This window comes from Streptomyces sp. L-9-10, from assembly GCF_004151105.1.
Classification (GTDB): domain Bacteria; phylum Actinomycetota; class Actinomycetes; order Streptomycetales; family Streptomycetaceae; genus Streptomyces.
In genome coordinates, this window is the sequence record NZ_PHRF01000075.1 from 1 (window position 1) to 45,818 (window position 45,818).

The 45,818-nt window shown below is 71.3% G+C and carries 41 protein-coding genes and 1 tRNA gene; 23 read left to right on the forward strand and 19 right to left on the reverse strand.

Going from position 1 to position 45,818, the window contains the following annotated elements; all coding sequences use genetic code 11:
- Positions 1 to 355: 355 nt before the first annotated feature.
- Together CU044_RS19295 and CU044_RS19300 are read right to left on the reverse strand one after the other, a co-directional pair.
- Positions 356 to 844 (reverse strand): ATP-binding protein, encoded by a 489-nt coding sequence (locus CU044_RS19295; protein WP_129769971.1) that lies wholly within the window; start codon positions 842 to 844, stop codon positions 356 to 358.
- A gap of 203 nt (positions 845 to 1,047) precedes the next feature.
- A complete protein-coding gene (locus CU044_RS19300; RefSeq protein WP_129769972.1) occupies positions 1,048 to 1,416 on the reverse strand; it encodes an STAS domain-containing protein in 369 nt (122 codons plus the stop codon).
- 286 nt (positions 1,417 to 1,702) lie between these two features.
- Between CU044_RS19300 and CU044_RS19305 the strand changes: the two genes are divergently transcribed.
- Positions 1,703 to 2,620: an RNA polymerase sigma factor SigF gene (locus tag CU044_RS19305; RefSeq protein ID WP_129769973.1), complete on the forward strand. Its 918-nt coding sequence runs from the start codon at positions 1,703 to 1,705 to the stop codon at positions 2,618 to 2,620.
- Positions 2,621 to 2,750: 130 nt separating this feature from the next.
- Entirely contained in the window at positions 2,751 to 4,010 is a 1,260-nt protein-coding gene (locus tag CU044_RS19310; RefSeq protein WP_129770003.1) for a cytochrome P450, read from the forward strand.
- A gap of 126 nt (positions 4,011 to 4,136) precedes the next feature.
- On the opposite strand, the gene CU044_RS19315 is transcribed toward CU044_RS19310, so the two are convergent.
- Positions 4,137 to 4,469 carry a DUF6415 family natural product biosynthesis protein gene (locus CU044_RS19315; RefSeq protein WP_129769974.1) on the reverse strand — a complete coding sequence of 111 codons (333 nt, stop codon included), beginning with the start codon at positions 4,467 to 4,469 and terminating at the stop codon, positions 4,137 to 4,139.
- A gap of 188 nt (positions 4,470 to 4,657) precedes the next feature.
- On the opposite strand from CU044_RS19315, the gene CU044_RS19320 reads away from it, so the two are divergent.
- Positions 4,658 to 6,052: a hypothetical protein gene (locus tag CU044_RS19320; RefSeq protein ID WP_129769975.1), complete on the forward strand. Its 1,395-nt coding sequence runs from the start codon at positions 4,658 to 4,660 to the stop codon at positions 6,050 to 6,052.
- Positions 6,053 to 6,175: 123 nt separating this feature from the next.
- On the opposite strand, the gene hutI is transcribed toward CU044_RS19320, so the two are convergent.
- The 4 genes from hutI to hutU all read right to left on the reverse strand — a co-directional run bounded on the left by hutI (position 6,176) and on the right by hutU (position 11,866).
- Positions 6,176 to 7,366 (reverse strand): imidazolonepropionase, encoded by a 1,191-nt coding sequence (gene hutI / locus CU044_RS19325; RefSeq protein ID WP_129769976.1) that lies wholly within the window; start codon positions 7,364 to 7,366, stop codon positions 6,176 to 6,178.
- Positions 7,367 to 7,401: 35 nt separating this feature from the next.
- A complete protein-coding gene (locus tag CU044_RS19330; RefSeq protein ID WP_129769977.1) occupies positions 7,402 to 8,925 on the reverse strand; it encodes a formimidoylglutamate deiminase in 1,524 nt (507 codons plus the stop codon).
- Positions 8,922 to 10,130: an allantoate amidohydrolase gene (locus CU044_RS19335; protein WP_129770004.1), complete on the reverse strand. Its 1,209-nt coding sequence runs from the start codon at positions 10,128 to 10,130 to the stop codon at positions 8,922 to 8,924. The genes CU044_RS19330 and CU044_RS19335 overlap by 4 nt, the downstream gene beginning before the upstream one ends.
- 77 nt (positions 10,131 to 10,207) lie before the next feature.
- Positions 10,208 to 11,866, reverse strand: a complete 1,659-nt coding sequence (gene hutU, locus CU044_RS19340; protein ID WP_129769978.1) for a urocanate hydratase — start codon at positions 11,864 to 11,866, stop codon at positions 10,208 to 10,210.
- Between the two features lie 136 nt (positions 11,867 to 12,002).
- Between hutU and CU044_RS19345 the strand changes: the two genes are divergently transcribed.
- The 5 genes from CU044_RS19345 to CU044_RS19360 all read left to right on the forward strand — a co-directional run bounded on the left by CU044_RS19345 (position 12,003) and on the right by CU044_RS19360 (position 16,110).
- The gene (locus CU044_RS19345) at positions 12,003 to 13,490 is read left to right on the forward strand and encodes a diaminopimelate decarboxylase (RefSeq protein ID WP_129769979.1); all 1,488 of its coding nucleotides are present in this window, start codon (positions 12,003 to 12,005) and stop codon (positions 13,488 to 13,490) included.
- Between the two features lie 232 nt (positions 13,491 to 13,722).
- Positions 13,723 to 14,115 carry a hypothetical protein gene (locus tag CU044_RS38665; RefSeq protein ID WP_165371940.1) on the forward strand — a complete coding sequence of 131 codons (393 nt, stop codon included), beginning with the start codon at positions 13,723 to 13,725 and terminating at the stop codon, positions 14,113 to 14,115.
- A gap of 239 nt (positions 14,116 to 14,354) precedes the next feature.
- Positions 14,355 to 15,098, forward strand: a complete 744-nt coding sequence (locus CU044_RS38670) for a transcriptional regulator (protein ID WP_193564004.1) — start codon at positions 14,355 to 14,357, stop codon at positions 15,096 to 15,098.
- 73 nt (positions 15,099 to 15,171) lie between these two features.
- Positions 15,172 to 15,606 carry a roadblock/LC7 domain-containing protein gene (locus CU044_RS19355; RefSeq protein ID WP_129769980.1) on the forward strand — a complete coding sequence of 145 codons (435 nt, stop codon included), beginning with the start codon at positions 15,172 to 15,174 and terminating at the stop codon, positions 15,604 to 15,606.
- A gap of 129 nt (positions 15,607 to 15,735) precedes the next feature.
- Positions 15,736 to 16,110: a hypothetical protein gene (locus tag CU044_RS19360; protein WP_129769981.1), complete on the forward strand. Its 375-nt coding sequence runs from the start codon at positions 15,736 to 15,738 to the stop codon at positions 16,108 to 16,110.
- Between the two features lie 15 nt (positions 16,111 to 16,125).
- On the opposite strand, the gene CU044_RS19365 is transcribed toward CU044_RS19360, so the two are convergent.
- From CU044_RS19365 to CU044_RS19375, 3 genes are all read right to left on the reverse strand, one after another.
- The gene (locus CU044_RS19365) at positions 16,126 to 16,692 is read right to left on the reverse strand and encodes a hypothetical protein (protein ID WP_129769982.1); all 567 of its coding nucleotides are present in this window, start codon (positions 16,690 to 16,692) and stop codon (positions 16,126 to 16,128) included.
- A gap of 96 nt (positions 16,693 to 16,788) precedes the next feature.
- On the reverse strand, positions 16,789 to 17,475 hold the full coding sequence (locus tag CU044_RS19370) for a response regulator transcription factor (RefSeq protein WP_240045699.1): 687 nt from the start codon (positions 17,473 to 17,475) through the stop codon (positions 16,789 to 16,791).
- The gene (locus tag CU044_RS19375) at positions 17,472 to 18,689 is read right to left on the reverse strand and encodes a sensor histidine kinase (RefSeq protein WP_240045703.1); all 1,218 of its coding nucleotides are present in this window, start codon (positions 18,687 to 18,689) and stop codon (positions 17,472 to 17,474) included. Before CU044_RS19375 ends, CU044_RS19370 begins: the two co-directional genes overlap by 4 nt.
- A 407-nt stretch (positions 18,690 to 19,096) precedes the next feature.
- Here CU044_RS19375 and CU044_RS19380 point away from each other — a divergent pair, with 407 nt between their 5' ends.
- Positions 19,097 to 19,876: a class I SAM-dependent methyltransferase gene (locus CU044_RS19380; protein WP_129769984.1), complete on the forward strand. Its 780-nt coding sequence runs from the start codon at positions 19,097 to 19,099 to the stop codon at positions 19,874 to 19,876.
- Positions 19,877 to 19,927: 51 nt separating this feature from the next.
- Here CU044_RS19380 and CU044_RS19385 read toward each other — a convergent pair whose 3' ends face one another.
- Both CU044_RS19385 and CU044_RS19390 read right to left on the reverse strand, forming a co-directional pair.
- The gene (locus tag CU044_RS19385; protein ID WP_129769985.1) at positions 19,928 to 20,764 is read right to left on the reverse strand and encodes a MurR/RpiR family transcriptional regulator; all 837 of its coding nucleotides are present in this window, start codon (positions 20,762 to 20,764) and stop codon (positions 19,928 to 19,930) included.
- Positions 20,761 to 22,365, reverse strand: a complete 1,605-nt coding sequence (locus CU044_RS19390; protein ID WP_129770007.1) for an aromatic amino acid ammonia-lyase — start codon at positions 22,363 to 22,365, stop codon at positions 20,761 to 20,763. Before CU044_RS19390 ends, CU044_RS19385 begins: the two co-directional genes overlap by 4 nt.
- Before the next feature lie 154 nt (positions 22,366 to 22,519).
- Between CU044_RS19390 and CU044_RS19395 the strand changes: the two genes are divergently transcribed.
- The 5 genes from CU044_RS19395 (at position 22,520) to CU044_RS19415 (ending at position 26,529) form a co-directional block, all read left to right on the forward strand.
- A complete protein-coding gene (locus tag CU044_RS19395; RefSeq protein WP_129769986.1) occupies positions 22,520 to 23,686 on the forward strand; it encodes an ATP-binding cassette domain-containing protein in 1,167 nt (388 codons plus the stop codon).
- Positions 23,683 to 24,366, forward strand: coding sequence for an ABC transporter permease (locus tag CU044_RS19400; RefSeq protein ID WP_129769987.1), 684 nt, complete (start codon positions 23,683 to 23,685; stop codon positions 24,364 to 24,366). The genes CU044_RS19395 and CU044_RS19400 overlap by 4 nt, the downstream gene beginning before the upstream one ends.
- A gap of 6 nt (positions 24,367 to 24,372) precedes the next feature.
- Positions 24,373 to 25,038: an ABC transporter permease gene (locus CU044_RS19405; RefSeq protein WP_129769988.1), complete on the forward strand. Its 666-nt coding sequence runs from the start codon at positions 24,373 to 24,375 to the stop codon at positions 25,036 to 25,038.
- A 72-nt stretch (positions 25,039 to 25,110) separates the two neighbouring features.
- Positions 25,111 to 26,064 carry an ABC transporter substrate-binding protein gene (locus CU044_RS19410; protein ID WP_129770008.1) on the forward strand — a complete coding sequence of 318 codons (954 nt, stop codon included), beginning with the start codon at positions 25,111 to 25,113 and terminating at the stop codon, positions 26,062 to 26,064.
- Between the two features lie 42 nt (positions 26,065 to 26,106).
- On the forward strand, positions 26,107 to 26,529 hold the full coding sequence (locus CU044_RS19415; protein WP_129769989.1) for a hypothetical protein: 423 nt from the start codon (positions 26,107 to 26,109) through the stop codon (positions 26,527 to 26,529).
- A 351-nt stretch (positions 26,530 to 26,880) separates the two neighbouring features.
- Here CU044_RS19415 and CU044_RS19420 read toward each other — a convergent pair whose 3' ends face one another.
- The gene (locus CU044_RS19420) at positions 26,881 to 28,275 is read right to left on the reverse strand and encodes a cystathionine beta-synthase (RefSeq protein ID WP_129769990.1); all 1,395 of its coding nucleotides are present in this window, start codon (positions 28,273 to 28,275) and stop codon (positions 26,881 to 26,883) included.
- Between the two features lie 156 nt (positions 28,276 to 28,431).
- On the opposite strand from CU044_RS19420, the gene CU044_RS19425 reads away from it, so the two are divergent.
- The 3 genes from CU044_RS19425 (at position 28,432) to CU044_RS19435 (ending at position 32,100) form a co-directional block, all read left to right on the forward strand.
- A complete protein-coding gene (locus CU044_RS19425) occupies positions 28,432 to 29,523 on the forward strand; it encodes an SGNH/GDSL hydrolase family protein (protein ID WP_129770009.1) in 1,092 nt (363 codons plus the stop codon).
- A 227-nt stretch (positions 29,524 to 29,750) separates the two neighbouring features.
- On the forward strand, positions 29,751 to 30,971 hold the full coding sequence (locus CU044_RS19430; protein ID WP_129769991.1) for an acetyl-CoA C-acetyltransferase: 1,221 nt from the start codon (positions 29,751 to 29,753) through the stop codon (positions 30,969 to 30,971).
- Positions 30,972 to 31,251: 280 nt separating this feature from the next.
- On the forward strand, positions 31,252 to 32,100 hold the full coding sequence (locus CU044_RS19435; RefSeq protein WP_193564005.1) for a hypothetical protein: 849 nt from the start codon (positions 31,252 to 31,254) through the stop codon (positions 32,098 to 32,100).
- Positions 32,101 to 32,133: 33 nt separating this feature from the next.
- Here the strand turns inward: CU044_RS19435 and CU044_RS19440 are convergent, their stop codons facing one another.
- Positions 32,134 to 32,454 (reverse strand): hypothetical protein, encoded by a 321-nt coding sequence (locus CU044_RS19440; RefSeq protein ID WP_129769993.1) that lies wholly within the window; start codon positions 32,452 to 32,454, stop codon positions 32,134 to 32,136.
- Positions 32,455 to 32,566: 112 nt separating this feature from the next.
- Here CU044_RS19440 and CU044_RS19445 point away from each other — a divergent pair, with 112 nt between their 5' ends.
- Positions 32,567 to 32,797: a DUF4287 domain-containing protein gene (locus CU044_RS19445; RefSeq protein ID WP_129769994.1), complete on the forward strand. Its 231-nt coding sequence runs from the start codon at positions 32,567 to 32,569 to the stop codon at positions 32,795 to 32,797.
- A 129-nt stretch (positions 32,798 to 32,926) separates the two neighbouring features.
- Here CU044_RS19445 and CU044_RS19450 read toward each other — a convergent pair whose 3' ends face one another.
- On the reverse strand, positions 32,927 to 33,805 hold the full coding sequence (locus CU044_RS19450) for a Bax inhibitor-1/YccA family protein (RefSeq protein ID WP_129769995.1): 879 nt from the start codon (positions 33,803 to 33,805) through the stop codon (positions 32,927 to 32,929).
- A gap of 257 nt (positions 33,806 to 34,062) precedes the next feature.
- Positions 34,063 to 34,145: transfer RNA gene (locus tag CU044_RS19455), tRNA-Leu, on the reverse strand.
- Positions 34,146 to 34,557: 412 nt separating this feature from the next.
- On the opposite strand from CU044_RS19455, the gene CU044_RS19460 reads away from it, so the two are divergent.
- A complete protein-coding gene (locus CU044_RS19460; RefSeq protein ID WP_129769996.1) occupies positions 34,558 to 35,328 on the forward strand; it encodes an ABC transporter ATP-binding protein in 771 nt (256 codons plus the stop codon).
- Positions 35,329 to 35,579: 251 nt separating this feature from the next.
- Positions 35,580 to 38,123: an ABC transporter permease gene (locus CU044_RS19465; protein ID WP_129769997.1), complete on the forward strand. Its 2,544-nt coding sequence runs from the start codon at positions 35,580 to 35,582 to the stop codon at positions 38,121 to 38,123.
- Positions 38,124 to 38,239: 116 nt separating this feature from the next.
- Here CU044_RS19465 and CU044_RS19470 read toward each other — a convergent pair whose 3' ends face one another.
- From CU044_RS19470 to CU044_RS19480, 3 genes are all read right to left on the reverse strand, one after another.
- On the reverse strand, positions 38,240 to 39,550 hold the full coding sequence (locus tag CU044_RS19470) for a phospholipase D-like domain-containing protein (protein WP_240045700.1): 1,311 nt from the start codon (positions 39,548 to 39,550) through the stop codon (positions 38,240 to 38,242).
- A 264-nt stretch (positions 39,551 to 39,814) separates the two neighbouring features.
- Positions 39,815 to 41,128: a cyclopropane-fatty-acyl-phospholipid synthase family protein gene (locus CU044_RS19475; protein WP_129769998.1), complete on the reverse strand. Its 1,314-nt coding sequence runs from the start codon at positions 41,126 to 41,128 to the stop codon at positions 39,815 to 39,817.
- Positions 41,129 to 41,579: 451 nt separating this feature from the next.
- On the reverse strand, positions 41,580 to 42,965 hold the full coding sequence (locus CU044_RS19480) for an NAD(P)/FAD-dependent oxidoreductase (RefSeq protein ID WP_129769999.1): 1,386 nt from the start codon (positions 42,963 to 42,965) through the stop codon (positions 41,580 to 41,582).
- Positions 42,966 to 43,482: 517 nt separating this feature from the next.
- Between CU044_RS19480 and CU044_RS19485 the strand changes: the two genes are divergently transcribed.
- The 3 genes from CU044_RS19485 to CU044_RS19495 all read left to right on the forward strand — a co-directional run.
- Positions 43,483 to 43,893 carry an SRPBCC family protein gene (locus tag CU044_RS19485; protein ID WP_129770000.1) on the forward strand — a complete coding sequence of 137 codons (411 nt, stop codon included), beginning with the start codon at positions 43,483 to 43,485 and terminating at the stop codon, positions 43,891 to 43,893.
- 80 nt (positions 43,894 to 43,973) lie between these two features.
- Positions 43,974 to 44,486, forward strand: a complete 513-nt coding sequence (locus CU044_RS19490; RefSeq protein ID WP_129770001.1) for an N-acetyltransferase — start codon at positions 43,974 to 43,976, stop codon at positions 44,484 to 44,486.
- A gap of 146 nt (positions 44,487 to 44,632) precedes the next feature.
- A partial coding sequence (locus CU044_RS19495; RefSeq protein ID WP_129770002.1) for an NAD(P)/FAD-dependent oxidoreductase occupies positions 44,633 to 45,818 on the forward strand: 1,186 nt, incomplete at its 3' end.

The window sequence follows — 45,818 nt, forward strand, 5'->3', positions numbered from 1 at the left end:
TAGGGTCTTTCGTTTGGATCAGGCCGGATCAGGGAGCGGGGTCTGGTGGAGGGGGTCCCTCCCGTGCCGTTCAGGCTACGGGGGAGGATCGCAAGGCGAAGGAGGGAGCCATGGCGGAGCCATGGTGACCGACGGCAACGCGGCGAGGCGCGGCCCGCCGCGGCAGCGGCTGATGTCACCGCGGGCACGCGAGCCCGGCATGATCCAAACGAGAGGCCCTGGGTCCCGTCCGGACAGGACCCGGCACAGGGCCTGGGCAACAGGACAGGGCGTACGCGACGAAGAGGGCCGCCGCACCGGGTAAGGGTGCGGCGGCCCTCTTCGTACGGGCTACGCGTCGTACGGGCTACGCGCGTCACGACGGAGCGGCCAGCTCCGCCCAGACCGTCTTGCCGGCCGCGCCGGGCGTCCGTACGACTCCCCAGTCCAGGCAGAGCCGCTGGACGATGAACATGCCGTGACCGCCGGGGCGTCCCGCGCGGTGCGGCGTACGGGGGGCCGGCTGGCCCGTACCGCGGTCCGTGACCTCGAGACGCAGCGCTTTGTCGGTCTGCGCGACCCGCAGGCCCTCGGGGCCCTCGGCATGCAGACACGCGTTGGTGACCAGTTCGGAGACGACCAGCAGGACGTCCTCCGCCGCCGCGCGCCGGTCGGCGGTCGCGGCGGGGAGCCAGCCCCAGTCGTAGAGCGCCTGGCGGGTGAAGTCCCGCGCGAGCGGTACGACACCGCTGGCGCCGGCCAGGACGAGCGACCGCACCCGGGCGTCGGACGTCGTGGCAGCGGTGCCCGCGCCGTCCGGCTCGGGGCCGAGTTCGCCCGGCGGAGGCTGCCGGGTGGTGCTCATCAGCGCTTCACCTCACCGATTCACCAATTAGCCAGTGCTTGCGTACAGAGAATGCGGGGTCCTGCTCGGTCCGCCGGGGATCTTCTGCCCGCCCGAATCGTGACAACACCCACTCATCGATCCGGAAATCGTGACGGGGGCAACAAGACGGGACAGGGGTACGCATCCGGGGGCGGAAACCCGGGTGCAGAGTAGCGGCCGGCTCAGTCGGCCAGGGCTTCTTCGAGGGAGTCGTGGACGGTGAAGACCGCGTCCGCGCCGGTGATCTCGAAGACCCGCGCCACGACGGGCAGCATCGCCGCGAGATGGACCCCGCCGCCGGCGGCATCCGCCTTCAGACGGGCGCCCAGCAGGACATTGAGTCCGGTGGAATCGCAGAATTCCAGTTGCGAACAGTCGATCACCAGGCGTGACCGACCCTGTTCGAGTGCTTCGTCCAGAGGCGTCCGCAACAGGTCGGCGGTGTGGTGATCCAACTCACCCGCCGCTGTCACTACCTCGCTCCGGCCCTCGGTCCGAACTTCGACCCGAAGCCGGCCCCGATTCGTGCTGCCGACCGTCTGGCGGTCCATGGCCGTCCCTCTTCGCCGTGTCGTGCGCCGTCGTCAGATGGTGTCGTCTCGTCGTCATCACATCCTGATGACGCCCATCGAACATTACGCCTTTCGTACGCCGACCGGTACCCAAACTCCCCCGCAATAAGGACATATGAAACAATTAACACTTGCAACTGTCCGTGCCTAGCGGGTAGGGCTTGTAGGGACACATCCGACCACGGCCGGCTTTGGAGGCGCCGCACACCGCAGCAGCGCGTATTGGCATCGGCAGCCATATGCCGAGAACGTATGGAGGAGACCCATGTCACCCCGGCTCGACGACTCGCGTACCCAGCACGCGCCGTCGGCAACTCCGCCCGCACCTTCCGAGACCGACATCACACTGCCGGCCGGCTTCGAGGGCCCGACCGAGGGCCTTGAGGACCTGCCCGAGATCCCGCCCTTCGACGAGGTGGGCGCGGTGGATGCCCGAGCCCTGTCGAAGACGCTCTTCGCCCGGCTGGAAGCCCTTGAAGAGGGCACGCACGAGCACGCGTACGTCCGCAACACCCTGGTCGAGCTCAATCTCGCCCTGGTGAAGTTCGCGGCCGCCCGGTTCCGCTCCCGCAGCGAGCCGATGGAGGACATCGTGCAGGTCGGCACGATCGGCCTGATCAAGGCGATCGACCGCTTCGAGCTGAGCCGCGGCGTCGAGTTCCCCACCTTCGCGATGCCGACCATCGTCGGTGAGATCAAGCGTTTCTTCCGTGACACGTCATGGTCGGTACGGGTACCGCGCCGGCTCCAGGAACTCCGCCTCGACCTCGCCAAGGCGGGCGACGAACTGGCCCAGCAGCTCGACCGCGCGCCCACCGTCGGTGAACTCGCCCACCGCCTCGGCATCACCAACGACGAGGTCGTCGAGGGCATGGCGGCGAGCAACGCGTACACCGCCAGCTCGCTGGACGCCCAGCCCGAGGACGACGACACCGAGGGCGCGCTCGCGGACCGGATCGGTTACGAGGACCACGGGCTCGAGGGCATCGAGTACGTGGAGTCCCTGAAGCCGCTGATCGCGAGCCTGCCCACACGGGACCGGAAGATCCTCTCCCTGCGCTTCGTCGCCAATATGACGCAGTCGGAGATCGGCGAGGAGCTCAACATCTCGCAGATGCATGTGTCCCGGCTGCTCTCCCGCACCCTGAGGAAGCTCAGAAAGGGACTGACGCTGGAGGAGTGACAGGCCCCTTCCGGCGTCGGCGCTCCCCGGAAGTCACCGGAACAGGCCGGAAGAAGCCGGAAGAGGCCGGAACCGCTCCTGTGCCGCACCGCCCTGTCCCTCATAGGATCGGGAGCGACCTGTGTCAGGCATGCCGGGAGGGAGAGTTCCAGTGACGGCGTCATATGTGCCCCACCGGATGGACTCCTCCGGCGGCTGCCCGCACGCCTCCAACGCCGCGCTGCTGGCGAAGGGTGCCGCCGCCGAGGTCCTGCTCCCCGGGGACGTGCCGGCCGCGGCGGTGCTCGGGCACGAGGCGCTCAAGGAATTCATCGGCCATCCGGATGTCGCCAAGAACGCACGGCACTTCACCGCGCTGCGCGAGGGGCGAATTCCGGACGGCTGGCCGCTGCGGACCTTCGCGACCGTACAGGGCATGGTCACCTCGGACGGAGACGATCACCGGCGGCTGCGGTCGCTGGTGAGCAAGGCGTTCACGGCCCGGCGCGTGGAGGCGCTGCGGCCCGGCATCGAGCGGCTGACCGACGAGCTGCTGGACGGTACGGAGACCGCGGCGGCCCGAGCGGATGACGGCGTGGTGGATCTGCGGGCGCGCTTCGCGCTGCCGCTGCCCATGAACGTCATCAGTGAACTGCTCGGCGTGGATGAGGAGTTCCGGGACCGGCTGCACATACTGTCGAACCAGGTGGTGGCGACCGACATCGCGCCCGAGGAGGCCGTGGCCGCGAACCGGGAGATGGTGGCGGTGCTCGCGGCGGTGGCGGCTTCCCGTAAGGGCCGTCCCGGCGAGGACCTCACCAGTGCCCTGATCGCCGCGCGCGAGGAGGGCGGCGACCGGCTCGGCGAGGCCGAACTCATCGGCACGATGATCGTGATGATCATCGCCGGTCATGAGACCACGCTCAATCTGATCACCAACGCGGTGCGTGCGCTCTGCGCCCACCGGGACCAGCTGGAGCTGATCAGGGCCGGTGGCGCCGACTGGGCGGACGCGGTCGAGGAGACGCTGCGCTGGGACAGCCCGGTCAGTTTCTTCCCGTTCCGTTATCCGACCCGGGACCTGACGGTGGACGGCACGCTGATCCCCGCGGGCACCCCGGTACTGGCGGGCTTCTCGGCCGCCGGCCGTGATCCCGCCGCCCACGGCCCGGACGCGGACCGCTTCGACATCACGCGACGTACGCGCTCCACCACCCGGCATCTCTCCCTGGGCCACGGCGCGCACTTCTGCCTGGGCGCACCTCTGGCGAGGATGGAGACGACGATCGCGCTGCGGCGGTTGTTCACACGCTTCCCGGACCTGAGGGTCACGGTCCCGGACGAGGAGCTTCCGCGTCATCGGAGCTTTGTGGGCAACAGCGTGCGGGAACTGCCGGTGGTACTTCGTTAGTTGAGGCCCGCCGCAGCAGTGATCGGCACCGGATGGCCTACAGGCGCAGCCCGACTGCCAGGGCGATGGTGAGCCCCAGCGTGCAGACCGCGACCACGAACCACGCCTGATGCTTCGCTTCAGGAGTCACGTCCGGTGCCGCCCTTCACGTTCGTGCAGGTAGTCCATGAACGTGCGGCACATGCGGGCCAGGGCACGCATGTGCACCCAGTTCGCCATGGCGCCGCCGCCGGGCCCGCTGCCGGTCAGGTCGTACCAGTCCTTCAGCGCGCCCTTCGCCCGGACCGTGTGCTCGGTCTCGGGGATCCGTTCGACGCATCCGACGAGCAACGCCCCATGGTCGATCAGCCGGTTGGTGAGATCGGCGATCTCCACCGGTGGCGGCATCATGCGATGCGGGGCGAGCGCGCGGTCGATGTTCAGGGCTATGACATCGAAGGCGATATCGTCATATGCCAATGCCTTCCCGTGTGCGTTTTCCTCTGTGCCTCCGGCTCTGCGGTCTGTCACTGTGGTCACCTTGGCCCCCCGCTCTCTTCGTGTGTTCGGCGTCTACTTGAAGAGAAAACCGCGTTATTACCCTCCCCGGGTACCGTGGAGGGCAGGTCCGAGAATGAAAGCCATGAACGCTTGGGGGAGTTAAAGGCATGGCGAGTAACTCACGTCACTCACGCACACCCAATGCCGGGCTGGCCTCTCTGCTGGAGCAGGCGAAGTGGTCCCGTGCGCAGTTCGCACAGATCATCAATCGCATCGGCGCGGAAGCCGGGCTCCAGCTGCGCTACGACCAGTCCGCAGTCTCCCACTGGGTCGCGGGCACCACCCCGAAGGAGCAGGTCAGACCACTGATCGTGGAGGCGTTCGCGCGCAAGCTCAGGCGCCCGGTCACCCATGCCGAGGCCGGTCTGCCGGTCGCGGCCTCCGCGCACGTCCCGGCGGGCTCCGGCGTGCCCGGCTCCTCCGTCGCTTCCGGCGTCAACACGTTCGAAGAACTGGTCGACATGGGAAGGGCCGATATGGACCCGTCGCGTCGCAGTTTGATAGCCGCAGGACTGTTCTCCGCCGCGATCGTGGTACCGCTGTTCCCGGATCTGGCACATGCCGCCACCTCGGCGACCGCGCCCCCCGGCAAACGGACGGCCCGGATCGGCGCGCCGCAAGTACAGGCCGTACGTACGATGACCGATCGAATAGCGGACATTCTCGATGAACTCGGCGGAGGGCACGCCCGCCCGATGGCCGCCGCGTTTCTCGTCAACACGGTCATGCCCTGGCTCAAGGCCGAGGCCCCGGAAGGCGTACGGAGCGACATGCTGTCCGCGGCGTCCGACCTGGTCTATCTGACCGGGTGGATGGCGATGTACGAGCGGGCGCACGGGCTCGGCCAGCGGTACTACCTCAGGGCCCTGGAACTGGCCGGCGCCGCCGAGGACCACACGACGTACTGCCGGACGCTGCGCGGCATGTCCCTCCAGGCGTCCAATCTCGGCTACGGCAAGCGCGCGCTGGAGCTCGCCGACTCGGCCGCCGAGGCGTCCCCGAAGGCCGGACCACGGCTGCGGGCCTTCCTCTCCGGGCAGCAGGCCCACTCCGCGGCGATGGTCGGCGACAAACGGCAGGCGTTCGCCCGGCTCCGGGAGACCGAGACGGCGCTGACGAAGGCCGACAACCGGCGTGAGTCCGTGGGGGGTTACGACGCGACCGCGTATCTGTTCCACACGTCCCATGTGCTGTACGAGTTCAAGGATCTGCCGGGCTCGATATCCGCGCTCCAGCAGTCCCTGAAGGCGCAGCAGAAGAACGAACGGCAGGGCAGGGTCCACTTCCTCGCGGTGCTGGCGCAGCGTCAGCTGGAGCTGGGGCATCTGGAGGCCGCGTGCGCGAGCTGGTGGCAGTTCCTGGAGGACTACGAGCATGTCTCGTCGGCGCGGGGTGACGAGCACTTCGAGACGATGCAGCGCAGGCTGAAGCCGTACGCGAAGACGCAGGCGGTGCGGAGGCTGCGGGCGAAGATCGATGAGGTGGCGGTACTGAAGGGGTGAGGGCGCGCCGGGCGGCGGGGGGTCCATGGACCGGGGGGTCAGCGGACCCGTTCGCCGCCGTCGGCGTCGGCCCCGGCGGGCCGGCCTTGGCCGGCCGGCCCGCACCGGCCGGCCGGCCCGGCCTCAGCGGACCCGTTCGCCGGCCCGCCAGACCGCCGTGACCAGGGGGACCCCCGGGCGGTACGCCAGATGCACATGGCTCGGGGCGTCGAGGAGGGCGAGGTCGGCGCGGGCGCCCGGGGTGAGGCGGCCGACGTCCTGGCGGCGCAGGGCGGCCGCGCCGCCCGCCGTGGCCGACCAGACCGCCTCGTCCGGCGTCATGCCCATGTCGCGTACGGCGAGCGCGATGCAGAACGGCATGGACGAGGTGAAGGACGAGCCGGGGTTGCAGTCCGTGGAGAGCGCGACGGTCGCGCCCGCGTCGAGGAGGCGGCGGGCGTCCGGCCAGGCGGCGCGGGTGGAGAACTCCGCTCCGGGGAGCAGCGTGGCCACGGTCGCGCTGTGGGCGAGGGCGTCCACGTCCGCGTCGGTCAGATGCGTGCAGTGGTCGGCGGACGCGGCGTCGAGCTCGACGGCGAGCTGGACGCCGGGGCCGTACGAGAGCTGGTTGGCGTGGACGCGGGGGTGCAGGCCCTTCGCGGCTCCCGCGGTGAGGATCGCGCGGGCCTGGTCCCCGTCGAAGGCGCCCTTCTCGCAGAAGACATCGATCCAACGGGCGTACGGGGCACAGGCGTCGAGCATCTCGCCGGTGACGAGGGCGACGTACGCGGCCGGGTCACCGGCGTGGTCGGGCGGGACGATGTGCGCGCCGAGGTAGGTGACCTCGTCGGTGTGCGCGCCGGCGATACGGAGGGCGCGGGCCTCGTCCTCGACGGTCAGGCCGTAACCGGACTTGGTCTCCTGGGTGGTGGTGCCCTGGCGGAGCGCCTCGGCCAGATAGCGGGCGACGTTGGCGCCGAGCTCGGTGTCAGTGGCGGCGCGGGTCGCGGCGACGGTGGTGCGGATGCCGCCGGCGGAGTAGGCGCGGCCGGACATCCGGGCGTTGAACTCCTGGGTGCGGTCGCCCGCGAAGACGAGATGGGAGTGGGAGTCCACGAAGCCCGGGATCACGGCCCGGCCACCGGCGTCGACGGCGTTGTCAGTGGCGGGTGCTTTGCTTGACTCACCGACCCAGACCACGCGGTCGCCGTCGATGACGACGGCCGCGTCCTGGATCAGACCGATGGGGGTTCCGTCACCGAGGGAGGGGTCGTTGGTGACCAGACTGGCGATGTTGGTGAGGGCGGTGGTTCCCGCCGTGGTGGTGGTCGTCATCGTGACGGTCTTCTCCTTCGGCGGCGTCCGCGGCGTCAGCCGCGCAGGGCTGCGATCGACTCGGCGAGGGCCTTGGGCACGTCGTGGACGAGGGCGTGGACACCGTCCCGGACGATCTGGCGGCCCGCGACGACGGTGTGGCGCACATCCGCCGCGGAGGCGGCGAATACGGCTGTCTCCGCTCCGAGCCGGGTGAGCGTGCCCGCTGTTCTGACCGATTCCAGGGCGATGGTGGCGAGATCGGCGAGCGCGCCGCGCTCGATCCTGCCCGCCTCGTGCCAGCCGAGGGCAGCGTGGCCGGTCGAGGTCGCCGCGTGCAGGAGGGCGGCGGCCGTCCAGTGACCGCGGCTGCGGGTGCGCAGCCGTTCGTCGAGTTCCATCGCGCGGGCCTCTTCGAGGATGTCGATGACGGCGTGGCTGTCGCTGCCGAGCGAGAGCGGCGAGCCCGCTCGCTGGAGCCGGGCGGCGGGGCCGATGCCGTCGGCCAGGTCGCGTTCCGTCGTGGGGCACATACAGGTGCCGGTCCTGGCGGCGCCCAGCAGGGCGATGTCCTCGTCGGTGAGATGGGTGTTGTGCACGCCGGTGGTACGGGCGCCGAGTACGCCGTGATCGGCGAGCAGACGCGTGGGGGTGCGGCCGTGCACGTCGAGGCAGGCGTCGTTCTCCGCGGTCTGCTCGGAGAGATGCACATGCAGCGGTGCCCGGTGGGCCTCGGCCCATTCGGCGACGGTGGAGAGCTGCTCGGCGGGCACGGCGCGTACGGAGTGGATGGCCGCGCCGATCCGGGCGTGGGCGCTGTCCTTGTGGGCCGAGGCGAGGTCGGCGGCGCGCTCGGCCCAGGCGGTGGCCGTTCCGTCGGAGAAGCGGAGCTGGTGGCGGTCGGGGGGCGCGCCGCCGCGCCGCTTCGTGATGCCGGAGGAGAGATAAGCGGTGTCCAGGAGCGTGATCCGGATCCCGGCCTCGGCCGCCGCCGCGATCAGCGCCTCCCCCATCGCGTTCGGCCGGTCGTACGGGGCGCCGTCCGGGGTGTGGTGGAGGTAGTGGAACTCCCCGACGGCGGTGATACCGGCGAGCGCCATCTCCGCGTAGACGGCGCGGGCGAGGGCGTAGTACGAGTCGGGGGTGAGCTTGGCGGCGATTCCGTACATGATCTCGCGCCAGGTCCAGAAGGTGCCGGAGCCGACCTGGACGGTGCCGCGCAGGGCGCGGTGGAAGGCGTGGGAGTGGGCGTTGGCCAGCCCGGGGAGGGTCAGTCCGCGCAGGACGGCCGCTCCGGGCGGCGGGGTCTTGACGCCGGTGCGGACGTCGGTGATCCGGCCGTCCGTGACGGCGACGGCGACACCTGGCTCGACGTGGGTGCCGAGCCAGGCGTGTTCCAGCCAGTAGACGGGACCGGCGGGCCCGGCCGGGACGGCGCGGCCGGGCGCGGTGGCGGGCCCCGGCGCGGCGGCGGCCTCGGTCCCGGTGGCGGCCCCGGGCGCGGTGGTCTGCCCGCTTCTGGTGGCCGTCCCGTCGTCCGTGACCCGCGTCCTGCCCGGTGCCGCTGTGGGGTGCGTCATGCGCACGCGAGTCCTTCCAGTACGTCGGCCAGTGCCAGGACCCCGGCCACGCAGTCGTCCTCGGCCGCGGATTCGGCCGGGGAGTGCGAGACCCCGGTGGGGTTGCGTACGAACAGCATGGCGGTAGGGATGGAGCCGGACAGAATACCCGCGTCGTGCCCGGCGCCGGTGCCGAGGACGGGTACGGGAGCGCCGCCGCCGGGGCGCTGCCCGAGGATCTTGCCCAGTTCGTCCCGCAGGGCGTGCTCGAACTCGACCACGGGGGTGAAGGACTCCCGTACGACGGACAGCTCGATCCCGGCCCGGTCCGCGTACGCGCGGGCGGCGGCCTCGATACCGGCGACCACGGTGTCCAGGGCGGACTGGTCGGCGGCGCGGGAATCCAGCCAGCCACGGACGAGGGAGGGGATGGCGTTGACACCGTTGGGCTCGACGGAGATCTTGCCGAAGGTGGCGAGGGCCCCGGCGAGTTCGGCCTCGCGGCGGGCGGCGAGCACGGTCTCCGCGTACGGCAGCATCGGGTCGCGGCGGTCGGCGAGGCGGGTGGTGCCCGCGTGGTTGGCCTCTCCCCGGAAGTCGAAACGCCAGCGGCCGTGCGGCCAGATCGCCGACGCGATACCGACGGGGTCACCGGACAGGTCGAGGGCGCGGCCCTGCTCGACATGCAGCTCGATGAACGCGCCGATCCGCGCGAGGCGTTCGGGGTCGGGGCCCAGGGTGGACGGGTCGTGGCCGGCCGCCTCCATCGCCCCGGGCAGCGTGATGCCGTTCCCGTCGCGCAGTTCACGGGCCTGCTCTGCGGTGAGCCGGCCCGCGGTGAGCCGGGAGCCGACACAGGCGAGACCGAAGCGGGCGCCTTCCTCGTCACCGAAGTTGGTGATGGCCAGGGGGCGGCTGAACCGCGCGCCCCTGCCCCGGAGTTCGTCGAGTGCGGCGAAGGAGGAGACGACACCGAGCGGCCCGTCGAAGGCGCCGCCGTCCGGTACGGAGTCCAGATGCGACCCCGTCACGACGGCGTCCCCGGCGAGCGGATCGCCGAGCCAGGCCCACTGGTTGCCGTTGCGGTCGAGTTCGTAGGCCAGCCCGCGGGCCTCGGCCTGCGCGCGGAACCAGGCCCGGCAATCGGCGTCGGCGGCGGTCCAGGCGTACCGCCGGTAGCCGCCGCTGCCGGAGTCGCGGCCGAGCGGGGCGAGTTCGCGCCACATCTCCTGGAAGGAGGGGGTTCGGCGGGCGTCGCCCGGGGCGCCCTCGGCGTGCCCCGGCCCGGGAGGCGGTGACGCGGTCACTCGCCCTCCCGCATCGGGACACGGACGTCGCGCTCGTCGGCGACCGCTTCCGCGAGGTCGTAGCCCGCGTCGACATGGCGGATGACGCCCATGCCCGGGTCGTTGGTCAGGACGCGGCGGATCTTCTCGCCCGCGAGCTTCGTGCCGTCGGCCACCGAGACCTGCCCGGCGTGGATGGAGCGGCCCATGCCGACGCCGCCGCCGTGGTGGAGGGAGACCCAGGAGGCGCCGGAGGCGACATTGACCATGGCGTTGAGGAGCGGCCAGTCGGCGATGGCGTCGGAACCGTCGAGCATGGCCTCGGTCTCGCGGTACGGGGAGGCGACCGAGCCGCAGTCCAGGTGGTCGCGCCCGATGACCAGCGGCGCGGCCAGCTCACCGGAGGCGACCATGTCGTTGAAGCGCTCGCCCGCCTTGTCGCGCTCGCCGTAGCCGAGCCAGCAGATCCGGGCCGGGAGGCCCTGGAAGTGGACGCGCTCGCCCGCCATCTTGATCCAGCGGTGCAGTGATTCGTTCTCCGGGAACAGGTCGAGGATCGCCTTGTCCGTCTTGTGGATGTCGGACGCCTCCCCGGAGAGCGCGGCCCAGCGGAACGGGCCCTTGCCCTCGCAGAACAGTGGCCGGATATAGGCGGGCACGAAGCCGGGGAAGGCGAAGGCCCTGTCGTATCCGGCCAGTTGGGCTTCGCCGCGGATGGAGTTGCCGTAGTCGAACACCTCGGCGCCCGCGTCCATGAAGCCGACCATCGCCTCGACGTGCCGGGCCATGGACTCCCGGGCGCGCTGGGTGAAGTCGGCGGGCTTCTCGGCGGCGTACGAGGCCATCTCGTCGAAGTCGACGCCGAGCGGCAGATAGGCCAGCGGGTCGTGGGCGGAGGTCTGGTCCGTGACGATGTCGATGGGGGCGCCCTCGGCGAGCATCCGGGGGAGCAGTTCCGCCGCGTTGCCGAGCAGGCCGATGGAGAGCGGCCGGCGCGCGTCGCGCGCCTCGGTCGCCAGCTGGAGCGCGTGCTCCAGGCTGTCGGCCCGTACGTCGAGATAGCGGTGCTCGATCCGGCGCTCGATGGCGCGCGGGTCGCAGTCGATACAGATCGCGACGCCGTCGTTCATGGTGACGGCCAGCGGCTGGGCGCCGCCCATGCCGCCCAGACCGGCGGTGAGGGTGATCGTCCCGGCGAGGGTGCCGTCGAACTTCTTGGCGGCGACGGCGGCGAACGTCTCGTACGTGCCCTGGAGGATGCCCTGTGTGCCGATGTAGATCCAGGATCCGGCGGTCATCTGCCCGTACATGGTGAGGCCGAGGGCCTCCAGGCGCCGGAACTCCTCCCAGTTCGCCCAGTCGCCGACCAGGTTGGAGTTGGCGAGCAGCACGCGCGGCGCCCACTCGTGGGTCTGCATCACCCCGACCGGACGGCCGGACTGGACGAGCATCGTCTCGTCCTGCTTGAGGGTGCGGAGCGTACGCACCATCGCGTCGAAGGAGCGCCAGTCGCGGGCGGCCTTGCCGGTGCCGCCGTAGACGACCAGCTTGTCCGGGTGCTCGGCGACCTCGGGGTCGAGGTTGTTCTGGAGCATGCGGAGGGCGGCTTCCTGCTGCCATCCCAGGGCGCTCAGTTCCGTACCGCGCGGCGCCCGTACGGGTCGCGGTCCTGACATGGCGATGCCTCCTTCGTGGTGGATCTGCCGACTGGCCTGCCGACCGGCCTGTTGGCCAATCTATTCACATCCTCGCCGGATGAATACTTGTAGTCAACAGCTGCGTGGCCGGTCGGCGGGTGATTGGCTGGCACGCATGGCTTCGGTTCAGCACGACGGTGACGGCGACAACGGCGACGGCGGCGGCACTCCCCCGCACGGCTCGAACATCTCGAACGGCTCGAACGGCTCCAACGGCTCCGCGGACGGAGGTACGGGCGCGGCCCCCGGTGCGGCGGCCCGCCGGGACCTCGCCGTACGGGCCGCCGTGGCGCAGGGGCTGATCAGCGAGACCGAGCCCGTCGTCGCCCTGCTCGACGTGGCCGGGATCCGCGCCTCCGCCGCCGCGCTCCGTACCGCCTTCGACGAGGTCACCGCCCCAGGCACCGCCGTTCTGCACGCCTTCGCGGTGAAGGCGGCGCCCCTGGTGGCCGTGGTGCGCCTGCTCGGCGAGGAGGGCATCGGCGCCGAGGTCGCCAGCCCGGGTGAGCTGGCCCTCGCCCGCGCGGCGGGCGTACGGCCCGAGCACACCGTCCTCGACTCCCCCGCCAAGACCACCGCCGAGCTGCGCGAGGCCCTCGCGCTCGGCATCGCGGTCAACGCGGACAACCCCCAGGAACTGGACCGGCTCGACGCCCTCATCGGCTCCGGACCGGTTTCCGGCCCAGGACCGGTCGCCTCCCCGCTGGGGCTGCGGATCAACGCGCAGGTCGGCGGCGGTTCCATCGGCGCACTCTCCACCGCGACCGCCACCTCCAAGTTCGGGATCGCGCTGCGCGACGAGGGCGCCCGCGCCTGGGTCGTCCGGGCGTTCCTCGACCGCCCCTGGCTCACCCGGCTGCACACCCACTCCGGCTCGCAGGGTGTGCCGCTGGAGCGCATGACCGAGGGCGTACGGACGGTGTACGAACTGGCGGAGGAGATCAACGCGGCGGCCGGCCGCCGGCAGATCGACACCCTCGACATCGGCGGCGGTCTCCCGGTCAATTTCGGCTCGGACGAGGAGACACCGACGTACGCGGCCTACGCCCGGCTGCTGAGGGAGACCGTCCCCGGACTGCTGGACGGCCGCTACGGACTGGTCACCGAATTCGGCCGTTCTCTGCTCGCCAAGCACGGCACGGTCCTCGCGCGCGTCGAATACGCCAAGTCCGCCGGTGGCCGCCCGATCGCGGTGACCCACGCGGGCGCGCAGGTCGCCACCCGTACCGTCTACGACCCCGCCTCCTGGCCGCTGCGCATCGCCGCGTACGACGCCGGGGGACGGCCCAGGACGGGCCCCGCCGTGGCCCAGGACATCGCGGGCCCGGCCTGTTTCGCGGGCGATCTGCTCGCCGAGAACCGGCCCGTGCCGCTGCTGGAGCAGGGCGATCTGGTGGCCGCCCTCGACACCGGCGCGTACTACTTCTCCAACCACTACGCGTACAACAGCCTGGCCAGGCCGGGTGTCCACGGCTTCGTGACGGTGCCGGGCACGGCCGGCGGCGGGGTGCGCTTCGCGACCGTACGGGCCGCGCAGACGGTCGCGGAGATCGTCACCGAGTCGGGCGGCGGCTACGCCGACGCGCTCCTGCCGGCCGGCTAGGACGACTGCCGGACAGCCGGGACGGCCGGCGGACCGCCCCGGGCGAGCCCGGCGGAGCGCTACGGGCGGCCGGCGGCCCCGGACGGCCGGAAGTGGCCGGTCCCCGGCGGCCCGGCACGCATGTTCCGATGGAAAATGCCAGAACCTCCTCCCCCCGCACGAACGTTGCGTAATCTCGCGGTCACTGCCGCACAACAGTGCGCCCGCACGCCCGGCTGGGAGGGGAGTCCGCGTGCCCGGAATCGACGCGTGCCTACAGGAGGCCATGAAGCTGCCGGGAGCGCGCGGAGCGGCGATCGTGGACTGGACGAGCGGTCTCGCGCTCGGCACGGCGGGCGAATCGCCCAACGGCGACCATGAGGCGACCGCCGCCGAGACGGCCGAACTGGCCAGAGCCGCCGCGGAGTACACGGCGTTCGCGCCCGCCGTCGCGGCCGGCCACAAGGGCCCGCCCGTCGAGGACCTCATCGTCACCACCCATACCGGCTACCACCTCCTGAGCTTCGTCGAGACGACGTTCGACAGCAGCGTCTTCCTCCATCTCTGGCTCGACCGCGACACCGGAAACCTCGCCCTGGCCCGATTACGGCTGGGACAGCTCGCCGAACGGCTGGTGCTGGGATGACGGCGGCGTCCGCGCACACCCCTGACTCCTCGCACACACCGGACTCCGCCCACACCGCGGCCTCTCCGGCTGCCCCGGTCTCCCCGGTCTCCCCGGTCTCCCCGGTCTCCACGGTCTCCCCGGTCTCCCCGGTCTCCCCGGTCTCCACGGTCTCCCCGGTCTCCCCGGTCTCCCCGGTCTCCACGGTCTCCCCGGCCTCCCCGGCCTCCCCGGTCTCCCCGGTCTCCCCGGTCTCCCCGATGCTCGTCCGACTGGCCGGCGAGCGCGCCACCGGAGCGCTCCTGCGCGACCACGGCACGCTCTATCTCGCCGACGGCCGCGTCGTGCACGCGGAGAGCCCCGCCGCCCCCGGGATCGACGTCCTGCTCACCGCCGGCGGCCGGCTGCCGCGCGCGGGCTGGGAGGAGGCGGTCGACCGGGCGGGCGCCCGCCGCGAGGTCGGCCGGTTCCTGGTCGACAGCGGCAGGATCGGCGGCGGCGAGCTGGAGATCTGCCATCTGGGCGCGCTGTTCGACGCCGCCTACTTCGCCCTCGCGCCCGGCAGCGGCCCCACTCGCTTCCGCTACGGCGTCGCGCACTGGATCGGTCCCGTACGGCCCGTCTCCGCGTCCGCCGTCGAGCGCGAGACCCGGCGCAGACGCGAACTCCTCGACCAGGTCTGGCCGTACGCGGCCGTGGACACCGCGCCCGTGCGGGCGCGCGAACCGGTGCCGGGCCAGGCGGTCACCCGCCGCCAACGCGTGCTGCTGGAACTGGCGGACGGGGTACGGACACCACTGGCCATCGCCTGGGCGCTGGGCAGGCCCGCGTTCCACACCCTGCTGGACATCCGCCGGCTGGCCGCGGCCGGGCTGGTCGAGACGCCTGCCGAACCGGCGGCGGCCACGCCCGCGGCGGTCCCGTCCTGGGTCGCGACGGTCTCGGCCGATCCTGACATCGCCCTGTTACGCCGGCTCCGCGACGCCCTGGAGGCAAGCCTGTGACTCCCCGTTCCATCCACCGGGCCCGGACAGGACCCGCCGTGTCCGACGTCGTGCCGGACCGCGCCACGCCGTCATGAGGCGCGCGCTGCGGGCACGTGCCGAGAGGAGACAGCTGATGACGGCGGAAGCCGAGGTACTGGGCGAGCTGAGGCGCCTGCGGGCCCGCCTCCCCCAGCTCACCGGCGCGCTCGCGGCCAGTACCGACGGTCTGGTGCTGGCCCAGGACACGGCCGACGTGGAGGCGGAGGGGGTGGCCGCGCTCACCGCCGCCGCGCTGGGCGTCGCCCTGCGCCTCACGGACACCACGGGACAGGGCGGGTTCCGGGAGCTGCTGATCCGGGGCGAGCTGGGGTACGTCGCGACATACGCGGCGGGCGCCTCCGCGGTGCTGACGGTCCTGGCGGAACCCCGGATCAATGTGGGCCGGCTCCATCTGGAGGCCCGGCGGTCCAGCACCCGGATCGGCGAACTGGTCGACGGGGCCCTGGAACGGCTGGAGAACGCCTGACCGATGACCGCCCACACCCCCACCGCCGACCCCACCCCCAATCCACGTGGAACACGCGGAACACGCGCCACCCGGGCCCCGGGGACCTCCCGGACCGCCCGCACCGGACGGAAAGGAAGTGCGACATCCATGGCCAACACCGAAGCCGCCCTCAAGCAGGCGACCACCGTCATCGACGGCGCCCTGGGAGCCGCCCTCGTCGACTACTCCAGCGGCATGGCCCTCGGCACGGTCGGCGGCGGCAAGGACCTCGATCTGACGGTGGCCGCGGCGGGCAACACCGATGTGGTCCGGGCCAAGGTCCGCACCATGGAACTGCTCGGGCTACAGGACGAGATCGAGGACATCCTGATCACCCTCGGCAGCCAGTACCACCTGATACGGCTGCTCAAGGGACGCGGCAACAACGGACTGTTCCTCTATCTGGCACTGGACAAGTCACGGGCGAATCTGGCGATGGCCCGCCACCAGCTGATGAGAATCGAGGCCGACCTGGAGGTCTGACGGCCGTACAGCCGCTCAGTGACGGCGCCGTGCCCCGCCCGGCACGGCGTCACCGGCCGCGGTTCCCGTGATCCGGTAGCCCTTGACCTTCTTGCCCACGGGGTGCCCGGTGCCGGCCCAGTCGGTACGTACCCACAGCAGTGCGTCGTCCCGGCGCTCCCGGCGCCCCAGCCAGGCCGCCTTGAGCCACAGCCCGACGCCCACGCCCGCCAGGGCCGGGCCCCCGGCGCCGGGCAGCGCGAAGGAACTCCCCACCGCGACGAGGAAGGCGCCCAGCAGCCACCAGCGGTTCGCCCGGCGCCAGTTCCGCAGCGTCACGGCGCGGTCCTGGAGGAAGTCGGACTTCCCCGCCCGCCCGGCCCGGTCCGCCCACTCCGTGTACCGGCGCCGCCGCACGAGCGCGACCACCCCGGCGCACACCACGAACAGCGCCGCGCCGGTGTAGCCGCCGACCCCGCGCCCGGTCAGTCCGGGGAGCAGGACACCGATCCCGGTGGCGAGGACCCCCAGCCACCACAGCGGGACGGCACCGGCCCGTACGATCACGGCCACCCGTGCCAGAGACTGCCCTCCACGCCCCACGACCCGCCTCCTCATGCCTGTGTTGTGGCGCGCAGACTAATGAGGTTCTCTGAACGTTTCCTGAGAAGCGGCGCCCTCACGGCGCGGCAGTCCACGTCAGGGCAGCAGCCGCCGCTCGCCCGCGACCGCCACCGCTGCCGCCCGGGTGTCCACGCCCAGCTTTCCGTAGATCCGTCCCAGATGGGTCTTGACCGTGGCCTCGCTGATGAACAGGGCCCGTGCGATCTCCCGGTTGCCCAGGCCCAGCGCCAGTTGCCGGAGGATGTCGCGCTCGCGCTCGGACAGCACGGGGCGCGGGCTGCGCATCTGGGCCAGCACCCGGTCCGCGACCGGGGCCGACAGCGCGGTACGGCCCGCCGCCGCGTCGCGGATCGCCGCGAACAGCTCCTCCGGTCGCTCGGCCTTGAGCAGATAGCCGGTGGCGCCCGCCTCGATGGCACGGGTGATGTCGGCGTCGGTGTCGAACATGGTGAGCACCAGCACGCGCGGGCCCGGTGTGCCGGAGCCCTCCGCACCACCCGGCGTCGGAGCCGATGCCGGGGCCGACGTCAGACGCCGGGTGGCCGTCACGCCGTCCATGCCGCCGCCGAGCTGAAGGTCCATCAGTACGACGTCGGGGCGTACGCGGGCGGCCAGGGCGAGAGCCTCCTCGCCGCTGCCCGCCTCGCCGACCACCTCGATGCCGTCGGTACTGGCCAGCAGCGCGCGCAGCCCGGCACGCACCACGGCGTGGTCGTCGCAGAGCAGCAGCCGGATCGGCGGGGAGGACTCCAGCGGGCTCACGATGCGGTCTCCCTCAGCGGGGCGGGCGGGTCGGGCGGGGCGGGGGCTACGGGGACGAGGGGCACGGCGACCGACACCACCGTGCCCTCGCCCGGCGTGGATTCCACGGTGAGCGTGCCGCCCGCCTGCCGCGCCCTGATACGCATCGCGGGCAGCCCGTGCCCGCGCCCCTCACCGGGCAGGGGCGCGGGTGCGGGCGCGGGCGCGGGTGCGCCGTCCGGGTCGAAGCCCCGTCCGTCGTCGGCGACGTCCAGCGAGATCTGGTCGTCCACCCAGGTCAGGGTCAGCACGGCGCGCGTCGCGGCGGCGTGCTCGCGCACGTTGGCCAGCGCGCCCTGGGCGATACGCAGCAGCGCCGCCTCGGCCCGCTCCGGCAGCGGGCCCGGGGTGCCGTCGAGCCGGAAGGCCACCGTCGGACCCGGGCCGCTCTCGCGCCCCGCGAGCGCGTTCAACGCCTCGGGCAGGGTGAACCCGTCGAGGTCGGCCGGGGCCAGGTCATGGACGAACCGGCGGGCCTCGGCGAGGCCGCGCGAGGTGATCTCGGCCGCGTCCCGGATGTGCGCGCGGGCCACGTCCGGCTCCGTCCGCCAGACGCGCTCGGCGGCCTGCAACAGCATCCGCTGGCTGGACAGGCTCTGTGCGAGGGTGTCGTGGATCTCCGAGGACAGCCGCTGCCGCTCCGCCAGGACGCCCGCCCGCCGCTCGGTGGCGGCGAGGTCGCGGCGGGTGCGGACCAGGTCGTCGATCAGGGTTCGCTGCCGGGCCGCCTGGCGTTGCAGATGGACCAGGACGGCGGTGGCGACCGCCGCGACGGCCGGCGGGGCGATGACCATGTTGGGGTTGACCGCGCCCTCCGACACCCGCATCTGGGAGGCGACGACCAGCGCGGTGAGAACGGCCACCACCGGCACCGCGATCCGCGCGGGCAGCGTGTGCAGTCCGGCGAAGAGCAGCGGCATGGCGCACCACGTGGCGCTCGGCGCGAGGACGAGCAGCACGATCCAGACGGCCGACACCGCGCCCAGCCAGGCCAGATGCCGTGCGGTGGGCCGGGCGCCGGGGCGCGGCGCCGGGGCCAGCAGCTGCCCGAGGACGTAGAGCAGCCAGAAGACGGCGAACAGCGCGACGATCCACGACGTACACCCGTCGCCCTGGTCCCGCGTCAGGAAGCGGACGAGCGAGGAGCCGAGCAGCAGGAAGAACGCGGCGTGCATGACCGCTGTCAGCCACCGCCCGTCCGGATCGGCCCGCGCACCCGCCGGATCCGCCCTTTCGGCCTTCGTACCGGCCCGCGCGCCCTGTCCCGGGGCGGGGCTCCCGTCCACCGCCGTCACGGGCCGCACGACCGGCATGACTCCGTACGGTGCCGCACCGCCGGCCTCCTCATCGCTCGGGGTCTCCCGTGCTCGTCCGGCATCAGCGTGCCCGACGCTGCACCGCAACCTCCAATCGGCTGACACCCGCGTCCGCCGAACCGTCCCCGCGGGAGAGCCGGTCGGCCGCGTCCGGCGCGCGCTCGCGCGCCCAGGCTGGTACCGAGAAAACCCGCGAGGCGAAGCCGGGCCCTGTCCCGGTCCGGCACGGCCGCCGCGTCCGCTCCGTACGAGGAGGAAGTGCCCCCGTGGCCACCAAGAACGTCACCGTCAATCGCGCCGCCCTCGGGCACCGCGTCTCCTACGCGCTGCGCCATCCCGACCGCGTGCCGCGCCATCTGGTCCGCGCGGCCCGGGACGCGTGGCTGCGGTACCGCTGGCCGGACCACGTCGCGTACTACCGCGCGGTGATGCGGTCCGACACCCGCGCCGACCCGGACGCGGCGGTCGGCAGCCGTAGCCGTGAACGGTGGCTGGCGCTGGGCGCGATGCAGTTCGACTATCTGCTCAGCCACGGTCTGCGCCCCGAGCACCGGATGCTGGAGATCGGGTGCGGCAATCTGCGGGCGGGCTGGCGGTTCATCAGGCACCTGGAGCCCGGCCACTACTACGGCATCGACATCTCCCCCGACATCCTCGCCGCCGCGCAGGACACGATGGTGCGCGAGCATCTCCAGAACCGGCTGCCCACGCTGACCCCGGTCCGCGATCTGACCCTGCGCTTCCTGCCCGAGGCGCACTTCGACGTGGTGCACGCGCACAGCGTCTTCTCGCACTCCCCGCTCACGGTCATCGAGGAGTGCTTCGCCAACGTCGGCCGGGTGATGGCCCCCGGCGGCTGGTTCGACTTCACCTTCGACCGCACCGAGGGCACGGAGCATCAGGTGCTGCGGGAGGACTTCTACTACCGCACCGAGACGCTGATCGCCCTGGCCGGGAAGCACGGTCTGGCGGCCCGCTTCATGGCCGACTGGGAGGAGCTGCCGCACGGCCAGTCCAAGATCCGCGTCACCCACGGCCCGTCCTGAAAGCCCCTGGCCGAAGGGCCCCTGGGAAGAGAGCCCCTGACAGGACGTCACTCACTCCACGAACAGCCCCCGCGCCGCCGCCCGCGCGTCGAACTCCTCCAGTCGCGCCTGCGCGTCCGGCAGCCCGTCGCACATCGCCTCCAGCAGCACCCGCCCCAGCAGCATCGGCGCGCACGCCGTGTCGAAGGCGAGCCCGGTACCGACCGCCGCCGGGATCAGCAGGTCGCTGTGGCCCGCGACCGGCGCGAACGCCGAGTCGGCGACCGTCACCACCGTCAGCCCGGCCGACCGCGCGTACGCCAGCGCGTCCACGACCTCCTTCGGGTGGCGCGGCAGCGCGAAGCAGAGCAGCGCGGTGGCGCCCGCGGTCCTGGCCGCGTCGATCCGGTCGGCGAGCATCGTGCCGCCCTCGTCGAGCAGCCGTACGTCCGGATGGACCTTGGCCGCGAAGTAGGCGAAGCCGCGCGCCTGCGAGGAGGCGGCGCGCAGGCCGAGGACCGGCAGCGGGCGGGAGGCGGCGAGCAGCCGCCCGGCCTGTTCGACCGGGCCGGGATCGGCGAGCAGCTCGGCCAGCCGGCGCAGGTTCTCGATCTCGCCGCGTACGGCCTGCTGGTACTCGTTGTACGTGGACTCGCCCTCCTCCGGGCCGACGGGCGCGACATCGCGCAGATGCCGGCGCAGCGCCGGATAGCCGTCGAAGCCGAGCGCGACCGCGAAGCGGGTGACGGACGGCTGGCTGACTCCCGCCAGGTCCGCCAGCTCGACGCTCGACAGGAAGGGCGCGTCCGCGGGCCGCCGCACCATGCTGTGCGCGATGCGCCGCTGAGTGGGGGTCAGCCGGTGGCCCTCGAAGAGCTGCTGGAGTCGGGCGGCAGGGCTGTCGCTCATGCGATCCCCCTTGTCTGTTCGGTCGGTTCGGCCATGGTCCGGCCCGCCGTGGCCGGACCGTTCACCGGATACGTCACGAGATCCGTGACCAGGTCCGTGAACCGGTCGAGCAGCGCGGCGGCGGCTGTCACATCATCGGTCAACGGCCGGTCGGCGGCCTCGTCCTGGAGTACGGTCTCGGCCAGTTCGAAGGCCCGGCCGACCGGAAGCCCCGGATCCGGCCGCAGTCCGCGCTGGCGCATGGCCCGTACGGCGGCGACCAGTTCGCAGCCGACGACCAGCCGGTACGCGCTCCCCAGGCGCAGGGTCTGGCGTGCGGCGAGCGAGGCGAAGCTCGCCTGCTCCTCCACGCCACGGGACAGTACCGCGTGGCCGAGCGAGGCCGGCGCGGAGAACGCCCGCAGATCGCCGAGGGCCGCCCCGGCCGCGTACTCCAGGATCATCACCCCGGAGCTGGCGGGCTCGGCGTCGGCGAGGAAGGGCCGCAGCCGGGTGAACGCGGGCTCGTTGAGCGCGGAGAGCCGGGAGGTGGAGAGCCGCGCCGTCTGCACGAGCGAGAGCCTGAAGTGGTCGAGCGCCAGCGCGACCTGGGCCAGATAGAAGCCGCCGTGGTGGTACGCGGCGGGGATCGGGTCCGTCTCCGTGCCGGGGCGGATCAGCGGGTTCTCGGCGGCGGCGTTGATCTCGACGGCGAGGGCGTTCTCCAGCGCGTCGGCGGCGTCACGTGCCGGGCCGTGGATCTGCGGGACACAGCGGAAGCCGTACGGGTCCTGGATCCGGCCGAGGGGCGGTCCCGGCCGTTCGGGGGCGCCGAGGATCGCCCGCATGTCGGCGGCGACGGCGTACGAGCCGGGGTGCGGGCGCGCGGCGTGCACGGGCTCCGCGTACGCCTCGTACGAGCCGTCGACGGCGAGCAGGGAGAGCGCGGCGACCAGTTCGGTGGCGGTGGTGAGCCGGCGCAGTTCGTGGAGGGCGAGCGCGGACTGGCCGAGGGTGAGGGCGTTACTGCTGATCAGGGCGAGGGCGTCGTTGTTGTCGAGGGGCTGCGCGTCGGGCGCCGGGCCGCCCCGCCAGGGATGTTCACCGGCGAGGGCCAGACCCATCTGGGCGAGGGCCGCGATATCGCCCGTGCCGACCGAGCCGAACTCGTTCACCACGGGGTACGCGCCGGACTCCAGCGCCTCGCAGAGGGCGGTGACGACGGTGGGCCGCAGTCCCGCGCCGCCCGCGAGGAGCTGGTTGGCCCGTATGGCGAGCATGGCGCGGACCTCGCGGGCGGGCAGGGGGTCGCCGATGGCACCGGCGTGGCTGCGCAGCAACCGCAGTCCGTGGTCGGCGGCGGCCTCGGTGGGCACGGCCTCGGTGCGGTTGGCGCCGACGCCGGTGGAGCGTCCGTACACCCGGCCGGAGGCGGCCAGCTCGCGCGCGAGGTGCCAGCTCTGTTCGACACGCTTCATCGCGTCGGTTCCGGGTACCGGACGAGCGGCGCCGTCCGCCAGGCGTACGACATCGGTCACCGGGAGGCTCTGTCCGTCCAGTACGACGATGGCCGTGCTCGGGGTGGTGCGCGAAGCCGACGGGTCCATCATGTGGGACGACATCATGCGCGAACGCCTCCTTATCGGACGCTATGTCTTGCCCTGCGGCCATCCGTAACCAGTGATTTACCCGGGGGCATTGACAATCTATTCAGACAACGAGAACTCTGCATGACTATATGCAGCCGGGCAAGGGACGCGGGGCAAGGGACGACTGATGATCAAATTCGACGCGGTGAACAAACGCTTCCCCAACGGCACCACGGCGGTTCACGACCTCACGCTGGAGATGCCGGAGGGCGGGATCACCGTCCTGGTCGGCTCCTCGGGCTGCGGCAAGACCACCACCCTCCGCATGATCAACCGGATGGTCGACCCGACGTCCGGGACCATCCGGCTCGGCGGCCGGGACGTGCTCGAACAGGACGCCGCCGAGCTGCGGCGCGGTATCGGCTATGTCATCCAGCAGTCGGGCCTCTTTCCACACCGTACGGTCCTCGACAACATCGCGACCGTGCCGCTGCTGCTCGGCTGGGGCCGCAGGAAGGCCCGTGCGCGGGCGGCCGAGCTGCTGGAGACGGTCGGGCTGACCGCCGAGGCGGGCAAGCGCTACCCGCACCAGCTCTCCGGCGGCCAGCAGCAGCGCGTCGGGGTGGCCAGGGCGCTCGCGGCCGATCCGCCGGTGCTGCTGATGGACGAGCCGTTCGGCGCCGTCGACCCGGTCGTACGGACCCAGCTCCAGGACGAGCTGATCCGTCTCCAGCGCGACCTGAACAAGACCATCGCGTTCGTCACCCACGACATCGACGAGGCGGTACGGCTCGGCGACCGGATCGCCGTCTTCCGGACCGGCGGCCACCTCGTCCAGTGCGCCGCCCCCGCAGAGCTGCTGGCCGGCCCGGCGGACGACTTCGTCGCCGACTTCCTCGGCGCGGAGCGCGAGCTGAAGCTGCTCTCCCTGACGACGCTCGCGGAGGTGCCGCTCCAGCGGGCCACGACGGTACGGGAGGACGCGCCGGCGCCCCCGGCCGGCTCGGGGCCGTGTCTGGTCGTCTCCGCGCGGAACGAGCCGCTGGGCTGGCACGACCCGTACGGCGCGGACGCCGCCTCTCCCGCCGCCCCGCTCACGCCCGTACGGCCGCTGCGCGACACCGACTCGCTGCTCGCCGCGCTGAACGAGTCGATCGCCTCCCCGGCCGGTCTGATAGCCCGGGTCGACGCCGACGGCGTGCTGACCGGGGTCACCTCGCGCGAGGCGATCCACGAGCACGCGGGCCGCAGACACCAGGAGGCGGCGCGGGCGGCCGAAGGCCTCACCAAAACGCCGGGCCCCTCGCGGGACACCGCCAAAGCAATCTCGAAGACCCCGGGCGGGGCCGCATGACCGTCGAGTGGGCGTGGATATCCGACCACGCGGGCGATCTCACCACCCTCACCCTCTCCCATCTCCAGGCCGCCCTGACCGCCGTACTCCTCGGGCTGCTGATCTCGCTCCCGCTGGCCGTACTCGCCCATCGCGTCCGGCCACTGCGCGGCTTCCTCCTCGGGCTCTCCAACGTCCTGTTCACGATCCCGTCCATCGCGGTCTTCGTCCTGCTGCTGCCCGTCTCCGGGCTGACCAGGACCACCACCGTCATCGGCCTGACGATCTACACGCTGGTCGTCCTGCTGCGGAACACCGTCGAGGGACTGGAGTCCGTCCCCGCCAAGGCGCGTGAGGCCGCCGTCGCCATGGGCACGCGTCCGCTGCGTACGCTCCTCACGGTCGAGCTGCCCCTCGCGCTCCCCGTGATCATGGCGGGCGTACGGATCGCCACCGTCATGTCGATCTCGCTGGTCAGCGTCGCGACCTATATCGGCGACGGCGGCCTCGGCCAGCTCTTCACCGACGGCTTCCAGCGCAATTTCCCGACCCCTGTGGTCGTCGGCGTCGTCCTGACCCTGCTGCTCGCGCTGGTCGCGGACGCGCTGCTGGTGGCCGTGCAGTACGTGCTCACCCCCTGGACGAGGCAGCCGAAGCGGCAGCCGCGGCGGCAGCGGCAGCCTCAGAGCGGGAAGGTCTGACCCGACATGTACGAACTCTTCAAGGACCTCGGCTCCTGGCTGGTGTCGAGCGAGCAGTGGACGGGCCCGGACGGCATCGGACACCGTCTCGCCGAGCACCTCCAGTACTCGCTGATCGCGACCGTGATCGCCGCGCTGATCGCGCTGCCCGTCGGGCTGCTCATCGGGCACACGGGACGGGGCGCGTTCCTCGCCATCAACCTCGCCTCGTTCGGCCGGGCCCTGCCCACGGTCGGGCTCGTCGTGCTGGTCTTCCTGGCCAGCGGACTGTCCATGACCCCCGTGTACGTGGCGCTGGTGGCCCTCGCCGTCCCGTCGATCGTGACCAACACGTACGCGGGGATGACCGCCGTCGACCCGGAGGTGAAGGACGCGGCCAGGGGCCAGGGCATGCGCGGCCGTCAGGTGCTGCTCCAGGTCGAGATCCCGCTCGCGCTGCCGCTGATCATGACCGGGCTGCGGCTCGCGCTGATCCAGGTGGTGGCGACGGCGACCATCGCCGCGTACGTCAGTTTCGGCGGGCTCGGCCGGTACGTCTTCGACGGCCTGGCCCAGCGCGACCTGGTCCAGGTACTGGGCGGAGCCGTGCTGGTCGCGGTCGTCGCCGTGGTCCTCGATCTGGCGCTGTCGGGGCTTCAGCGCGTCCTCTTCCGCCACCGCACCGCCGCCTAGGAGACCACTCCCGTGACCTCGGACTCACCCATGAACGCGAACCCGAACCCGAACGCGCACCCGAACTCACCGATGAACCGGCGCAGGCTCCTCGGCGGCCTGTTCGCCGCGGCCTCCGTCCCCGCGCTCGCCGCGTGCAGCAGCGGGATCACCTCCCTCGAAGGCCAGGGCAGCGGCGGCGGGGGCGGCGGTTCCAGCGCGGACGGCATCACCATCGGCACCGCCAACTTCACCGAGAACCAGATCCTCGGCCACCTCTACGCGGCCGTGCTCGGCGCCGCGGGGGTGAAGACGACCGTCCGCCCCAACCTCGGCACCCGCGAGATCCTCATCCCGGCGCTCAAGGGCGGCGACATCGATCTGCTCCCCGAGTACCAGGGCGCGCTGCTGCACTACCTGGACCCCGAGGCGACCGCCACGGAGGAGGGCGAGATGCAGAACGCCCTCGCCGTCGCCCTCCCCGCGGGCCTCCAGATCCTCCCGTACGGCAAGGCCGAGGACTCCGACGCCTTCGCCGTCACCCGCGAGACCGCCGACAGATTCGGCCTCAGGACGCTGGCGGATCTGGCGAAGCAGAACGGCAAGCTGGTCATCGGCGCGGCGCCCGAGGTGAAGAAGCGGGTCGTGGGCGTCGTCGGGCTCAAGGACGTGTACGGCGTGGAGTTCAAGGAGTTCAAGTCGCTGGACTCCTCGGGACCGCTGGTCAAGGGCGCGTTGAAGAAGGGCGATGTGGACGTCGCCAATCTCTTCACCACGGACACGGACATCGCCGCCGAGGGCTGGGTGGTCCTCACCGACCCCAAGAACCTCGTCCCCGGTCAGCACATCGTCCCGCTGATCGCCGACCGCAAGGCCGACTCCACCGTGCGCAAGGCACTGGCCCGGCTGGGCAACGCCCTGACGACCGAGGCCCTCACGGAGCTGAACCGCCAGGTGGACAAGGACAAGAAGGACCCGGAGGACGTCGCGAACGCCTGGGCGGCGGACCACGGCCTGAGGAATCCCGCAGGGAAGAACGGGGGCTAGCCCCAATGCGCGGGGGACGTCCCGCTTCGTACCGTGGCCACCATGGAAGCCCGCGACCCTGAGCTCAAGAAGGAGCTCGACGCCACCCTTCAGGCCCGTCACGAGCTGGGGGCGGACTACGAGCCCGCACTGATCGAATCGTTCCTCGAAAAGGTGGAGCAGCGCATGGACGGGATGACCGACCGTCATGTCCGCCGGCGGCTCGCCGAACAGCAGATGGCGGCCGCCCGGGGCGGCGGCCCCCGCCCGCCGGGCGCCTCGACGGGGTTCGGCGGGCGCTTCGGGTTCGGCGTCGTCTCGCTGGTCCTCGCCATTCCGCTGACCGCGATAGCCGCGGTGAACACCGGCTTCAAGGGCCTGGTCGTCTGCTGGCTGGGCATCGTCGCGGTGAACGCGGTGCACGCCGCCCGCGGCTGGCCCTGGGCCGACCGCAAGCAGCGCGAGGAATCCGACTGGGAGGGGTGACCGAGGCCGGGGAGCGGACGCTCCCCGCGGGCCGAACCGGTGGTCCCGCGGGCCTTCGGCCGACGGTTGCCGCGGGCTGAAGAATCACTCGGAAGAAGTAGTCGCGGGGACCGCCGCACCCCCGTTGCCGGGGGGCGGGACGACGACGGTCCCCGCGAGGGACACGTTCCGGGTCAGGGCCGGTCTCGTGTCCGGGCGTCCATGGAGTCCGGGAGCCGCTCCGGAGGTCCTTGACGCCGACAACCACCAATGTGCCGGACGCGTGTTAAGCCGGTGCTGCGCTGACGTGTCGCGCTCGTACCACTTTCGCGAACCCGCGCCGTCGCGGCTCCGGCCGGGCGGTCCCCGGCGCTACTTCACGTCCTTCGAGAGGTACGCCAGCAGATCCTGCCTGCTCACGACGCCTGTCGGCTTGCCCTCCACCAGCACGATCGCGGCGTCGGCGCCGTTCGTACCGCTCAGCGCCGCCATCAGATCGGCCACCGGCTCGCCGGATCCCACCTGCGGCAGCGGGGAGGACATGTGCTTCTCCAGCGGGTCGCCGAGCGAGGCGCGCTGAGTGAAGAGCGCGTCGAGCAGCTCCCGCTCCACGACCGAACCGATGACCTCCGCGGCCATCACGTCCGGGTGGCCGGCGCCCGGCTTCACGATCGGCATCTGCGAGACGCCGTACTCCCGCAGGACCTCGATGGCCTCGCCGACCGTCTCCTCCGGGTGCATATGGACGAGGGTCGGGATGGCGCCCTCCTTGTGACGCAGGACGTGCCCGACGCTCACCGCGTCGCCGCCCTGCTCCAGGAAGCCGTAGTCGTTCATCCACTCGTCGTTGAAGATCTTGCTGAGGTAGCCCCTGCCGCTGTCCGGCAGCAGAACGACCACGACATCGTCCGGGCCGAGCCCCTCGGCGACCTTCAGCGCCGCCACCACCGCCATGCCGCAGGAACCGCCGACGAGCAGGCCCTCCTCCTTGGCGAGGCGCCGGGTCATCTGGAAGGAGTCCTTGTCGGACACGGCGACGATCTCGTCCGTGACCGTGCTGTCGTACGCCGTCGGCCAGAAGTCCTCACCGACGCCCTCGACCAGATAGGGCCGGCCGGAGCCGCCCGAGTAGACCGATCCCTCCGGGTCGGCGCCCACGATCCGTACCCGCCCGTCGCTGGCCTCCTTGAGGAAGCGGCCGGTCCCGGTGATGGTGCCGCCGGTGCCGACGCCCGCGACGAAGTGGGTGATCTTGCCGTCCGTCTGCTTCCACAGCTCGGGACCGGTCGTCTCGTAGTGCGAGCGCGGGTTGTTCGGGTTGCTGTACTGGTCCGGCTTCCAGGCCCCAGGCGTCTCACTGACCAGCCGGTCGGAGACGTTGTAGTACGAGTCGGGGTGCTCGGGATCGACGGCCGTCGGGCAGACGACGACCTCGGCGCCGTAGGCCCGAAGGACATTGATCTTGTCCGTGGAAACCTTGTCCGGGCAGACGAAAACGCACTTGTAACCCTTGCGCTGGGCCACGATGGCGAGGCCGACGCCGGTGTTGCCGCTCGTCGGTTCGACGATCGTGCCGCCGGGCTTGAGCTCCCCGCTCTCCTCGGCTGCCTCGATCATGCGCAGGGCGATGCGGTCCTTCACCGAACCGCCGGGGTTGAAGTATTCGACCTTGGCCAGGACTGTCGCCTGAATGCCTTCGGTCACGCTGGTCAGCTTCAGCAGCGGGGTATTGCCGACCAGGCTGATCATCGAGTCGTGGAATTGCACCGTTGTCTCCGGGGTCTCCGTGATGGTCCGGCCAGCGTATGCGCATACGCGTGAGATTGGGCGACAGTCCTTACGGGGCAGTTAGCTGATGTACACGCGCGTACTCGTGCGTACGGCGGCTTGGAGGAGGTGGCACGGACTGTGTCGAGGGCGAGGGTGGCGCGGCGGATCGCCGCGGGTGCGGCCTACGGCGGCGGCAGCATCGGGCTGCTGGGGGCGGCGGGCGTCGGAGTGCTGCTGGCGGAGGTCCAGCTGGCGAAGCGGTCGGTGGGCGGCGGGAGCGCCCCCGTACCGCCCAGCGGCGACGGATGGTACGGACTGGCCTTCGGGCACACCCAACCGCTGCGCATGGGCATGCTCGGCGATTCCACGGCCGCGGGACAGGGCGTACGGCGGGCGGGGCAGACCCCGGGGGCGCTGCTGGCCTCGGGGCTCGCCGCGGTCGCCGAGCGGCCCGTGGATCTGTGGAACGTGGCACTGCCGGGAGCGAGGTCGGACGATCTGGACCGGCAGGTGACCCTGCTGCTGTCGGATCCGGCCCGGGTCCCGGACGTCTGCGTGATCATGATCGGCGCGAACGACGTCACGCACCGGCTGCCGGCGACACAGTCGGTGCGGTGCCTGGCGGCGGCGGTACGGCGACTGCGTACGGCCGGGGCGGAGGTGGTCGTCGGCACCTGCCCGGATCTCGGCACGATCGAGCCGGTGTACCAGCCGCTGCGCTGGCTGGCGCGCCGGGTGAGCCGGCAGCTGGCCGCCGCCCAGACGATCGTGGCGGTCGAGCAGGGCGCCCGCACGGTCTCGCTGGGCGATCTGCTGGGCCCGGAGTTCGCCGCGAATCCGCGGGAGCTGTTCGGCCCGGACAACTACCACCCCTCCGCCGAGGGGTACGCGACGGCCGCGATGGCCGTCCTGCCCACGCTGTGCGCGGTCCTCAACCTGTGGCCGGAGACGGACCGCCTCGACGCGACCCGCGACGAGGACATGCTGCCGGTGGCGAAGGCGGCCTCGGCCGCGGCGTCCCAGGCGGGCACCGAGGTCACCGGCGCCCGTGCCCCGTGGGCCCTGCTGAAGCACCGGCGCCGCCGTCATCTGCCGACCACGGCCGAGGCGACCCCGGCGGGGGCCGTCCCGACGGAGGCCGTCCCGGGAGCGCCGGGAGCGACGCCGCCGGACGTGGCTCCGGACGTGCCTCCGGACGTGCCGCCGGACGCCGAGGAGACCCGGCAGGTGGGCTGGGAGGCATGACACCGGGACCGGGACCTGGCCCGGCCTCGGGTCCCGGTCAGGTCCCGGTCCCGGTCACCGCCGCGTGAGCAAGCGCTTAGAAAAGAGGTCCGCATCACATGTCCCGCCCGGTGCCCCCGGCACTACGGGCGGGTAACTTCCCAGACAGACCTGCCCTCTTTCCTACCGCCCACTCCCACCCGTCACGTCAGCCCTCACCCGTCCACTTCCGTCCTCATGGAGCCGTGATGCCCGAAGCCGTGATCGTCTCTGCCGCCCGTTCCCCCATCGGCCGGGCCTTCAAAGGCTCGCTGAAGGAACTGCGGCCCGACGACCTGACCGCCACGATCATCGAAGCCGCACTGGCCAAGGTCCCCGGCCTCGACCCGCGCGACATCGACGACCTGATGCTCGGCTGCGGCCTGCCCGGCGGCGAGCAGGGCCACAACCTCGGCCGGATCGTCGCCGTACAGCTGGGCATGGACCACCTCCCCGGCTGCACCATCACCCGCTACTGCTCCTCGTCCCTCCAGACCTCCCGGATGGCGCTGCACGCCATCAAGGCGGGCGAGGGCGATGTCTTCATCTCGGCCGGGGTCGAGATGGTCTCGCGCTCGGTGAACGGCTCCTCGGACGGCATGCCGGGCACCCACAACCCGGTCTTCGCGGACGCCGAGGCCCGCACCGCCGAGGTCGCGCAGAGCACGGGTGCCGGATGGCACGACCCGCGCGAGGACGGCCTGGTCCCCGACGCCTATATCGCGATGGGCCAGACCGCCGAGAACCTCGCCCGTCTCAAGGGGATCACCCGCCAGGACATGGACGAGTTCGGCGTACGGTCCCAGAACCTCGCCGAGGAAGCGATCAAGAACGGCTTCTGGGAGCGCGAGATCACGCCCGTGACGACCCCGGACGGCACGGTCGTGGCGAAGGACGACGGCCCGCGCGCGGGCGTCACGCTGGAGGGTGTCCAGGGCCTCAAGCCCGCCTTCCGCCCGGACGGCCTGGTGACGGCCGGCAACTGCTGTCCGCTCAACGACGGCGCCGCCGCGCTCGTGATCATGTCCGACACCAAGGCGCGCGAGCTGGGCCTGACCCCGCTGGCCCGGATCGTCTCCACCGGCGTGACCGGTCTGTCGCCCGAGATCATGGGCTACGGCCCGGTCGAGGCGTCCCGGCAGGCGCTCTCCCGTGCCGGGCTGACCATCGACGACATCGATCTGGTCGAGATCAACGAGGCGTTCGCCGCCCAGGTCATCCCGTCCTACCGGGACCTGGGCGTCCCGCTGGAGAAGCTGAACGTCAACGGCGGCGCCATCGCCGTCGGCCACCCCTTCGGCATGACCGGCGCACGGATCACGGGCACGCTGATCAACAGCCTCCAGTTCCACGACAAGCAGTTCGGCCTGGAGACGATGTGCGTAGGCGGCGGCCAGGGCATGGCCATGGTCATCGAGCGCATGAGCTGAACCGGACCGGACCGGATTTTTAGCGGAGAGTAGTCGCGCGAGTCGGATAAGCGCATCTCAACCCCCGCGATCCTCAGTTGTGACTGAATCTCCCCCAGGATGTGACCTACGCCCGGGGGAGATTCCTTTGCCCAGGTCAGAGCCGCGTTCAGGGGAGGTATAAGGCCCAAAGACCTGTCCAATTCGTGACGTAATGCACTGACGGACGGCTCTCGCCTTCGACAAGCTGAGGTAGGAAGTCGGGGGTATCGATCGGAATCGGGAGTAGTCAGTGAGCGCCATGTCTCTTGCCCTGCTGCTGACCACAGCCGCCGCCACGGCCGTGGGCGTCGCCGCCCTGCACGCCGCCCACGGGCTGCGCAGGCAGGTCAGCGCGCTGCGCGGTGAGCTGGCCGCGTCGGTCCCGGGCGACCTCACCGCGGCCGTACCCCAGGCCAGAAGCGCCACCCACGCCGACGACATACGGACCGCCGTCGCGGAGGCCCTCGCCGAGGAGCGCGAGCGCGAGCTGGCCGAGGCCCGTGCCTTCTGGGCCGCCCAGGAGGCCCGTGACGCCGCCGACACCCCGTCGCTGCTGGGCGGGCTGCCCGGATTCGGTACCGAGGAGAGCCCGTACTACGTGCCCCGCCAGGTGGACTTCGCCGGGCTGGAGGCGCTGGACCTCGACGCCGCCGACGGACTCGACGACCTGGCCGACTACCCGGAGCTGACCGAGGTGAGCGGGATGGGTGAGGCCGGTGAGTTCGCGGAGGACTCCGCCGAGCTGGCCGCCGCCCGTCGCCGGCACCCCTCGCACCCGGACTTCGTCCCGGTGCAGGCCCCGGTCGTCACCGACCACGAGCGCACGGTGTCGCGGCTCGACGCGCTCGCCGAGACCGGTACGGCGCTCGCGGACGTCCGGCCCGGCCCGCTGGGCACCCTCGACGTCTATGTCTTCGCCGACGGCACGACGCTCTGCATGACCCCGGGCCACCGCGAGACCGCCGAGCGGCTCGCCGGGGCGCTGCGGGAGGGCGAGGCCCCGGTCCTGCTGGGAGGCTCCGGCGTCTCCGGCGCGTACGCCCTGACGTTTTCGTGCGGCGGCGAGCACGTCTACATCCTCGCGGACCGCGTCATCGCGTCCCTCTAGGCCCTGTCCGGCCCCGCCCGCCGCGGCTCGCCCTCAGAGCGCGGCTCGCGCCGCCGCCTTCTCCACCGATCTCACGGCCTCGTCCAGCTCCCTCACGGACGGGGCCGTACGCAATGCTTCGGCCAGATCCCCGGCCGCGACCGTGAGCTGGTCCGCGACCACGAAGACGCCGGAGTCCGGCATGATCCTGGGCTCCTCGCCGGGGGCGTCGAGCCGCTGGGCCCGTACGGAGAGTTCCCTGGCCAGCGCCAGTGCCTCGGCGGCGGCTCCGCGTTGGAGCCGGCTCTGCGGGGCGGCCCGCAGGCGGTCGGCGAATCGGTCCACTGCGGCCGTCAGCGGCGTTGTATCGAGCACGCCGCGACCTTACGCGACCGGACAAGCTCTCCTACGGGACTGTTGCCAACAGGCCAGCGCTCAGGCACGGTGGCGTGAAGGACCAGTACGCGCACAACATCCGGAGGCGCCGATGTCCCTTGTCTTCTCCGAAGAGACCCATCGCAACATGCTCTCCCGCATCCCTCACCGCACCGGCAGAGAGATCTCCGACTGGCTTCGCGCGGTCGAGGAAGGTCCGGCCCTCTTCCGCTTCGAGGAGAAGGTCAGCTGGCTGAGGAGCGAGCACAACCTCGCGTACGGCCACGCGAAGGCGATCATCCACGAATACGACCTGCGGCGGGCGGCCCGCCGCCTGCTCTGACCCGGCAACCGACACCCGACACCCGAGACCCGAGCCGTCGGACTCCGCGGAGTCGGACACAGCGGAAGGGGTCCGCGGGCACAGTGCCCGCGGACCCCTTCGTGCTACTCAGCCGTGAGGCGTCAGTCGTCAGTCGTTGCCTTGCAGGATCGAGAAGAGCCGCAGCATCTCCAGGTAGATCCACACCAGCGTCAGCGTGAGACCGAAGGCCGCGAGCCAGGACTCCTCGCGCGGAGCGCCGTACGCGACGCCGTCCTCGACCTGCTTGAAGTCGAGCGCGAGGAAGCAGGCGCCGAGGATGATCCCGACGATGCCGAAGATGATGCCCAGACCGCCGCTGCGGAAGCCGAGGCCGTCACCGCCGCCGAAGACGCTGAAGAGCAGGTTGGCGACCATCAGGAGCACGAAGCCCATGGCGGCGGCCATCACGAAGCCGTAGAAGCGCCGGGTGACCCGGATCCAGCGCATCTTGTAGGCGAACAGCACACCGGCGAAGACCGCCATCGTGCCCATGACCGCCTGGACGACCACACCGGGCGCGAGGTAGGTGCTCACCGCGGAGCTGATCACACCGAGGAAGACACCCTCGAAGGCGGCGTACGCCAGGATCAGCGCGGGCGTCGGCTTGCGCTTGAAGGACTGGACCAGCGACAGGACCATCGCCACCAGCGCGGCACCGATCGCGATGCCGTACGACTTGCCGAGGTTGGCGGGGTCCACCGGCAGCAGGACCCACGACAGGACGGCGGTGAGCACGACCGTGCCCAGCGTCATGCCGGTACGGCTCACGACGTCGTCGATCGTCATGACGTCGGGGCGCGCGGGCGCCTGCGGGCCGCCGAGCTGGGTGCCCTGCTGCGGGGCGTAGGGGTTGGTGGCGTACGGGTTGGTCGCGTACGGGTTCGTCGCTACAGCGGGGCCCCCGGCCTGCGGCGCCGCGTTGAAGCCCGCGTGGCCGTTGTCGCGGCTGAAGCCCCGTCGCGAGAAGACCGGGTTACTGCTCCTCATCTCACTCCTCCATGGCCGCCCTGCGCGGCCTTGCGACAAGAGTAATGGGGCAGCAAAGCGTACGCCCTAGTGCTCGGGGAGGATCTTTCCAGGATCGTGACGCCCGGCGGGTGCGTCTCGTCACATCGGAAGGTCACATCGGACCTTCACGCCTGACCTTCACGCCTGACCTTCACGCCTGACCGTCACGCCGGAGCGCTCCCGGATCGGACCGGCGCACCCACCGGCGCCGGCCGTCCTGTCCATCACCGGTGATGTGCCCGGAGCCGGACTTGAACCGGCACGCCCCCGAGGGGCAGCGAGGTTTAAGCTCGCCGTGTCTGCATTCCACCATCCGGGCAAGCGCGCAACGGCGCGTTGGCACAGGAGCCTATCGGGGCAGGCCACTCGAACAGCCGAGCGGCTACCCGATGTTGTCTTATTTTATTGACTTCTGAGGGTGCGTCAGCACACGTACCGGGCCATCGACACATGCCGGGCCCGGGGTGGTCATCCCTGACCAGGGCGGGCAGGAATGACGAAAAGTCGCCGCCCGGTCACGCATTTGGCATCGTCGCCGCGTACGCGTGGCCTTGAGGCGACCTGCGGAGGACCTGTCCCAGGAGTCGAGTCATCCCCGAGGAGGAGGGCGCGGCACGGCGGTCAGACCCAAGACGGCCCCGGGAACGGTTACCGCGGCGGACGACTCGCGCTCCCCCCGCCATGAGGATGGAGGTGTCCTCACAGCGCACCACCGACAGGAGTGTTCTCCCGTGACCACCACCCAGTTCGCCCCCCGCGCGACCGCCGTGGCCGCCCGCGCCTCCGATCTGTCGAAGGTCTACGGCCTGGGCGAGACCCAGGTGGTGGCCCTCGACCGGGTCTCCGTGGACTTCCGGCAGGGAGAGTTCACCGCGATCATGGGCCCGTCCGGCTCCGGCAAGTCCACGCTCATGCACTGCGTGGCCGGCCTCGACAGCTTCAGCAGCGGCTCCGTACGGCTCGGCGAGACCGAGCTGTCGACCCTCAAGGACAAGCAGCTCACGCAGTTGCGCCGGGACAAGATCGGCTTCATCTTCCAGGCGTTCAATCTGCTGCCGACCCTGACGGCCCTGGAGAACATCACCCTCCCGATGGACATCGCGGGCCGCAAGCCCGACAAGCAGTGGCTGGACCAGGTGATCTCGATGATCGGTCTCGCCGACCGGCTCGGCCACCGGCCCACCCAGCTCTCCGGCGGCCAGCAGCAGCGTGTGGCCGTCGCCCGCGCGCTGGCCTCCCAGCCCGAGATCATCTTCGGCGACGAGCCGACCGGGAACCTGGACTCGCGTTCCGGCGCCGAGGTGCTGGGCTTCCTGCGCAACTCCGTACGCGAACTGGGCCAGACCGTCGTCATGGTGACGCACGACCCGGTGGCCGCCTCCTACGCGGACCGCGTCATCTTCCTCGCCGACGGCCGGATCGTCGACGAGATGCTGCACCCGAGCGCCGACGGGGTGCTCGACCGGATGAAGGCCTTCGACGCCAAGGGCCGTACGAGCTGACGCTCCGTCGGTTCCGTTCGGCCCGTACGTGACCGTTGACCCGTACGTGGCGCTCCACCCGTACGTGCTGCTCCACCCGTACGTGGCGCTCCGTCCGTGCGTGCTCGTTGACCCGTACGCGGCCCACTCGCGCTGACGCTCCGGCAGTCGGCCCCACTTCGCCCCTCGGTTTCCGCCCCTCGGTCCGGTCCGTCGTGTCGGCCCGTCTGTTCGGCCTGCCCTCTCCGCCCACCCTCACCAGGACTTCCACCATGTTCCGTACCGCCTTGCGCACCGTGCTCGCGCACAAGGCCAGGTTGCTGATGACCGTCCTCGCCGTCATGCTCGGCGTCGCTTTCGTCTCCGGCACCCTGGTCTTCACCGACACCCTCGGCAACGCCTTCGAGAAGCAGTCGTCCAAGAGCTTCAAGGACGTCGCCGTCGGCGTCACCGCGTACGACGCCCGCGACTCCGGCGACACCGACGACGCCAAGGCGACCCCCGGGGTCGGCCAGGAGACCGTCGGCAAGATCGAGGGCCTGGACGGGGTCGCCTCCGTCACCGGCCGGGTCAGCGGCTTCGCCGGGGTCGCCGACCCCGACGGCAAGCTGATCGGCGACGGCTGGTCCAACAACGGCTCCAACTTCGCCCCGGGCGAGAACGGCCAGGACGCCGCCTACTCCTTCTCCGAGGGCACGGGTCCCACCAAGGACGGTGAGATCGCACTCGACAGGACGACCGCGACCAAGGGGAAGTACACGGTCGGCGAGCCGGTACGCGTCGCCACCAACGGGCCGGTGAAGGAGTACACCCTCTCCGGTGTCTTCACCACCGACGACGGACAGGTCAACGCGGGCGGCAGTCTCGTCCTCTTCGACACCGCCGTCGCGCAGAAGCTCTATCTGGAGCCCGGCTTCTACAGCGATCTCACGATCACGGCCGCCGCCGGTGCCTCCGAGAGCCGGATCCTCGACCAGCTCAAGCCCCTGCTGCCGAAGAACGCCGAGGCGAAGACCGGCGAGCAGCTCGCCACGGAGCAGGCCGACCAGATCGAGAGGAGCCTCTCCAGCCTCAACCAGATCCTGCTGGGCTCCGCCGCCGTCGCGCTCTTCGTCGGCGTCTTCCTGATCTCCAACACCTTCACCATGCTGGTCGCCCAGCGGACCAGGGAGCTGGCGCTGCTGCGCGCGGTCGGCGCCTCACGCCGCCAGGTCAAGCGCTCGGTGCTGGCCGAGGCCGCGGTGGTCGGCGTGATCGCCTCCACGATCGGTTTCCTCTTCGGTCTCGGGCTCGCCATCGCGCTGCGCTCGCTGATGGGCGTGACGGGCGCGAAGATACCCGCGGGCGCGCTGGTGGTCTCGCCGACCGCGGTCGGCGCCGCCTTCGGTGTCGGGGTGCTGATCACGCTGCTCGCCGCCTGGCTGCCCGCCCGCCGGGCCGCGAAGATCCCGCCGGTGGCCGCGATGAACAGCGTGCACGGCGTGGCCACCACCAAGTCGCTCGTCGTACGGAACTCCATCGGCGGCGCGCTGGCCCTGCTCGGCTCCGCCGTGATCGTCGCGGGCGCCGCGGCCGGTTCCGACGGCCGGATCCTCATCGGCGGCGGCGCGTTCCTGACGATGATCGGCGTGATCGTGCTGATCCCGCTGCTGTCCCGTCCGGTCATCGCGCTGGTACGGCCGCTGCTGCGCGGGGTCTTCGGGGTGTCCGGCAAGCTGGCCGGGCTGAACGCGGTCCGCAATCCGCGGCGTACCGGCGCCACCGCCTCCGCGCTGGCCATCGGGCTCACGCTGGTCACCGGGCTGACGGTGATCGGTGTCACCGTCGGCCAGGCCGTGGACAGGATGACCACGGACAACATCAAGGCCGACTACATGGTGACGATGGCTGCCGCGGGCGACCTGGACCAGAGCGTGCTGACCGCGCTGGAGAAGGCGCCCGGCGTGATCGCGGTCTCCCCGCAGCAGTCCGCCGGGCTGGAGATCAAGGGCGACTACCACTCCGCCTCCGCGGTCACCCCCGGGGACATCGAGAAGGTCATCAACATCGCCTCGGTCTCCGGCTCACTGGACGCGCTCGCCCAGGGCGAGATCGCGGTCGCCGAGGACACCGCGAGGTCCAACGGCTGGAAGCTCGGTGACACCGTGCAGGTCACCTTCAGCGACAAGAAGACGGGCGAGCTGACGGTCGGCGCCACCTACAAGAAGAACGAGTTCCTCTCGCCGGTGCTGATGTCGACCGAGCTGGCGTCCACGCACGAGGCCACGCCGTACATCCCCGAGGTGTGGGTGAAGATGGACGGCGGCGCGAGCGCCGCGAACGAGCAGGCGCTGGTGGACTCGCTGGGCAAGAACCCGGCGATCACGATGATGGACCAGCAGGACATCAGGAACGAGTTCGGCGGCTTCATCAACACCGCGCTGAACATCATGTACGGCCTGCTGGCGATGGCCCTGGTCATCGCGATCCTGGGGGTCGTCAACACGCTGGCGATGTCCGTCTTCGAGCGTCAGCAGGAGATCGGCATGCTGCGGGCCATCGGCCTGGACCGGGCCAAGGTCAAGCGGATGATCCGGCTGGAGGCCGTTGTCATCTCGCTCTTCGGCGCGGTGATCGGGGTGGGGCTCGGGTCCTTCCTGGCCTGGGCGATCGGTCAGACCATCAAGGACCAAGTCCCTGGTTACGCGCTGGTCATCCCGTGGGACCGGATCGGGATCTTCCTGGTTCTCGCCGGTCTGGTGGGGGTGCTCGCCGCGCTGTGGCCGGCGCGCAGCGCCGCGAAGCTGAACATGCTGACGGCCATCAAGACCGAGTAGCGCGGAACCGGCCGAGGAGCGGGAGAGGGCCGGGGAGCGGGAGAGGGACGGCAGAGGACGGGACACGACAGGAGAGGGCGGGACCCCGGCGCGGGGGCCCGCCCTCTCCCGCGTCCTCAGGTGCCGGCGCAGTAGCGCATCAGATGATCGTGGTTGGCCTTGTACTGGTCGTGGACCACGGCGTCGTCGATCTTCAGCAGGGTCTCGTCATTGGAACGCAGCGCCTGCCACGAGTAGTTGTGGCTCCCGGTCCAGACGATCTTCTTGTCGGCGACCCCCTCGTACGTGCCCTTCACCAGCACGTACTTGGAGTGCAGCCCGATCTTCGGCGCCCCGCTCGTGGGCGGGTCCTCCCAGCACTCCACGCGCTGCGTGAGCTTCCCGGAGACGAGGGAGGTGACGGTCCTGCCGAGCGACGGTACGCCGGTGCCCCCGCCGTTCGGATTGCCGTCGCCCGCGAGATACACCAGGCAGCCCGCCTTCTTCATGGCCACGAGCTTGCTCGCGATCTGGTCGCGGTAGAAGAGGTTCGCCGCCATCCGCACCTCGGAGCGGCGCGTCGACGAGCAGGCGACCTTGTCGAGGAGGAGCTTGACCGTGTCGGTGGCCGGGTCCTTCCGGTAGTCCGTACCGGACGTCTCCCGGCGCGGGAAGAAGTACGTCTTGTACGCGGGGTCGGTCGCGCTGGACGGCGTCCGGTAGTACGTCGCGAGCCCCGGGCCCGAGGCGCCGTACTTCAGCTGGTCGGAGAAGTACGCCGCGTAGTTGTCGTAGAGACCGGGATCGGCGATCGTCACGGCGTTGTTGAACAGGTCGGTGCGCTGGGTGCCGGTCATATTGGCCGAGGTCTGCACGACGACCTTCTCCGCGCCTCCCGTGCGGGAGAAGAGGAAGAACTTGTTGTGGTCGATCGCGCGGCTGCCGATCGCGCGGTTGCCGACGCACGAGCGGTTCGACGGGCAGGACATCACCCAGGACGGCCGGGCGCGGTCGGTGCCGAGGCCCGCCGCGAGGTTCTCGTACTCACCGCCGGCGGTCACCGTCTCGTGCGATTTGTAGTCGAGGATCGCCCGGACGGCGACGCCGCGTTCCTTGGCCGCGATCAGGGCCTCGCGGACGCTGTCGTCGGTGAAGGTATAGAGGGACAGGCTGATCGAGCCGCCCGCCGGGGAGCCGTCGATCAGGGAGACGACGTGGTTCCTGATCCTGTCCCGCTGGGCGCTGGTGCCCGCGGGGTCGTTGAAGATCGCGCCGGTGGTGACCGGGGCGGCGGGGGCCCCGGCCGGTAACCCCGAAGGCGCCGGGGATTCGCCCCTGGACGGGGGCTCGGCCTCGGACGGGGCCCGGAACTCGGATCCGTCGTCCCCGTCCGCCCACGCGGCGCCGGGAAGGGCCACGACGGACATCAGGGCGACGGCCAGGCTCAACAGCCGGATTCCGCGGTGCCCATGGCGACGGCGATGGTGACGGTGGTGGTGGCGGTGCACACCGGTCTCCTGTTCGGTTCGGCTCGGGGAGCACGTGACTCTCGAACACGGACCTGGTGAAACCCCGCGGAAAGCGGAAAACGGAGCCGCCGGGCAGGGGTGTGCCCGGCAGCTCCGTCATCCAGGCCCGGACGGCAGAACGTACCAACTCGCCGTCACTGTCCGGGCCCGCTCACCTCTTTGTCACCCGCATGGTGTCCCGCGTCAGCCGCTCCACACGCGCGCTCGCGCCGGCATCCCGGAGGCACCGCTCTCCGGAGTCCGCACGGCCAGGATCTGGTTGACGCCGATCTTGTTCCGCTCGAAGGAGACCGCGGAGGCCGCCATGTAGAGGCGCCAGACGCGGGCGCGTCCGGCGGAGGTGGCACGTACGGCCTCGGCCCAGTGGTCCTCCAGGTTGGCCACCCAGCGGCGCAGGGTCAGGGCGTAGTGCTCCCGGATCGCCTCGACGTCGCGGACCTCGAAGCCCGCCTCCTCCAGCGTGCCGACCGTCCTGCCGAGCGGCGCCAGCTCGCCGTCCGGGAAGACGTACGCGTCGATGAACTCGTCGATGCGGTACGCGCTCTCGTCCTTCTCGGGACGGCGGGCGATCTGGTGGTTGAGCAGCCGGCCGCCCGGCTTGAGCAGGGCGTACAGATCGTCGGCGTACTCGCGGTATTTGACCGAGCCCACGTGCTCGGCCATCCCGATGGACGAGATCGCGTCGTACGGGCCGTCCCTGACGTCCCGGTAGTCCTGGACCCGCAGCTCGATACGGTCGGTGAGGCCCTCCTCCGCGACCCGCTTGCGCGCGTAGGCGGCCTGCTCCCGGGAAAGGGTGACGCCGGTGACGCGGGCGCCGTACTCCCGGGCGGCGTGGATGGCCATCGAGCCCCAGCCGCAGCCGACGTCGAGCAGCCGGTCGCCCTCCTTGAGGGCGAGCTTGCGGCAGATCAGATCGAGCTTGTCGCGCTGTGCGTCCTCAAGGGTGAAGCCGTCGTCGCCGTAGCTGTCGCCGTCGCCCCAGTAGGCGCACGAGTAGACCATCGAGGGACCGAGCACCAGCTCGTAGAAGTCGTTGCCCACGTCGTAGTGGTGGCTGATCGCCGCCCGGTCGCGGCGCTTGGTGTGCAGCGCGCCGTGCCGTCGCCGGATCTCCTCGGCGGGCGGGGCGGGCGGCGGCCAGGGTCCCGCGATCTGTACGAACCCGCGCGCGACGGCCCGCATACGGGGGTCGAGTACGGGGTGCACCTCGTCCTTGGCATCGGCGCCGCGCTCCCAGATGAGCCCGGCGAGGAGGCCGAGGGTCTCGTAGAGATCGCCCTCCACATCGATCTCACCGGCCACCCAGGCGCGCGCGAGCCCCAGTTCGCCGGGTTTCCACAGGAGGCGGCGCAGGGCACGACGGTTACGGATGATCAGGGCCGGGGCGTCCGGGGGACCGGATTCGCTGCCGTCCCAGGCACGGATACGGACCGGGAGCGGGGCCCCCAGCAACTCTTCGGCAAGAGTGGTCAGCCGCAGCGCGGCGTCGGCCATGGCGTACACCTCCGTGATGAGGAATACCGGAAATGCTCAACACCACGTAAACACCGGTCGGGTGCGGATGCAGTCCCGGCGACGCGCAATGGGACGGCAAAATACCTGCATCTACCACGCACTTTAGGGTGGATGTGCACGCTTTTCTCCCGGCGCCTGCGCGGAATCCCGCACCTGACTGGTGGGCTCGGGGCGCGCGACCGGCGGGCGGGGGGCGCGCATCCGGCGGCTTCCGGGGAGCGCGCGGCGCCTTCCGGGGGCGCGGCGCCCGGCGCCTTCCGGGATGCGCGCCCTGCACCTTCCGGGGGTACGCGCCCGGCGCCTTCCGGGGTGCCCCGCCCAGCGGCGGCCGGGGGCCCTGCCCGGCGGCTGCCGGGGTGCGGCGGGCACGCGGAAGGGCCGCCCGCACCACGGATGGCGGACGGCCCTTTCGGGGTTCAGCGCGGCGGCGTCAGGACGCCTTCGCCTTCTCCGGAGCGGGCGACGCGGCGGCTGCCGCCGGGGCCGGCTTGGCGGCCTCGTAGAACTCCTCGCGCGGCGTCTCCATGGCGCCGAGCGAGACGACCTCGCGCTTGAGGAACATCGCGAGCGTCCAGTCGGCGAAGACCCGGATCTTGCGGTTCCAGGTCGGCATGGCCACGCCGTGGTAGCCACGGTGCATGTACCAGGCCAGCCGGCCCTTGAGCTTGATCTTCATCTTGCCCATGACGATCATCGCGACGCCCTTGTGCAGGCCGAGTCCGGCGACCGCACCCTTGTTGGCGTGGCTGTACTCCTTCTGCGGGAAGCCCCGCATACCGGAGATCACGTTGTCGCCGAGGACCTTCGCCTGCCGCAGCGCGTGCTGCGCGTTCGGCGGGCACCAGGCGTTCGGGTTGCCGGCCTTGCGGCCCACGACGTCCGGGACCTGCGCGTTGTCGCCGGCGGCCCAGATGTAGTCGGTGCCCTGGACCTGGAGCTTCTCGCTGGTGTCCACATGGCCGCGGGGGCCGAGCGGCAGACCGTAGCGGGCGAGCGCCGGGTTCGGCTTGACGCCGGCCGTCCACACGATGGTGTTCGAGTCGACCTCAAGGCCGTTGTTGAGCACGACGTGGCCGTCCACGCAGGAGTCCATGCCGGTCTTCAGGTAGACCTCGACACCGCGGCTCTCCAGGTGCTCCTTGCCCCAGGCGCCCAGCTTCGGGCCGACCTCGGGAAGGATCTTGTCGGCGACGTCGACGAGGAGGAAGCGCATGTCCTCGCGCTTCACGTTCGTGTAGTACTTGGCCGCGTCGCGCGCCAGGTCCTCGACCTCACCGATGGTCTCCGCACCGGCGAAGCCGCCGCCCACGAAGACGAAGGTCAGCGCCTTGCGGCGGACCTCCTCGTCGGTCGTCGAGTCGGCCTTGTCGAGCTGCTCCAGTACGTGGTTGCGCAGGCCGATGGCCTCCTCGATGCCCTTCATGCCGATGCCCTGCTCGGCGAGGCCGGGGATCGGGAAGGTACGGGAGACGGCGCCGAGCGCGATGACGAGGTAGTCGAAGGGCAGCTCATAGGCCTCGCCGACGAGCGGCGCGACCGTGGCGACCTTGCGGTCCTGGTCGATGGTCGTGACCCGGCCGGTGAGCACCTCAGCCTTGGGCAGCACGCGTCGCAGCGGGACGACGACATGCCGAGGCGAAATGCTGCCGGCGGCGGCTTCGGGGAGGAAGGGCTGGTACGTCATGTACGAGCGAGGGTCGACAACCGTGACGGTCGCCTCCCCGTAGCGCATCTTCTTCAGAATGCGACGAGCTGCGTACAGGCCTACGTACCCACCGCCTACAACGAGGATCCTGGGACGCTCCGTGGTGCTCATGCCATCGAGTATCCACCCCTCTCAGGGGGGTGGCTCGTGAGCCCCTTCACAAGGTAGGGGGCCCCTAGTGCTACACTGCGCGGCCCGCGTGACCGAGGTCATGGTCCATTGGGGGAACCACATAGCGGGTTTGGTCGTTGCTCACCCCTCGTGAGCTGGCCCTCCGCGCTCGGCCGGGGGTGGACCGCCGCGCCCTATTCATACGCGCGTAACGCGCCCGGAACCGCCCGGTATAAGGGCGCGGGGCCCCCTTGGGGCTAACAGACCGCCCTCCGGATCAGCCCCGCCACCCTACGGGACCGATTTCCTTGTGAAGAAGTTCACGAACTTTCTCGCGGAGCCGTCGCGGCAGCCCTCCAGGGGGTCTCCGGAGCCCGGCCGGGAGGGCCCGCGGACCGGTCCGCCGACGGCGATCCGGGCGGGGCCCGGACCCCGGGCGAAGACGTCGGGACGGGTGCGGCGCGGAAGGCCGATTCGTTCAAGACCGCGTCGGCGGAGGGTTCGTACCATCGCGGCCATGGACACCACCGCTTCGGCCTCGCGGCACATCAGCACACGGATCAACCGCCCTGTCAGGGACGTCTACGCCTACGCGTCGAACCCCGCCAATCTGCCCGAGTGGGCTCACGGGCTGGGGGGCTCCATCAGCACGATCGACGGGCAGTGGATCGCCGAGTCCTCGCCCATGGGGCGGGTCGTGGTCGCCTTCGCCCGGGAGAACGAGTTCGGCGTACTCGATCACGACGTCACCCTGCCCTCGGGCGAGACCGTCCACAACCCGGTGCGCGTGATCGCCGACGGCACCGGGAGCGAGGTGGTGTTCACCCTTCGCCGACGGCCGGAGATGAGCGACGAGGACTTCCGACGCGACGCGGACGCGGTACGCGCCGACCTCAGTACGCTCAAGCGGCTGATGGAGCGCGCCTAGCGTTTTTTTCCCCCCGCCGGGAGGGTCAACTCGCGGGGCGCCCACACGACCACCACTCCGAAACGGATCCTCATCCACTCATGAGCGACACCTGGATCACGCGGGCCGAGACCCGCGCCGACATCCCCGCCATCCGCGAGATCGTCCTGGCCGCCTTCGATACCGAGGCGGAGGCCGATCTCGTCGACGCCCTGCGTGCCGACGCCGACGCGTGGATCGAGGGCCTCTCCCTCGTCTCCACGGACGGGAACGGCCGTCCCGTCGGCCACGCCCTGCTGACCCGCTGCCACATCGGCGCCACCCCTGCCCTGTGCCTGGCGCCATGCGCCGTCCGGCCCGAGCGGCAGAGGAGCGGCGCCGGCTCCGCCGCCGTCATCGCCGCCCTCAAGGCGGCCAAGGACAGGGGCGAGCACCATGTCGTCGTCCTGGGCCACCCGGCCTACTACCCACGGTTCGGCTTCACCCGTGCCTCCGCCCACGGCATCCGTCTGAGCATCGACGTTCCCGACGAGGCCCTGATGGCCCTCACCCTCGACACCGACCATCCGCTGCCCGGCGGGACCGTCCGCTACGCCGCGCCGTTCGGCATCTGACCCACCCCGGCCGTGCGGGGCGCGGTGTCGGGCATCTGCCGGGGGTGTCGGTTCGATGTCGGCCGTTTGTCGGCGGGGGGCTGAAGCCTTGCTGGAGATCCTGCTGGGCACCCGGCCGGCAGGCGTGCGACAGACAAGGAATCGACATGATCACTGGCGTCACGATCATCGGCGCCGGACTCGGCGGCCTCACGCTCGCCCGCGTCCTGCACGTCCACGGCATCCCGGCCACGGTCTACGAGGCGGAGACCTCACCGACGGCGCGCGCGCAGGGCGGGATGCTCGACATCCACGACTACAACGGCCAACTGGCCGTCCAGGCGGCCGGCCTGATGGACGAGTTCCGCGACATCGTCCTGGAGGGCCGCGAGGCGATGCGGATCCTCGACCGCGACGGGACCGTCCAGTTCGACAAGGCCGACGACGGCACGGGCGGACGCCCCGAGGTGCAGCGCGGCGAGCTGCGGCAGATCCTGCTCGACTCGCTCCCGGCCGGCACCGTCCGGTGGGGCCACAAGGTCACCGGCGTCCGCGCCCTCGGCGAGGGCCGCCACGAGGTGGCCTTCGCCGACGGCACCACCGTCGTCACGAGCCTGCTGGTCGGAGCGGACGGCGCGTGGTCACGGGTCCGGCCACTGCTCTCCGGCGCCACCCCCGAGTACTCCGGCATGTCCTTCGTCGAGACCTACCTGTTCGACGCCGACACCCGGCACCCCGCCGCCGCGAAGGCGGTCGGCGACGGGTCGATGTTCGCGCTCGATGCGAGTGAGACGCAGATCGCGGCTCACCGGGAGAAGGGCGAGACCCTCCACACCTACGTCATCCTGTACAGGCCGCTGGACTGGTTCGCCGCGATCGACTTCACCGATCCCGCCGCGACCGCCACGCGGGTCGCCCAGGAGTTCGACGGCTGGGCCCCGGAGCTGACCGCGCTGATCACCGACAGCGATACGGCACCGGTCCTGCGCCCCCACTACACGCTGCCGGTCGGCCACCGGTGGGACCGGGTGCCGGGGGTGACCCTGCTCGGCGACGCCGCCCACCTCATCCCCCCGAACGGCGAAGGCGCCAACCTGGCCATGCTGGACGGCGCCGAACTGGGCGAGGCCCTCGCCGCGCACCCCGGCGACATCGAGGCCGCTCTCACGGAATACGAGCAGGCGATGTTCCCTCGCAGTACCGCGATCGCCGAGGAGGAAGCGGAAACCTCTATCCACGGCACGCTTGAGGACAAGCCCGAGCCCACCACCCAGACCACCCAGTACCGGATCAACTGCCTCCCCGAAGACGGCATCGACAGCGACCTGTTCGGCCTCACCGTCGAGTACCGAG

Excerpts from the sequence above, each read along its gene's own strand:
- CU044_RS19295 (WP_129769971.1), bottom strand. The coding sequence starts at position 844 with ATGAGCACCACCCGGCAGCCTCCGCCGGGCGAACTCGGCCCCGAGCCG.
- CU044_RS19300 (WP_129769972.1), bottom strand. The coding sequence starts at position 1,416 with ATGGACCGCCAGACGGTCGGCAGCACGAATCGGGGCCGGCTTCGGGTC.
- CU044_RS19305 (WP_129769973.1), top strand. The coding sequence starts at position 1,703 with ATGTCACCCCGGCTCGACGACTCGCGTACCCAGCACGCGCCGTCGGCA.
- CU044_RS19310 (WP_129770003.1), top strand. The coding sequence starts at position 2,751 with ATGCCGGGAGGGAGAGTTCCAGTGACGGCGTCATATGTGCCCCACCGG.
- CU044_RS19320 (WP_129769975.1), top strand. The coding sequence starts at position 4,658 with ATGGCGAGTAACTCACGTCACTCACGCACACCCAATGCCGGGCTGGCC.
- hutI (WP_129769976.1), bottom strand. The coding sequence starts at position 7,366 with ATGACGACCACCACCACGGCGGGAACCACCGCCCTCACCAACATCGCC.
- CU044_RS19330 (WP_129769977.1), bottom strand. The coding sequence starts at position 8,925 with ATGACGCACCCCACAGCGGCACCGGGCAGGACGCGGGTCACGGACGAC.
- CU044_RS19335 (WP_129770004.1), bottom strand. The coding sequence starts at position 10,130 with ATGTGGCGCGAACTCGCCCCGCTCGGCCGCGACTCCGGCAGCGGCGGC.
- hutU (WP_129769978.1), bottom strand. The coding sequence starts at position 11,866 with ATGTCAGGACCGCGACCCGTACGGGCGCCGCGCGGTACGGAACTGAGC.
- CU044_RS19345 (WP_129769979.1), top strand. The coding sequence starts at position 12,003 with ATGGCTTCGGTTCAGCACGACGGTGACGGCGACAACGGCGACGGCGGC.
- CU044_RS38670 (WP_193564004.1), top strand. The coding sequence starts at position 14,355 with ATGCTCGTCCGACTGGCCGGCGAGCGCGCCACCGGAGCGCTCCTGCGC.
- CU044_RS19355 (WP_129769980.1), top strand. The coding sequence starts at position 15,172 with ATGAGGCGCGCGCTGCGGGCACGTGCCGAGAGGAGACAGCTGATGACG.
- CU044_RS19360 (WP_129769981.1), top strand. The coding sequence starts at position 15,736 with ATGGCCAACACCGAAGCCGCCCTCAAGCAGGCGACCACCGTCATCGAC.
- CU044_RS19375 (WP_240045703.1), bottom strand. The coding sequence starts at position 18,689 with ATGCACGCCGCGTTCTTCCTGCTGCTCGGCTCCTCGCTCGTCCGCTTC.
- CU044_RS19385 (WP_129769985.1), bottom strand. The coding sequence starts at position 20,764 with ATGAGCGACAGCCCTGCCGCCCGACTCCAGCAGCTCTTCGAGGGCCAC.
- CU044_RS19390 (WP_129770007.1), bottom strand. The coding sequence starts at position 22,365 with ATGTCGTCCCACATGATGGACCCGTCGGCTTCGCGCACCACCCCGAGC.
- CU044_RS19395 (WP_129769986.1), top strand. The coding sequence starts at position 22,520 with ATGATCAAATTCGACGCGGTGAACAAACGCTTCCCCAACGGCACCACG.
- CU044_RS19400 (WP_129769987.1), top strand. The coding sequence starts at position 23,683 with ATGACCGTCGAGTGGGCGTGGATATCCGACCACGCGGGCGATCTCACC.
- CU044_RS19405 (WP_129769988.1), top strand. The coding sequence starts at position 24,373 with ATGTACGAACTCTTCAAGGACCTCGGCTCCTGGCTGGTGTCGAGCGAG.
- CU044_RS19410 (WP_129770008.1), top strand. The coding sequence starts at position 25,111 with ATGAACCGGCGCAGGCTCCTCGGCGGCCTGTTCGCCGCGGCCTCCGTC.
- CU044_RS19415 (WP_129769989.1), top strand. The coding sequence starts at position 26,107 with ATGGAAGCCCGCGACCCTGAGCTCAAGAAGGAGCTCGACGCCACCCTT.
- CU044_RS19430 (WP_129769991.1), top strand. The coding sequence starts at position 29,751 with ATGCCCGAAGCCGTGATCGTCTCTGCCGCCCGTTCCCCCATCGGCCGG.
- CU044_RS19435 (WP_193564005.1), top strand. The coding sequence starts at position 31,252 with ATGTCTCTTGCCCTGCTGCTGACCACAGCCGCCGCCACGGCCGTGGGC.
- CU044_RS19445 (WP_129769994.1), top strand. The coding sequence starts at position 32,567 with ATGTCCCTTGTCTTCTCCGAAGAGACCCATCGCAACATGCTCTCCCGC.
- CU044_RS19450 (WP_129769995.1), bottom strand. The coding sequence starts at position 33,805 with ATGAGGAGCAGTAACCCGGTCTTCTCGCGACGGGGCTTCAGCCGCGAC.
- CU044_RS19465 (WP_129769997.1), top strand. The coding sequence starts at position 35,580 with ATGTTCCGTACCGCCTTGCGCACCGTGCTCGCGCACAAGGCCAGGTTG.
- CU044_RS19475 (WP_129769998.1), bottom strand. The coding sequence starts at position 41,128 with ATGGCCGACGCCGCGCTGCGGCTGACCACTCTTGCCGAAGAGTTGCTG.
- CU044_RS19480 (WP_129769999.1), bottom strand. The coding sequence starts at position 42,965 with ATGAGCACCACGGAGCGTCCCAGGATCCTCGTTGTAGGCGGTGGGTAC.
- CU044_RS19485 (WP_129770000.1), top strand. The coding sequence starts at position 43,483 with ATGGACACCACCGCTTCGGCCTCGCGGCACATCAGCACACGGATCAAC.
- CU044_RS19490 (WP_129770001.1), top strand. The coding sequence starts at position 43,974 with ATGAGCGACACCTGGATCACGCGGGCCGAGACCCGCGCCGACATCCCC.